Source organism: Mesosutterella porci, assembly GCF_022134585.1.
GTDB classification, from domain to species: domain Bacteria; phylum Pseudomonadota; class Gammaproteobacteria; order Burkholderiales; family Burkholderiaceae_F; genus Mesosutterella; species Mesosutterella porci.
Map to the genome: position 1 here is coordinate 112,312 of NZ_JAKNCT010000005.1, position 57,369 is coordinate 169,680.

Below are 57,369 nucleotides of genomic sequence, written 5' to 3' on the forward strand. Positions count from 1 at the left end.
AGAGCCCCCGAAGAAGACCCGCCGCAAGGACGATAAAAAGAAGGAGTCCCAGGAGCCCGCCGCCGGGGGGAAGGACAAGCCCTGACCCGGCTCTCCTCCGGGCGCAAGGCCTCTTTTGAGGCGGGGCCCTGAGCCCCGCCGCGCCTCAGGCTTTTTTGAGCAGCACGGCGGCCGAGGCCTCGATCGCCAGCCCCTCGCCCACCGCGTCCTGGCCTTCCTTGGTCTTCGCCTTCACGTTCACGAGCGCCTCGGGAACACCCAGCGCCGCGGCCACGCTCGCGCGGATCGCGCTCTTCCAGGGCGTGAGCCTCGGGCGCTCGGCGGTCACCGTGGCATCCAGATTCACGACCTCCCAGCCGGCCCCCCGCACGCGCTCCATCGCGCGGGCGAGCAGCTCGCGGCTGTCCGCGTCCTTCCAGCGCGCCTCCGCGGGCGAAAACATCTCCCCGATGTCGCCCAGTCCCGCGGCCCCGAGCACCGCGTCGGTCACCGCGTGCAGCAGCGCGTCGGCGTCCGAGTGCCCCGCGAGCCCTTTTTCAAAGGGGATCTCAACCCCGCCCAGGATCAGCCTGCGGCCCGCTTCAAGCCTGTGGATGTCCCAGCCCTGTCCCACTCGCAAATCCATCTTCTCCTCTCCTTCGCGGGCGATGAGCCTCGCGATCCGCGCGTCGCCGGGCAGCGTCACCTTGAAATTGCAGAGGCTGCCGGACACGACGCGCACCTCGCCGCCCGAGCGCTCGATCGCCGAAGACTCATCGGTCACGCCCGAAAGGTCTCCTGAGAGCGCGGCCGCGAGCTCCCCGGCCCGGAACACCTGCGGCGTGGCGGCCCGGAAGAGCTCACTGCGGTCGAGCGTCTCCAGCACCCGCCCCGAGCGGTCAACGCGCTTGACGGTGTCGGTCATGGGAAGGGCGAGAATCGCCCCGCTGCCGCCCCCCGAGCGCGCCGCAGCCAGCAGCCGCTCGAGGTCTTCGCGCGGCACGAAGGGCCGCGCCGCGTCGTGCACCATCACCCAGTCGTCAGGCCGCGCCGCGGGACGCGCCTCCCGCAGCAACCACTCGAGCCCCCCGCGGACCGTCTCCGCGCGGCTCGCGCCGCCCCTTCTCACCACCCGGGCGGAGGCGGGCAGCCTGAGGCCGCCGATCCAAGGATCGTCCGGGGAGACCACCACGGCGATGCACGAGAGCTCCTTCAGGGCCGACAGTGCCTCGAGCGTCGCCTCGAGCATCGTGCGCCCCGCGAGATCCATGTACTGCTTGGGCCGTCCGAGCCCCATGCGGGAGCCGACCCCGGCCGCAGGAACAAGGGCGAAAACTCTGGGGGACGCCCCCTCGGCTGGTTTGGTCTGCCTCATCGGCCCTCCGCTTTGAAAAAGTGGTCTTCCTCGGAAAGAAACGCTGGGCCGGACCCGCTGCGGGCCCGGCCGCGCTACTGAATATAATCGGAATGGCGGCGGCCTGGAAAGCGGGCCGCCCTCTTTCTTCCGGCAGGAGCCGCCTTCCCCGGCCAAGGGGCGCAGGGCGGCCGCCATACAGCGCACTGGCAATCATCCATGACCTTCGAAGGCCTGCTCTCTGAAAAGCTCTTTGAACCCCATGCGGGGACGAACCGGCGGCTCACCGCCGCCCCGGGCGTAAGCGACGCCCTGGCGGCCGCGCTCGCGGCGCGCGAGTGCGCGCAGCACGCGGCCCCCCTTATCGTGCTCTGCGCGGACGCCTCGGATCCGGACCGCCTCGCCGAGGAGATCTCCTGGTACGAGCCGCAGCTGTCCGTGCGCGTCTTCCCCGACTGGGAAACGCTGCCCTACGACATGATCTCGCCGCACGAGGACCTCGTCTCCGAACGGCTCGAGACGCTCTTTCGGCTCGCCTCCCGGGTGCCGGGGCGGCGGGCCGCCTCCCGCGGCGGCATCGACGTACTGCTCGTCTCGGCGACCACGGCGAGCCTGAGGCTGCCGCCCCCCGCCTTCGTCTCGGCGACCACTTTTTTCTTCAGCCGCGGCGACGTCATCTCCACCACGGACTTCAAGCGCCGGCTCGTCATGGCCGGATACTCGGCCGTGAGCCAGGTGATGGCTCCGGGCGAGTTCTGCGTGCGCGGGGAAATCATCGACATCTACCCGATGGGCGCCCCCTCGCCCTACCGCATCGGGCTCTTCGACGACGAGATCGAGACGCTGCGGACCTTCGACGAGACCACGCAGCGCACGACCGGCGACGTGCAGACCGTGCGCATCCTGCCCGGCCGCGAGTTCCCGATGGACGAAGCGGGCACGCAGCTCTTCCGCAAGAACTGGCAGAAGACCTTCCCGAAGGCCCCCGCCTCGAGCCCGGTCGTGCGCGACATCGCCTCGCACGTCGCCCCCGCGGGAATCGAGTACTACCTGCCGCTTTTCTTCGAGCAGACCGCCACGATCTTCGACTACGCGGGCGAAGACGCGAAGTTCCTTCTCGCCGGCCCTGTGAGCGACACCCTCGAGCGGTTCATGTCGGAGACCCGGCAGCGCTACGTTTTTCTCTCGCACGACGCCGAGCGGCCGGCGCTGCCGCCCGAGGCGCTCTATCTCACCTCCGAGGAGTTCTTCAAAACGCTCGGGCCCCTGCCGCACTGGAAGCTCGAGACCGGGTCCGAATCGCCCCTGCCGCCGCTTGCCGTCGACCGCCGAGCGAAGGATCCCCTCGCGGGCTTCAGGAAGTGGCTCGGCTCGGCGCGCGCGGAAAAGCTGCGGGTTCTGGTCGCCGCAGCCTCTCCCGGGCGCGAGGAGACGGTGCGGGAGCTCTTCCGCGAGCACGGGCTCGAGCCCGAACCGTGCGGCTCCTTCGAGGCCTTCGTCGAGGGCGGCCAGGGCTTCGCGATCACCCACGCCCCGCTGTCGCGCGGGCTGCTGCTGCGCGAAGAGCACCTCGCGCTCGTGACCGAGACAGAGCTGTACCGCGCGGGGCCCCGCCGCCGCAGCCGCCGCCGCGAGCACCGCACGAACATCGACGCGATGATCCGCGATCTCTCGGAGCTGCGCATCGGAGACCCCGTCGTCCACGTCGAGCACGGCATCGGCCGCTACGAGGGCCTTGTCACGCTCGAGACGCAGGAGGGACTATCCGAGTGCCTGCAGCTCGAGTACGCGCAGGGCGCGAAGCTCTACGTGCCGGTCTCCCAGCTGCACCTCATTTCGCGCTACAGCGGCGCGGACCGCGAGCACGCCCCCCTGCACAGGCTCGGCCGGGGCGACTGGGAGAAGGCGAAGAAAAAGGCCTCCGAGCAGGTCCGCGACACCGCCGCGGAGCTGCTCAACCTCTACGCCCGGCGCGCGAGCCGTCCCGGGCTCGTCTTTTCGTGCCCGCAGGAGGACATGGAGCACTTCGCCGAGGGCTTCCCCTTTGAGGAGACCGCCGACCAGCAGGCCGCGATCGACGCGGTGATCTCCGACATGACGAGCGGCCGCCCCATGGACCGGCTCGTGTGCGGCGACGTGGGCTTCGGCAAGACCGAGGTCGCGCTGCGCGCGGCGTTCCTCGCCGTGATGAGCGGCCGGCAGGTGGCGGTGCTCTGCCCGACCACGCTGCTGGCCGAGCAGCACGCCCAGACCTTCCGGGACCGGTTCGCAAGCTGGCCGGTGACGGTGGTCGAACTGTCGCGCTTCAGGAGCGCGAAGGAGACGGCCGCGGCGCTCAAGGCGCTGGCCGACGGAACCGCCGACATCGTGATCGGCACCCACAAGCTTCTCTCCGAGAGCGTGAAGTTCGCCTCCCTCGGCCTCGTCGTGGTTGACGAGGAGCACCGCTTCGGCGTGCGGCAGAAGGAAAAGCTCAAGGAGCTGCGGGCCGAGGTCGACGTGCTCACCCTCACCGCCACCCCGATCCCGAGGACGCTTTCGATGTCGCTCGAGGGCGTGAGGGACTTCTCGGTGATCGCGACCGCCCCCGAGAAGCGCCTCGCCGTGAAGACCTTCGTGAGGCCCGAGAGCAACGCGCTCATCCGAGAAGCGATCCTGCGCGAGCTCAAGCGCGGCGGCCAGGTCTACTTCCTGCACAACGAGGTGGAGACGATCCAAAGCCGCTTCGAGCGGCTCTCGGAGCTCGTGCCCGAGGCGCGCATCGCGGTCGCCCACGGGCAGATGCCGGAGCGCGAGCTCGAGCACGTGATGCGCGAGTTCTACCAGCAGAAGTACAACGTGCTGCTGTGCACGACCATCATCGAAACCGGCATCGACATCCCGACGGCCAACACGATCATCATCCACCGGGCCGACAAGCTGGGGCTCGCGCAGCTGCACCAGCTGCGCGGGCGCGTCGGGCGCAGCCACCACCAGGCCTACGCCTACCTGCTCGTGCCGCCCGAGGCCTCGATTACGAAAAACGCCGAGAAGCGGCTCGAGGCCCTGCAGAACCTCGAGGAGCTGGGCAGCGGCTTTTACCTCGCCATGCACGACCTGGAGATCCGCGGCGCGGGCGAGGTGCTGGGCGAGCGCCAGTCAGGCGAGATTGCGAACGTCGGATTCGACCTCTACAACCAGATGCTTCAGGACGCGGTGCGGTCGCTCCGCAGGGGCGAGACGCCCGACATCGAGCATCCGTTCGCCTCGGTGGCGGAGATCAACCTGCACGCCCCGGCGCTGCTGCCCTCGGACTACGTGCCCGACGTCGGCCAGAGGCTCTCCTTTTACAAGGCGCTCGCAGCGGCCTCCGACGCGGCAGCCCTCAACGACGTGGTCGAGGACCTCGCCGACCGCTACGGCGAGCCGCCCGACCCCGCCCGGATGCTGGTCGCGACGCACAGGCTGCGGCTCGTCTGCGAGGGGCTCGGCATCAAGAAGATCGACTCCTCGCACGAGGCGACCCTCATCACCGTCTCCGAGCACCCGAAGTTCGAGCCCCTGAAGCTGATCGACCTCATGCAGAGCCGCACCGACGTGCGCATGGCAGGTCCACAGCGCATTAAGATCACGCAGAGCCTGCCCGAAGCGAAGGACCGCGTCGCGATGCTGCGCGGCTTCCTCGCGAAGCTCGCCTGAAAGGGGCCTGGAAAGGAAAAACAAGGAGGACAGCTTATGGACAGAACCTTTGACCTGGTGATTCAGGGCCCGGGCCTTGCGGCCTCGGCCCTGCCGCAGGCCGCTCTGGAGCTTTCCGCAGAGCGGGTCCCCGCAGGCCCGGGCGCGGTGAGGCTGCGCGCGGTCGACCCCGCGCGGGCCCGTGCTCTCCTGCCCGGGCTCGACGCCCTGGGGCTGGACGCGGCGGTCGTGCCCGCGGGGCTGCTTCTCACGGACTTTCGCGTCGCCGCGAGCGACTTCGACAGCACGCTCTGCGCCGAGGAGACGCTCGATCAGGTGGCCCGCCGCGAGGGCTACGGCGAAGAGATCGCGCGCGTCACGGATCGGGCGATGAGGGGCGAGATCCGCAACTATTCGGAAAGCCTCCGCGAGCGCATCCGCCTCATCGCGGGCTGCCCCGAGCGGGCCTTCACGGACTACGCCTCGGGCCTGCGCTACAACCCCGGCGCCGAGACCCTGATGGCCGCCTTCCGGGCCTCGGGGCTGCGCCGCTACATCGTCTCGGCGGGCTTCGACCAGATCATGGAGGCCGGGGCGCGGCATTTCGCAGCCGAGGGCTGGCGCTGCAACCGGCTCGAGGTGAAGGACGGGGTGCTCACCGGGCGGGTCGCCGGGCCGCAGGAGAACGGGGGCGAGATCATCGACGGCGAGGGCAAGCGCCGGATGGTCGAGCAGCTCTGCCGCGACGCGGGCGCGGAGCCTAAGCAGCTGATCACCCTGGGCGACGGCTGGAATGACGTGCCGATGCTGCGCTTCGCGGGCCTGGGCGTCGCCTATCACGCAAAGCCCCGCGTGCGCGCTCTTGTCGCCCTGCAGGTGAACCACCTGGGGCTCGACTCCGTCCTCTCCTGGTTCGAGGACGGCGAGCACTGGCGGCAGGCGGCCCTTGCCGGGGGCTGAAAAAGACCCGCCTGCCTTCAAAGGAGAGGCGGGGGAGGCTTTTTTCAGCGCTCCCTGGCCTTTCCGAGGCCTTCCCAGCCTCCGCCCAGCGCCTCGATCAGCCGCACGCTGTTCACCAGCGCATCGGCCTTAAGCGAAATCAGGCTCTGCTGACTCGACAGCCTCGTCGTCTCGGAGGTGTACACGTCGGTGTAGTCGATCATGCCCTCCGCGTACTGGCTCGACTTCACGCGGGCGGTCTCGGCGGCCGCCTGCAGGCCCCGTTCGCTCTGCTCGATCTCGCGCTCGAGGAGCCTTGCGGCCGCGAGGTAGTCCTCCACGCCCTGGAAGGCCTCGAGCACCGTCTCCCTGTAGGAGGCCACGCTCTTTTCGTAGTCGGCCTTCGCCTGCCTCACGCGCGAAGAGGTCTTCCCCGCGTCAAAGAGCGGCGCGGCGGCCGAGGCGCCGAGAGACCAGAGGAAATGGGGGGCGTTCACAAAGTGCGAGAGCCTCGAGCCCGAGTACCCGGTCTCGCCCGTGAGCGTCAGATCCGGGTAATAGCCCGCGATCGCGATCCCGATCTCCTCGTTGGCGGCGGCCATGCTGCGCTCGGCCGAGGCGATGTCGGGCCGGCGCTCGAGCAGCCTCGAGGGCACCCCAGCGGGGACGGCGGGCACGGCCGGCAGCGCAGAGGCGGAGGCCGGCAGGCTGAACTCCGCCGGGGCCCGGCCGGTCAGTACCGCGATGGCGTGCTCGTACTGAGCGCGCTCGGCCTCGAGCGAGGCCTTCGATGAGCGGGCCGAATACAGGCTCTGCTCGGCCTGCGTGAGGTCGGACTTCACGACGGCGCCGGAGCGGTATTTGTTCTGCAGCACCCGCACGTTCGACTCATAGGCACGGATCGTCTCCTCGTAGAGCGCGATGCGCTCATCCAGCGAGCGGAGCGTGAAGTAGTTGCGCGCGAGGCTCGCCTGCGCAGAAAGCGCGGCGTTGGCCAGATCGGCCTCCGCGGCCTGCGCGAGCGCCTTCTCCTCGGTCACCTGCCGGCGCAGCTTGCCCCACAGGTCGAGCTCCCAGGACAGGGAGGCGGTGAGCGACACGCTGTTGCCCGTGCGGCCGCTCTGGCGGCTTCTCGACCCGGAGGCGCCGGCGTTCACCGCCGGATAAAGCGAGGCCTCGTACTCGGAGACCAGGGCCGCAGCCTTCTCGAAGCTCGCGACGTACTGGGCCACTGTCTGGTTTCCGGAGACCACCCGGGCCTCCAGATCATTGAGCACCGGGTCGCCGTACATCCTCCACCATTCGCCCTTCAGCTCGGAGTCGGCCGGGCTGGCGCTCTTCCAGCCCTCGGGGGCCGCCTCCTTGAAGGAAGCGGGCGCCGAGGAGGCGTCAGGGGCCCTGTAGTCCGGACCCACCGCGCAGCCCGCCAGAAGCGAGGCGAGAACTGCGGCGGCCGACCACACGCAGAGGACTTTCTTGTTGTGTTGCTTCATGTCAGTGACTTTCTCCATCACGAGCCCGCGGGCTCTCGCCATGCAAACAGCTTCGAGGCAATGCGATGGCGGACCGCCTTCACCTTCGAGCCGACCCGGTCGAGGTATACGTAAACGACCGGCGTCGTATAAAGCGTGAGCACCTGGCTCACCACCAGGCCGCCGCAGATCGCGATGCCCAGCGGCCGGTTGAAGGAACCGTTCGCGCCGGTCTGGATGATGAGCGGGACCGCGCCGAAAAAGGCGGCAAGCGAGGTCATCAGGATCGGCCGAAAGCGCTTGTCGCAGGCCGTGATGACGGCCTGCTCGGGCGTCATCCCGGAGCGCTGGGCGGCGATCGCGAAGTCCACCATCAGAATGCCGTTTTTCTTCACGATGCCGATCAGCAGCAGGATGCCCACGAACGCGATCACGGTAAGCGGCGTTCCCGTGGCCATCATGAGCAGCATCGCGCCGATGCCCGCCGAGGGCAGCGTCGAGATGATGGTGAGCGGGTGTATCCAGCTCTCGTAGAGGATGCCGAGCAGGATGTAGATCACCACGATCGCGCCCGCGATCAGCACCGGCATCTGCGCGACCAGCTTGTCGTAGGTCTTGGCGGTGCCCTGCATGCTGCCGTGGATATCATCGGGCAGCCCGATCGAGACCAGCGCGCGGTCAATCGCTTCCTTGGCCTGGCTCAGGGTCACCCCGTCGGCCAGGTTGAAGGCGATCGTCGTGGTCGCCATCTGCGACTGGTGAGCGACCGACAGGGGCGTGGCCGCATAGGTGATCTTCGCGAAAGCCGAGACGGGCACGAGCTCTCCCGAGGAGGTCGTGACCCGCAGCCGGCTGAGCACCTGCGGATCCTTCGTCCAGCTGCGATCGAGTCCGATGATGCTGTAGTACTGGTTGAGCACCTGGTACTGGGTGGCGATCTGGCGCTGCGCGAAGGCGTTGTTCAGGAACGTATCGATGTCCCTCACATCCAGCCCGTAGCGGGCCGCGGCCTCGCGGTCGATCTCGAGCTTCGCCTCGATGCCGCCCGACTCCTCGTCGGTGTCAACGCTCGTGAGCTCCTTGAGCCCGGCCATCACCGCGTAGACCTTCGGGCTCCAGGCCCGCAGCGTCTCCAGGTTGTCGCACTGCAGGCTGTACTGGTAGGTCGCGTTCGCGCTCCTGCCGCCGATGCGGAAGTCCTGCGCGGCCATCATGAACAGCTGCGCGCCGGGAACGCCCGAACCCTGCCGGGTGAGCCGATTGGCGATTTCCGCGGCCGAGGCGTGGCGCTGCGTCCCCCAGGTCTTCAGGCGCACGAAGAACATGCCGGTGTTGCGCGAGCCGAAGCCCCCGCCTCCCGTCGAGGAGATCACGTAGCGCACGTCGGGATCCTTTTCGATCCGCGCGGCCACCTGGCTGAGCACCGGCTCCATCGCGGTGAAGCTCGTCGCCTGGTCGGCGCGCACCGCGCCCATCAGCATGCCGGTGTCCTGGTTGGGGAAGAGCCCCTTGTCGATCACGATGAAGAGGAAGACGTTGCCCGCGACCGTGAGCAGCAGGATGAAGAGCGTGAGGGCCTTGTGCCGCATCACGCCCCCGAGGCTTTTCACGTAGCCCGCGTGCAGCTTCTTTAGAAAGCGGCTGAAGCTGTCGAACAGCCGCACGACGGGATTCCGCCTGCCGCTCGCAGGGGCCCGGGCCTGCGGCCGCCCCAGCAGCCGTCCGCTCAGCATCGGGGTGAGCGTGAGAGAAACGAACATCGAGACCACGAGCGCGGCGGCCAGCGTCACGGCAAATTCCCGGAAGTAGCGCCCGATCACGCCCGAGAGGAAAAAAAGCGGAATGAAGACTGCAATCAGCGACGAGGTCATCGAAAAGACCGTGAAGCTGATCTCGCGGCTGCCCACGAGCGCCCCCTGCATGGGGCTCGCCCCCTCCTCGATGTGCCGGCTGATGTTCTCGAGCACCACGATCGCGTCGTCCACCACGAAGCCCGTGCTCACGATGAGAGCCATCATGGACAGGGTGTCGAGCGTGTAGCCGCACAGGTACATGATCCCGAAGGTGCCGATGAGCGAAATGGGCAGGGCCGCCGCGGGAATGAGCACCGCACGACCGTTCCTGAGAAACAGGTAGACCACGCAGATCACGAGGATCACAGAGAAGATGAGCGTCTTTTCCGTCTCGTAGAGGGAGTCCCGGATGTTGGTCGAGCGGTCGATGGCGAGCGTGAGCTTCGTGCCCCCGGGCAGCATCGCGTTAAGCGACGGCATCAGGTCCTTGATCGCCTGGATCGTTTCGAGCATGTTCGCCCCGGCCTGCCTCGTGACCGAGATCGAAATCGAGGGCACGCCGTTCAGATAGCCCGCCGAATAGATGTCCTGCACCGAGTCGTAGACGTTCGCCACGTCCTGCAGCCTCACCGGTGCGCCGTTCTTGTAGGCGACGATGATGTCGCGGTAGTCCGAGGCCTGCGTGAGCTGGCCGTTTGCCTCGATCCACCAGGTGCTCGCGTCTCCCGCGAGGAGCCCGCGCGGCGAGTCCGTGGTCGCCGCCTCGATGGCCGAGCGGACGGTGTCGAGGGCGATCCCCTGGCTCTCCAGCATCTTCGGCTTGAGGTCGATGCGGATGGCGGGCAGTGCGCCGCCGCGCAGCGACACCTGGCCCACGCCCTTCACCTGCGCGATGCGCTGCTGCAGCTTCGAGCTTGCCAGATCGTAGAGCTGGCCGCGGTTGAGCTTGTCGGAGGTGAGCGCGAGCATCACGATCGGGGCGTCGGACGGATTGGCCTTGTGGTACGTCGGCAGCGTCTTCATGGCCGAGGGCAGCAGCGTGCGGGCCGCGTTGATGGCGGCCTGCACGTCGCGGGCCGCGCCGTCGACGTCGCGCGAAAGGTCGAATTGGATCACGAGACGGGTCGAGCCCTGGCTCGAGCTCGAGGTGAGCTCGGTGATGCCGGCGATCTGTCCCATGGCCCTCTCAAGCGGCATCGCCACCGTGGCGGCCATGGTCTCAGGGCTCGCGCCGGCCAGCGACGCGCTCACCATGATGGTGGGCGTGTCGACCTGGGGAATCGGTGCGACCGGCAGGAACCGGTAGGCCACGGCCCCGAGCACCGTGATCGTGAGCGAGATGAGCAGCGTCGCGATCGGCCTCAGGATGAAAAGCCGGGAGAAGTTCACGACGCCCCCTCCCCGGCCGCCGCCGGCTTTTTCAGCCACGCAAAGGACACCGCCCCGTCATAGCGGCCCGAGAGCCGCTCGAAGAAGAGGTAGATCACAGGCGTGGTAAAGAGGGTGAGCAGCTGGCTGAAGAGCAGCCCCGAGGCGATCACGATGCCCATCGGAACGCGGAACTCCGCCCCCGAGCCCGAGGCGAACGCGAGCGGCAGCGCCCCGAGCAGGGCCGCGCAGGTAGTCATCATGATCGGACGGAAGCGCAGCAGGCAGGCGTTGTAGATTGCCTCGAACGGAGGCTTGCCGGCGCGCTGCTCGGCCAGCGCAAAGTCGATCAGCATGATGGCGTTCTTCTTCACGATGCCGATGAGCAGGATGATGCCGATCAGCGCGATCAGCGTGAACTCCATCCCCGCGATCTTCAGCGCGAGCAGCGCTCCGATCGCGGCCGAGGGCAGCGTGGAGATGACCGTGACCGGGTGGATCCAGCTCTCGTAGAGGACGCCGAGCACCACGTAGACCACGGCGACCGCGGCGAGGATGAGCCAGAGCGTGTTCGCGTTCGAGCTCTCGTAGGAGGAGAGCGCCCCCTGCGGCTTCACGCGGATCGTGGAGGGGATCTTGATCGAGCTCAGAGTCTCGCTCACCGCCTCGCGCGCCTCCTCGATGGAAAAGCCTTCAGCGAGGTTGAACGAGACGGTGGCGGCCGGCGTCTGCGAAATGCGCGAGTAGCTCACCGGGCCGGTCTTCTCGGAGATGGTGACGAGGTTGGAGAGCGGCACCATGAGGTCGGACCCGGTCGCGCTCGAGTCGGCCGTGCCGCTCTTCAGGTAGACCTTCGAGAAAGCCGAAAGGTCCTTTTTGAGGTCGGGCGAAACTTCGAGCACGACCCGGTACTGGTTCGCCTGGGTGTAGATGGTGGAGATCAGCCTCTGGCCGAAGGCGTTGTAGAGCGCCGCGTCGATGTCGCTCGCGCTGATGCCGTAGCGCGCGGCCGCCTCGCGGTTGATGTCGACGTAGGCGACGCGCCCCGAGTTGTCAAGGCTGCTCACCACGCCGCGGAAGCCCTGCCTCTGCGACAGGGTCTTCACAAACTTCGGCACCCACTCGTCGAGCTCCTCGCGGTCGGTTGAGTCAAAGGTGAGCTGGTACTGCGAGGGCGTCACCATGTCGTCCACGTTGAGGTCCTGGCTCTTGATCGCGTAGAGCCTGATGCCGGGCACCTGCCCGGAGGCCTTCCTGAGGCGGTCGATCACGGTGTTCGCGCCGTCCCTGCTGCCGAAGTCCTTGAGGGTGATCTGCAGCCTGCCGTTGTTGAGCGAGGAGTTGTTGGTCGCGTCGACGCCGACGATGGAGGCGACCGAGGCCACCGCGGGATCCTTGAGGATGAGCTCGCTCAAGGCCTGCTGGCGGCGCGACATCTCCTTGAAGGAGACATCGCCCGGGGCCTCGGTGATGCCCTGGATCACGCCCGTGTCCTGCGAGGGGAAGAAGCCCGAGGGCACCCAGAGGTAAAGGACCGCCGTGAGGGCTAGAGTGCCCACCGCGACGGCGAGGGTGGCCTTCTGATGCCCGAGCACGAAGCGCAGGCAGCGCTTGTAGAGGTTGAGCAGCCAGTCAAAGCCCCGCCCGAAGGCCTGCGTGATCCGGCTGTGCTCGGACTCCGGCACATGCCTGAGCAGATAAGCCGACAGCATCGGGGTGAGCGTGAGCGACACGCACATGGAAACCGCGATCGACACCGCGAGCGTGATCGAGAACTCGCGGAAAAGCCTGCCCACGACATCGCCCATGAACAGCAGCGGGATCAGCACCGCGATCAGGGAGATGGTGAGCGACATGATGGTGAAGCCGATCTCCTTCGAGCCCTGCAGCGCCGCGTCAAGCGGCTTCATCCCGTCGTCGATGTGGCGCTGGATGTTCTCCACCACCACGATGGCGTCGTCAATCACGAATCCGGTCGCGATCGTGAGCGCCATGAGCGAGAGGTTGTTGAGCGAGAAGCCGGCCAGGTACATCACGCCGAAGGTGCCGATGATCGAAAGCGGCACCGCGAGGCTCGGAATGAAGGTCGCGGCGATCGTGCGCAGGAAGAGGAACGACACCATGACCACCAGCGAGATGGACAGCATCAGCTCGAACTGCACGTCCTCGATCGAGGCCCTGATGGTCTGGGTGCGGTCCGTGAGCGTGGCGATTTTCACCGATCCGGGCAGCGCGGCCTCAATCTCGGGCAGCTTCGCCTTGATCTTGTCGACGATCGACACGACGTTCGTGCCCGGCTGGCGCTGGATGTTGATGATGATCGCGGGCTTGCCGTTGGCCCAGGCCTCCTGGTATTCGTCCTGCGGTGCGTACTCCACCCGGGCCACGTCGCGCAGGTGCAGCGCCTGCCCGTCCTCGTACTTGAGCACGAGGTTCTCATACTCGGCAGGCGTGCGCAGCTGATCGTTCGCGTCGATCGTGATCGAGCGCTCGTTGCCGTCGAAGCCGCCCTTCGAACCGTTCACGTTCGCATTGCTGATCGCGGTGTTCACGTCCGATAACGCGAGCCCGTGGCTCGCGAGCGCCGTGGGGTTGACGCGGATGCGCACGGCCAGCTGCTGGCCGCCCGCGAGGCTCACGAGCCCCACCCCGGAGATCTGCGACAGCTTCAGAGCGGCCCGCGTGTTGATGAGGTCCTGCACCTGCGTGAGCGGCAGGGTGTCGGAGGTGGCCGCCAGCGTGAGGATCGGGGTGTCGGCCGGGTTCACCTTCTTGTAGGTGGGCTTGTTGGGAAGATCCGACGGCAGCAGCGAGTCCGCGGCGTTGATGGCCGCCTGCACCTCCTGCTCGGCCACGTCAAGTGAGAGCTCGAGGTTGAAGCGCAGCGTGATCACGGAGGTGCCGCCGGAGCTCACCGAGTACATCTGGTTCAGGCCCGACATCTGCCCGAGCTGGCGCTCCAGGGGTGCGGTGACGCTGGTGGCCATGACCTCGGGGCCAGCGCCCGGGAACAGGGTGGTCACCTGGATGACGGGATAGTCGACTTCGGGCAGCGCGGAGATCGACAGGCTGCGGTAGCCGAGGAGGCCTCCGAGGATCACCGCTATCGTCAGCAGCAGGGTCGCGATCGGCCGAAAAATAAATAAGCGTGAAAGATTCATGTTCGCTCGAGCGAGACTGCGGCTTCAATCAGCGGCGTCCCCTGCCGACTCCCTTGGATTTTTTCTCCACGGCGCTCGTGTCCACGGCCTTGGGCTCCACGACGGTCACCTTCGAGCCGTCGCTGGTCGAGTCGGCTCCAGCCGTGACGACCCTGGCCCCCTCGGCGACGCCTTCAAGAATGGCGGTCTTTCCGTCCTCGGTGGCCGGCCCGATCTTCACCGCGGCCTTGTGCGCCACCTGGTCGTCGCCCACCGTGAAGACGTACAGACCGTTCTGACTGGTCTGGATCGCGGAGGTCGGAACGACGACCGCGTTCTTCAGCGTTCCGGTGACGAGCTTCACGTTGACGAACTGGTTCGGGAAGAGCTTCGAGTCGCGGTTGTCAAAAAGGCTCTTCACCTTCACCGTGCCCGTGGCCTGGTCGATCGTGTTGCCCACGGCCGAGACCGTCCCCCGGGCGAGCAGCCCGAGGCCGCTCTGGTCGAAGACGTCGACCTGCAGCTTCTGTCCGCTCCTCACCGGCCCCACAACCTCGGAGAGGTTGCCCTGCGGAATGGAGAACTCGACGGCAATGGGCGTGGTCTGTGTGATCACGGCAATCGGCGTCGAGTCGCTCGGGCCCACGAGGTTGCCGAGATCGCGCTGGCGGATGCCGATGTAGCCGGAGATGGGGGCCGTGATGCGGCCGTAGCCCACCGAGACGCTCGCGTTGGCGATCTGGCCGCGGGCGCTGCGCACGGAGCCCTCGTACTGCTTCACCGCGGCGCGCTGCGCCTCGAGGTCCTGCTTGGAAATGGAGTCCTGGCGGTAGAGCCGCTCATAGCGCTCGAGCACGCTCTTCGCGTTGGCGAGCTGCGCCTGAGCTTCGGCCAGAGTGCCCTGGTACTGCTGGAGGTTCGCCTCGTAGCCCCGGGTGTCGACCTTGGCGAGCAGCGCCCCCTTCTTCACGAAATCGCCTTCCTTAAAGTAAAGGTTCGTGAGGTGTCCCTGAACCTGCGAGATCACGTCGGCGGTCTGGTTCGCGGTCACCGTGCCCAGGGCGGTCACGATGGTGGGAACGTCCTGCCGCACGGCCTGGGCCACCTGGACGGCAACCGTGCGCGGCATCATGCTCATTTTGCTCATCCGGGCCGACTGCCAGCCGCGGAAGCCCGCGTAGCCGGCCGCAGCGAGCGCAACAACGACGCCCGCGGCGATAAGAGCTTTCTTTAAATTCATGTTCTAAAGGGTCTGAGAGACGAAATAAAGATGTAGGAATAAAAAAGGCAGGACAAAACAACATCTTTCGGCAATCGCGCTGTGAGGCCTGTCTGTTCCGGCCCCTGTATGATAAGCACGGTTTGAGTTAAGTTTTGTTATCAGAGAATTAATAATAACAACCAGATACGGCCCGCAAGGGGGCCTCGCGCCCCGTTTCGGGTGCAAAATAGGTGCTTTCCGCCCCGGCCCCCTGCGGCCGGAAAGGCGGGCCCGCCCGCAGACAAAGGAGTCGCTGACACATGAAGACCACGGATGTGAAGGGAGCTTCCCGCGAAGCCGTGAACCATCCCGCGCACTACGCAGCCCACTACCGCCGCGAGGTGATCGAGCTCACCGGACTGTTTGACTTCACAACGGGCAACTCGATGAAGTACGTGCTGCGGTGCCGCTTCAAAGCGCACCCGGCCGAAGACCTGCAGAAGGCGCTCTGGTACCTCAATTACTTCGCGGACCACCCTGAGGTGGGCTTTGAAAACCCCAGAGGCGCCTCGGCCGTCCTCGAGGACTTCCTCGCCGACCTGGGGACCAGCGATCCTTTCGGCCGCGAAGCCGGGCGCTTCCTCAAAAGCCTCGTGCGGGCCGTGGAGACGCCCCCTGAAGAACGAGCCGCCCTGCTGCGCGAGGCCTCGCTCGCGCTGCAGGGGCTCCTGTCGCACGCCGCCCAGAGCCTCTGAGGACCTGTTTTTCCCGTCTCCAATGTTTCTTTCGAATAAAGAAAGGCTTTTTCCTTACGGATTATTCCTTAAAACCTATGCAAAGAAGCCTCATAGCTAAATTAAAGCTATAAAAAATAGCCTCCAGTTGACTTACATCAAGGCAAATACTTCCTCTCCTAGGACGAAGCCGACTGATTTTCATAATTTATTGTTTAAAAACAATAATTTGAACAGTAATTCAAAGCCCCGGCGCAGAAGCCGCCGTCTTTACATTTCAAGTTGGGAGATTTTTTAATCCAATACATTGATTTTTAAATAAATTAATCAGAATTCCCGGCTGAGAGGCATGCCAGCCTGCCGAAGGTCTCAAAGATATTACAAAGTGTAATATTCAAGTGAATGGCCTCCTTTGAGGAAGGTCCGCCCCCGGCCGGGAGCGGCAGCTCTTCAGTCCACCCATTCCCCCTGGTCCGCAGGGCTGTTTCAAAGGAGGCTGAAACTTGGGGAGGGCAGCTGCAGCCGTATGCAGCTGGCTCTAGACAAAGCAAAGGGAGGGTGTTTATGGCTGAGAAGAAAAGAAGCTGGCTGTTTAGCCTGCCGGCTCAAATGATTGTCGGCCTTGTCCTTGGCGTAATCGTCGGCGCGTTCGTTTCCGCTGACGTTGGCGCCACCTGGTTCAAGCCTCTGGGCGATCTCTTCATTCGCCTGATCCGAATGGTGGTCGTGCCCCTGGTGTTCGCCACGCTGGTGGCGGGCGCCGCAAGCATCACCGACATCTCCAAGCTCGGCCGCGTAGCCGTGAAGATCCTGATCACCTACATGGTGACCACCGCCATCGCCGTGGGCTTCGGCCTGGGCTTTGCCGAGCTCATCCAGCCGGGCATCGGCCTCGACCTGTCCACGAGCGGCCTGGCCGCCAAGGTGGTGAAGGCCCCGAGCATCGTGCAGACCTTCCTCAACTTCGTCCCGATCAACCCGATGGAAGCCATGGCGAAGGGCAGCATGCTGCAGATCATTTTCTTCGCCGTGTTCTTCGGTGTGTGCCTTGCCGGACTGGGCGAACGCAACAAGCCCCTGCTTGAGATCTTCCAGCTGATCGGCGACACCATGATCCGTGTGACCAACGCGGTCATGTACTACGCCCCGATCGGCGTGTTCGGCCTGCTCGCCTACACCGTCTCCAAGCACGGCCTGGCCGTGCTGCTGCCGCTGGGCAAGCTCATCCTCGCCTCCTTCATCGCCACCGCTCTCTTCTGCATCGTGGTCTACGGCGCGATCGTCGTCTTCTACCTGCACATGCCGGTCGGCCGCTTCCTGAAGGGCATCTTCGAGCCCTGGCTCGTCGCCTTCACGACCTGCTCGTCCGCCGCGGCCCTGGCCGTGAACCTGCAGGCCTGCCGCAGGCTGGGCGCCACGAAGTCGATCGCCTCGTTCTCCATCCCGCTCGGCAACACGATCAACATGAACGGCACGGCCATTTACATGGGCGTGTGCGCTGTGTTTGCGGCTGAGATCTTCGGCATGGACCTCACGATAACCGACCAGGTTACGATTGTTCTCATGGGCGTGATGGCCGCCATCGGCACCGCGGGCGTCCCGGGCGCCGGCCTCATCATGACGACCGTGGTCTTCACGCAGGTCGGCATTCCGCTCGAGGCGGTCGCCCTGATCGCGGGCATTGACCGTATTCTCGACATGATCCGCACTTCGATCAACGTCGTGGGCGACGTGGCCTCGGCCCTGGTGGTGACAAAGTCCGAAGGCGACCTCGACTCCGAGCCGTACACCGAAGGCTGACCGCCAGAGGAAAAGGGGAGGAGCGGAAGGCGCGCGCCTCCGCCCTTTCCCTTCCCCGCCGGTTTCTCCGCTCCCCGGATGCGCTTTAAAGGCGCGCCCGGGGATATTTTTTCCCCTTCAGCCCTGCTGCCCCCGCCTCTCCCCGTGTTTTTCCTCGGGACAATAAAAACGCCCGGGCCAGGCGCTGGCGCGGGCGTGCTGAGGCTTGAGAGGCTGCTGCAGAGGGCATTTCCCCCTGCCCCGTCAGTCGAGCTTTCTGCCCTTGTTCATCTGGATCACACGGCGGACGTCGGCCTCGCGGTCCTTCATGCCGAGCTTCGCATAGCTGTCGGCGAGCACCTTCAGCGCGTCGTCGGAATAGGGCGTCTGCTGATAGTCGGTCACCACGCGCTGGGCGCGCTGGATCGCCGCCACGTAGCCGTGACGCTCATAGTAGAATTTCGCCACCTTCAGCTCGTGGTTCGCGCGGGCGAGCACGAGCTCGTGCATCCGCCTGCGCGCCTCGGGGGCGTAGCGGGAATCCGGATACTTCTCGACCAGCAGCTTGAAGACGTCGAAGGCGTCGCGCGCGGCGTTCGCGTCGCGGTCGGAGATGTCCTGCTTGGTGAGCCGGGCGAAGAACCCCTCGTCCTCGTTGAGCGTCGCGAGCGCCTTCAGGTAGAGCACGTAGTCGCTGGCCGGATGGTTCGGGTAGGAGCGCAGGAACCGGTCGCAGGCCTGGATGGCGGCCTCCGGGTCCTCGTCCTTCCAGGCGGCGTAGGCCATCTCGATCTGGGCCTGCTGCGCATAGCGGCCGAACGGATAGCGGCTCTCCAGCTTCGTGTAGTACTCTTTGGCAAGAGACCAGTTGCTGTCGTCCAGCGCATCGCGGGCCTCGCTGTAGAGCCGGTCCGCTGACCACTCCGCGGTCGGATCATCGGTCTTCGACGACATCCATGAGCACGACGACGTGACGGCGGCAACGGCGGAAAGGCAGGCGGCTAGCGCAAAGCGGTGAAGGGCTTTCTTCATTTAGAGGACAAACGATCAATTGAAAGGTTCTGTCGATTATAACCGGGACAACCCGGGGGCTGACGCAACCGAGGACAGCCTCTCGGAGTTCGTGGTCGGGCCGGAAATGAACGGCGGGAGGCTCGACAAGGCCCTCGCCGCCCTGATGCCCTCGGTGTCCCGCTCGCGGCTGCAGTGCTGGATCAGGGAGGGCGCGGTGCTCGTGAACGGCCGGCCTGCGCGCCGCGTGAGGGACGCCGTGCTCTCAGGCGACGTGATCTCGGTGAGCGCCCAGCCCACGCCCGAGGAGCTCGCCTTCACCGCCCGCGACGTGCCTTTCGAGACGGTCTATGAGGACGAGGCCCTGCTCGTGGTCAACAAGCGCGCGGGCCTTGTGGTCCATCCCGGCGCCGGGCACTGGGACGACACGCTGCTCAACGGGCTGCTTTTCGCGCGGCCGGCCCTCGCGGCCCTTCCGAGGGCGGGCATCGTGCACCGGCTCGACCGGGACACGAGCGGACTCATGGTGGTCGCAAAGACCCTGAGCGCGCAGACTTCGCTCGTGCGCCAGCTGCAGAGCCGCAGCGTCAAGCGCGAATACTGGGCGCTGCTGCGCGGCCAGGCCCCCGCGAGCACCCTGATCGACCGCCCGATCGGCCGCGACCCGAGGAACCCGCTGAGGTTTGCCGTGGAGGTGCCGGGCTCGATGCGCGAGGCCCGCACCCGTCTCGCCACGGTCAACCGCGCGAGCTGCGGCGGCCGCGTCATTTCCTGGGTCGCCTGCCGGCTCGAAACCGGCCGCACGCACCAGATCCGCGTCCACTGCGAGAGCCTCGGGCTGCCGCTGCTGGGCGACCCCGTCTACCGCGGCGGGCTCGCGCCCTGGCCGCAGGACGGGACGCCCCTGGCCGGCATGAAGCGCCAGTGCCTGCACGCGAGCCGCCTCGGGCTCGTCCATCCGGAGACCGGGCAGCGCATGGAGTGGTTTGCTTCCCCGCCGCAGGACCTCGCCCGGGTCATGGACTTCCTGGGCTTCGGGCCGCTCGACCGTCCGGTTTCGGTGTTTGAGGAAGCGCTCGGCGGAAAGCCTCTTTAAAATGGACGCATCCGGGCGGAGAACTGCTTCGCCCGCCTCTTCATTCCTCACCCGGCAGACCTGATGACCAACCTGCAGAAACCCTCCCTCGGGCTCATACGAGCCAACTGGAACGCCCCGAAGCGCGTCCATGCCCTTTTTACGCTGCGCACCGGGGGCGTCTCCTCGGGGCCTTTTGGCGGCCTCGACGGCCTCAGCGGGATGAACGTGGGCCTGTACTGCGGGGACGTCCCCGCCTGCGTGCGCGCGAACCGCGCGATCCTCGCCGGCCTGGCCGGGGGCGAACCGCACTGGCTGCGCCAGGTGCACGGCACCGCGGTCGTTCAGGCCGACCACGCCGCGCCCGAGCAGGAGGCCGACGGCCTGTGGACCGCAACCCCCGGCGTGGTGCTCGCCATCCAGACCGCGGACTGCCTGCCCGTGGTCCTCGCCGACTCCGAAGGCTGCGCGGTGGCCGCTCTGCACGCGGGCTGGAAGGGGTTGGCAGGAGGCATCCTGCAAAAAGGCGTGAAGACGCTCCGCGGCGCGCTCGGCCCCGGCGCCAGGATTCTCGCCTGGCTCGCCCCGAGGATTGGCCCCGAGTCCTTCGAAGTGGGCGGCGACGTGCTCGAGGCTATGAAAAAAAAACTGCCGCAGGCGGGCCTTGCCTTCGCCCCCGGGCCGAAGTCCGGAAAATGGATGGCGGATCTCGCCTGCCTTGCCCGCGAGGCGCTCGCCCAGGAAGGCGTCGCCGCGGAGGACGTCTCGGACTGCGGGCTGTCCACCGCCGCCGATCCGCAGCGCTTTTTCAGCTACCGGCGCGACAAGGGCAGAACCGGCCGGCACGCCACCCTCGTGTGGATGGAGCCGTGACTGCTCCGGCCGCCCCGTTTCGCCTGGAAAACTCCAAAGACCCCGACAAAGGCAACAAATGACTGCACACATTCCCACCATTGGTTTTGTTTCGCTCGGCTGCGCGAAGGCCCTGGTCGACACCGAGCGGGTGATCACCGAGCTGCGCGCCGAAGGCTATCGGATCGCGGGCGACTACAAGGACTCGGATCTCGTCATCATCAACACCTGCGGGTTCATCAACGAGGCGATCGCCGAGAGCCTTGACGCGGTCGCCGAGGCGCTGCGCGAAAACGGCCGGGTGATCGTCATGGGCTGCCTCGGGGGAAAGAAGAACGCGGACGGCTCCAATTACGTGAAGGAGCTGCACCCCGCGGTGCTGGGCGTGGTGGGGCCCGAGAAAGAAAAGGAAGTCCTTGAGCTCGTGCACCGGCACCTGCCCGCCCCCCACCCCGCCTTCGGGGAGCTGCGCCCGGGCGCGGGCGTGCGCCTCACGCCGCATCACTACGCCTACCTCAAAATCTCCGAGGGCTGCAACAACCACTGCACGTTCTGCATCATCCCGCAGCTGCGCGGCAGGCTCGTCTCCCGCCCGATGAACTCCATCATGATGGAGGCCGAGGCGCTCAAGGAAGACGGCGTGAAGGAGATCATGGTGATCGCCGAGGACACGCCGGCCTACGGCTCGGACCTCGGCTACCGCCTCTCCTTCGCGGGCGGCAGGCCGGTCCATACGAGAATCGAGGACCTGTGCCGGGAGCTCGGCAGACTGGGCCTCTGGATCCGCCTGCACTACGTCTACCCCTACCCCGCGGTCGACAGGATCATCCCCCTCATGGCCGAGGGAAAAATCCTGCCTTATCTCGACATGCCCCTGCAGCACTCCGACCCGGAGGTCCTGCGCGCGATGGCCCGCCCCGCGCACGCCGACCGCACTCTCGAGCGCATCGAGGCCTGGAGGAAACTCTGCCCGGACCTTACCCTGCGCTCGACCTTCATCGTGGGATTCCCCGGGGAGACGGAGCGGCAGTTCGAGAACCTGCTCGAGTTCCTGCGCGAGGCGCAGCTCGACCGCGTGGGCTGCTTCGCCTACTCGCCTGTGGAGGGCGCGAAGGCGAACAGCCTGCCGGGGGCCGTGCCCGAAGAGGTGAAGGAGGAGCGCAGGAAGAGGCTCATGGAGCTGCAGGCGGAAATTTCCGCCGCGAAACTCGCGCGCCGCGTGGGCGGCGTGGAAAAGGTGCTGATCGACGAGCCGGAAAACGAGGACGGGGTGGCCGTCGGCCGCACGGTCCACGAAGCCCCGGAAGTGGACGGCGTGGTCTATGTGACGACAAAAAAGCCCGTGAATCCGGGCGACTTCGTCGAGGCGAAGATTGTCCGCACCGAAGAGCACGACCTCGTCGCACTGCGGGTGGACGGCGGAGCCTGAAAAAAAGCGCTTCAGCGGGCCCCGGGCGAAAGCCGTCCCCCCGAAGCCGGGGGCGGCCTCTGCGGCCTCCTTTTTCAGGAGGCCTTTTTCAGCACACCAGGGATTTCCTCAGCCGCTGCGCCGCGGCCGTCTCACGCCTCAGAACCGCGGGATCCGCCCGGCCTTCAGGCAGCCCAGCGCGAGGGCCTTTGCAGCCTCGGAAACACAGCGCTTTCAATTCGGGACCCGGGCCGGGGCTCTTTGAAGCAGGAGGCGCTTCAGTCGTCCGGCGGCGGGTAGCCCCGGCGCAGCCGCGAGCCGCGGAGCATGGCGGCCGAATAGGCCACCGTCCCCCAGAGCAGGCAAAGCAGCAGAAGCTGCATCACAATCGGCCGCGCGGAGGCGAGCGAAGCCCCGTTCTGGCTCACGGCGAGCATGCCGTTGATGCCAGGCACCGCAGGGATGATCTGCGCAAACGCGCGGGCCCACCAGGAGAAGTTCTCCGAGGGGTAGATGCAGCCCGCGAGAAAGACCGAAGGCGCCGAGGTGATGACGGCGAAGGCCGTGGTGTTGTGGTTGCTGCCGAAGGAAAAGGTGAGGGCCAGCGCGAAAAAGGCGAGCAGCGCCGCGTAGATGACGCCGAGAACCAGGGTTCCCGGCACATCGCCCATGGTCGGGAACTCCGCGATTCCAAAGTAGAAGCCCTCGGCATAAAGCACCCAGAAAAGGGCGACGGCGAACACGGCGGCCCACATTCCGAAAAAGCCCCAGAGCTTTTCCATCGCGGCCCGCACGAACGGCTCGCGACGGCGCCTCGAGATGAAGTCCCCGACGCTCACCGAGATGCCGATCAGCAGCACCGACTGGATGATCAGCACGCCCACCATCGGCACGAGGTAGTTCCGGTAGCCGCCGATCGTGTTGAACATGTCGCCCTGAACCAGCAGAGGCGGGGCGAGCCTCGAGCGGGCGAGCGAGTCGGCCGGCGCCCCGTGGGTGAGCAGGTAATGGGCGGAGGCCGCGGAGGCCCTCGCGTTCACGAGCGACAGCATCATGCCGTAGACGGTGTGGGCCTGGGCCGGGAAGGCGCCGTTGCCGAAAACGGTGACCGAAGTCTGGCGGCCCCCGCCGAGATCCGACTCAAAATCCCGCGGGATCAGAATCGCGGCGTTCACCTTGTCGGCGCGCAGCATTTCCACGGCATCGCGCTCGTCAGAGACCAGGGCGACGGGCTTGACCTTGGAGGTTCCCGAGATGTCACGGATGAGGTCGCGCGACGCGGCCGAGCCGTCCAGGTCCACGATCACGGTGGGCACCTCGGTGATCTGCTGGGCGCTGTAGGGCCAGCCGTAGAAAATGAGGTAAAAGGCGATGCCGGTGACCAGCACCGGAAAGGAATTGGCGTTAAAGATGATCCGCTTCAGCGTGATCCGGAAAACGTCCCAGGAGCTGCCGCAGGGCTCCTCGCGGGGCTGCGAGGGCTGCTTCGCGGGGCTTTCCGCCCGGCGCCTGATGCGCCGCAGCAGCAGCGGCAGGCACAGCGCCTGGGGCACGACGGCAAAGAGCAGGGCGATGCCCAGCGTCGGCAGCCAGGTGGAGGCCGGGGACCCGAGAACCCACTGCTGCTCCTGGCCGTGAATGTACCAGGTGAGCGGCAGCAGGTGCGAGAGCGCCCTCGCCCCGATATCCATGTTGAAGTCCGGGAAGGTGAAGCCCGTGAACGGGATGGTCGGCGCGGTCGTGATCACGCACATCACCATGGCGGAGAACCAGGTGGGGGCGGCCGAGCAGAAGAGGACCGCGAGCGAGACCATGCCCGCCACGAAGGCGAGGCCAAAGAGCAGCCACACCGCCATGCTGCCCGCGGGCAGCGCGCCCTGAACCGCAGAGAACCAGGCGATGTAGGTGAACATGTAGACCGTGTAGACCCCGAACCAGAAAAGCAGCTTGCCCAGAACCGCCGCAAGGGGCGAGCCGGCGGCCCGCAGCAGCACGGCCTCGCGGTTCCGGCGCCATTCACGCACAAGCGAGTTGCTCACCGCCAGCACGCAGGAGAGCCCGATCAGCATCGGGATGAGGCCGCTCAGCAAATAAGAGCGGAAGTTGAAGGCCTGGTTGCCGAGAAGCACTTCGTTCAGCTGGAAAAGCCCCGTGATCCTCGCCGTCCCCTCGGTGCCCCCCATCGGCATGATCTGCAGCCGCGTCTTTTCGACCGACCAGGTACTCAGGGCCTTCTTCACGTCGAGCTCAAGCATCGTGCTCACGGCAAAAAGCGTGCGCGACACATAAAGCTGCAGGGACTTCCCGCCCGGGCGCCGCCAGGTCTCGGACCAGCCCCGGGGAATGAGGAGCATGCCCTTGAGCTCCCCGGACCTCAGCTGCTCCACGGCCTGCTCCTGGGGCAGCTCGACCAGCTTCAGGGAAGGCAGGGCCCGCACCTGCCGGACCACTTCCGAGGAAAGCGGCGTCTGGTCCTCGTTCACAATGCCAAAGGGAATGCCGCGGTAAAGGCCCTGATTGAACAGCCCGGCCAGAAGCACGCACCAGACGACAGGCATCACCAGGCACGAAAGCACCTCCCTCGGGCTCGAGAACACAGTCGAGACCTCAAGAAAGAGAGCCTTGCGCAGGCTTCTGAACCAGCTTCCGGCAGACATGTTCCGGTCCGTCTGACGCTCAGCGCTCGATGAGCGCCGTCATCCCGGGCCGCAGCCCCTCGACTGCGTTCACGGGCCGCGCCCTCACCTCGAAGGTGCGCAGGTCGTAGCCCGAGTTCTGGCGCGTGGCGCGCCAGTTGGCGTAGTCGGCCTTGGGATTGATGAAGTAGATCTTGAAGTCATGCACCCCGCCGCCGATCGCCGGGATCTTCACCCGGATGATGGAGCCCATCCTCAGGTCCTTGAGCTCGTCCTCGCGCAGGTTGAAGGAGGCCCACTGGTCGTTGAGGTTCACCACGGTCACGACTGCAAAGCCCTGGGGAGCCACCTCGCCTTCGCGCAGCAGCACCCGCGAGACCTCGCCCGAGATGGGCGAGACAATCTTCGCCTCCTCGGCGTAGGACTTCGCCTCAGCCACGGTGCCCGCAGCCTGGGCGGCCAGCGCAGCCGCGGCCTGCTTTTCCTGGCGCCGCGCGCCGGTCTGCGCGATGCTCCACTGCTCGCGCGCCGCCTGCGACTGGTTGCGGGCGGCCTTGAGGCTCGCGGTCACCTCGTCCAGGCGCTGCGCGGGCACGAAGCCCTCGCGGTAGAGCCTCGAGATGCGTTCGTAGGTCTTCTGCGCGAGCTCCTCTGCGGCAACGGCCCGCTCATACTGCGCCTTCGCCGCCTGGATTTCCTGCGGCCGGGCGCCTTCCTGCGCGAGGCTTTCCTGAGCCTGGCGGGCCTTCTCGTAGGCCTCGGCCTGACGCACCTTCGCCTCGATCTCCGGCACGTAGAGGGTCGCGATCACCTGCCCCTTGCTCACCTGGTCGCCTTCCTTCACATTCACCGTCTCCAGCCTTCCGGGCACTTTGGCCGCGACGTCGATCGTGGTCGCGTCCATCTGTCCCTGCAGCGGGGGCGCCTTCGGATGGGAGGCGAGCCACACGCCCCAGATGATGAAGCCGATCAGGGCGAGGGCCGCCGCCGCGGCGACCGCGCCCAGGATACGGCTTCTCCTGCGGCGCGCCGTGCGCTCGTCCGGGCGCTCGGGGAGAGTCTGCGACGTTTCTTTTTCCGTAGGCGTAGGCATCCGTACAGTCCTTATTTCTCAATGGTTTTATCGGAGCGCACGAGCGACTCGCTGAAGCGCTCCATCGTGCCCGCGGCGGAGTTGAGCTCCGCCCAGGCGACGACGAATCGATAGGCCGCCACCTTCTGCTCGACCCGCGCTCCGGTGAGCTTGGTGCGGGCGTCCCAGACTTCGTTCGCAGTCGACAGGCCCGTCGCGAAGGCTGACTCGCGCATGCGCAGGTTCTCCGCCGCAAGATCCACGGTGCTGCGCGTGAGCTCGTACTGGCTCTGCATCTGCGTCGTGCGAAGCCACGCCACCTCGACTCCGGTGAGCAGCTGGTTTCTCGCCTCGGCGGTCCCCGCCTCGGCCTTCGCCCGGGTGGCGCGCGCCGAGGCGATCGAGGCGTTGCGGTCGCGGTTGTTCCACAGCGTGTAGGACACTCCCACCCCCGCGATCCAGTCCGGCTCGGTGAGCGTGAGGTAGTGCTTGATCACGTTTTTCGCTCCGAAGGCGTATAGAGTCGGCTTCCAGGCGCCGCGAGCGGCCCGCAGAAGCTGTTCGGCCTGTTCGGTCTTCGCTCCGTAGGCGGCGAGAACCGGGCTGGTGGCGAGGGCCTGGTCCTGCCAGTGCCTGAGCGGCTCAATTGGTCCGCAGAGAACGAAAAGCGGGGTGGACAGGCCCCCGAGGCTGCCCTCTCGCAGCAGACGCCCGAGCTTGGCCTCGGCCACCTTCTGGTCGGACTGAGCGGCAAGCAGCTCGCGCCTTGCCTTGTCGCGGTTCACTTCGACGGAGAGCCGCTCAAGCCGGCTCACCGTTCCGGCGCGCTCAAACCCCCGGGCCCGGCGCACCTCGCGCTCCTGGTCCTCGAGCGCCTCCTCGCGCAGCTTCGTAATCGAGCGGGCGAGCTGGACGGCGAAGTACTTTCGCGCCAGCTCGGTGTCGAGCCTGTCGTTCTCGTTCTGCAGGCTGTCCTTCGCCTCGCGCGCCGCGGCCTCGCTCGCCTTCTGGCGCGCCTCGATGCGGCCGCCGGTGTAAATCGGCCAGTAGCCCTCGAGCGTCACGCGCGGGCCGTCCAGGTCCGTCTTGGCGTGCAGCGGGATGCGAAGCCCCGAAAGCCCTTCACGCAGCCCCTGGGGAAGCCCCTGCAGGGCCTGTCCCAGAGCCGGGCTCGAAGAAAGCGCCCTGGAGGCCGCGCCTCCGACGTCAAGCGTCCCGTAATCAATGGTCTTCGTGCCCCAGTCATACTGGGTGTTCACGACAATCTTCGGCTGCGAGAGGCTGCGATCGGCCTCGGCCGCCTGCTGCCGGGCCTCCAACTCCGCCTCGCTCGCGCGCAGGCGGTCCGAGCGCCCCCGCAGCAGCGCGCGGGCTTCCTGGAAGGCAAGCCCCCGGACGGCGCTGCCGCGGGCGATCGCCGAAAGGGATTCTGCCGGCGCAGCGGCCTCAGAGGCCGAAGCGCAGCCGCAGGCCGATGCGCACAGGAGCGCGGCCAGCAGCGGCTGCAGAGCGAGGCTGTTTTTCATTTTTGTTTTCCGCATCCGCGGCTTGGGTGAAAATTTTCTTATAAAATGCTGCCCACCATCTTACGGCTTTCCGGCCGGCGGATGCGGATTTTAGCTTTTTATTTGCGTCTGTATTGATTAGTCCCTGCTAATATGGGCGTCAAAAGCCCGGCCGGGCCGGGCTAAAAAGCCTAGGTCTCTTCTTAAATAAGTGTTAAATTCTTTTTCAATCAGCCGCACTGCGTAAGGAAGCCCCCCTCTTTAGAGCGGGCGCGCCCCCCGCAGAGCGGCCCTGAAGCACCTTATCCGTTACATGAGTAAAGGACAGAACATGGAGAACATTTTCCAGGAACCCGATTTTGATCCGGACACTCGCAGGAACCTCGGCCCCCTCAAGCACCTTGCCGGAGTCTGGGAGGGCAAGCTCGGCGAAGACACCCATCCGGAGGAAAGCGGCCCGGTGACCGAGCCGTACGTCGAACGCTGGGAGTTTGAGGTGATTGACCCGCAGACCAACGGCCCGCAGCTCTTTTACGGTCTGCGCTACCACCAGCACGTGACCCGTCCGGGCGAGCTCGAGGCCTTCCACGACCAGGTGGGCTACCTGCTCTGGGAGCCGGCGACCAAGCGGCTCTACATGACGGCCTCCATTCCGCGCGGCCAGACGGTGCTCGCCGTCGGCACGACCGAGGAGAACGCCCTGGAGTGGAGCGTTCAGGCCGCCAAAGGCGACGAGGTGAGCGGCATCCTCTCCAACCCCTTCCTCGAGAAGAACTTCAACACCGTGGGCTTCAGCTTCAAGCTGACCTACAACGACGACGGCACCGTGAGTTACGAAGAGACGACGGTTCTCAAGGTGGCGGGCAGCGACCAGGCTTTCCTGCACACCGACCGCGACACGCTCCGGCTGGTCGAGGCCCCCGTCGCGCTCAACCCGTCGGCCATCCAGGCCGGCAAGTGGTCGAAGCGTTGATTCCTAGCCGCCTTTTGATGTCGGAATCCGGCCGCCTCAGGCGCGGCCGGAAACGACAAAGCCCGGCTCCCCCTCTGGCGGGGCGCCGGGCTTTTTCGCTCAAGGGGCCGGAAAACGGACGCCTCAGGCGCTCGCCTTCTCCCTTCTCGGTGCGGTCCCGAGCCTGCACTTCGACTCGACGAAGAACTTCCGCTCGAGGAACTCGCCCTGCTTGCCGATGTTAAAGGACTGAACCGGACGATGGTAGCCCATCACACGGGTCCAGACTTCGCACTTCTGCCGCTCGCTGTCCTTCAGCTCGATTTCACTCATCTTTTTTCCTCCGGGGAACGCACCCGCCCCACGGCGGGCCGCATCCCCTCTATATTCTTAAAGACCCAATTTATTGGGTCAGCTCCAAAAGAATACCACAATCTATTGCCGACCGAACCCTCCGAAAGGGGGATCCGGTGCCCCCGCCCCGCGGCTCAGCTCCCGGGCGACGGGATGAAGCTGAGCGCCACCTCCTCGTTCGAGGTCCGCCCGAAGCCGGGCAGGCTCATGATGACCCTGCGGCCGTAGGAATGCCACTTGTCGAAGGCCCTCGGGTCGCACAGGATCAGCACGCCCCGGTCGGTTTCGCTGCGGATCAGGCGCCCCGCGCCCTGACGCAGCGCCGTCACCATTTCCGGCACCTGGTAGTCGAGGAAGGGGCTGCCGCCGTTTTGCTCGATCCACTCGCGGCGCGCCGCGACCACCGGATCGTCGGGCGGCGCGAAGGGAAACTTGTCGATCACGACGATCGAAAGCGCGTCGCCCTTGATGTCGATGCCTTCCCAGAAGCTCATTGAGCCAACGAGGACCGCGTGCTTTTCCTCGCGGTACTGCTCGAGCAGCCCTTTTCGGGTGCCGCTGCCCTGGCGAAGCACCCGCAGCTGCACCCCGGCCTCGAGCGCGAGGGACTCGAGCCGGTCGGCCACCGCCTCCACCGCCTTCAGGCTCGTGCACAGGAAAAAGGCGCGCCCCCCGGCCTTGCGCACGAACGGCCAGGCGCACTCCGCCACGAACTGCGAGAAGCCTGGCGCGCGTGGATCGGCGGGCAGCCCCTTCGGAATGTAGAGCGCCGCATGCGTGGCAAAGTCAAAGGGGGACTCCCAGGCCGCGGTCTTCGCGTCCTCGAGCCCGAGCTCGGTGAGAAAGTGCGTGAAGTCGCCCGCGGTCGAGAGCGTGGCCGAGGTGAGCACCCAGGCCTCGCCCTTCTCCTCGCGGATCGCGCGGATTTTATCCCCCACGGAGAGCGGCGTGTCGCAGAGCCTCAGCCCCAGCTTGCCCATCTGCAGCCAGCGCACATGCGGGACGCTCCCGTCTTCGCTCCGGGGCTCCCCGTCCCGGATGAAGGCGTTCCACGAGTCGGCCTGCTCCATGTAGCCCGCGCAGCGCGGCAGCAGCAGGTCGAGGTCGGGGTCGCGGCCCGCATTCTCCGAGAGCGCGGCGGCCAGCTGCGAGAGCTTCGAAGAGAGCCTGGCAAGCGGCCCGGAGAGCCCCCCGAGCTCCTTTTCCCCGGCCCTCACCCGGGCGCCCTCCTCAAGCCCGAGGCTGTCGGCCGCCGCGGCCGGAATCTCCTTGGCCGCGAGGCTCACCGCCTGCGTGAGCTCGTCCCAGCGGGCCCCGCCCGGCGCCTTCGTCTTGGCCAGCAGCAGCGCCTCGCGCGCGAAGTCCACCACCGAATAGGTCGAGAAGACCTTGCCGAAGAAGTCCGTTGCGATCGCGGGCAGCTGGTGCGCTTCGTCGATCACGGTGACGGGCATGGCGGGCAGCAGCTCCTCGGCCCCCTCCTCCCCGATCGCAAGCGAGGAAAGAAAGAGGTGGTGGTTCACGACGAGGATGTCAGAGGCCCGGGCGTGCTTTCTCGCCTTGTTGAGAAAGCAGTCCTTGAAGAAAGGGCACTTCTGCCCGGTGCAGTTGTCCCTCGTCGAGGTAACGAGCGGCCAGATCGGGTCGTTTTCAGGAATGTGGACGAGTTCCGAGCGATCCCCCGCGGCATTCGTTTCGGCGAAAATCCGGATGTCGCGCAGGTAGGCCACGTCCTCGCGCGTCGGAAGCCGCTGCACCTCCCGCAGCCGCTTGAGGCAGATGTAGTTCGAGCGACCCTTGAGGATCGCGCAGTCGGCCTGCAGCCGCAGCGCCCGAAGAATCTGCGGCAGGTCCTTGCCGAAAAGCTGGTCCTGCAGGGGCTTGCCCGCGGTGGAGACCAGGATTCGGACTCCGGCCAGAAGAGCCGGCACCAGGTAGGCGAAGGTCTTGCCGGTGCCGGTGCCGGCCTCCGCGACGAGAGTGCCGCGGCTGATGATCGTGCGGGCCACCTCGAGGGCGAAGTCGCGCTGGCTGTCGCGGGGGACGAACCCCGGAAGCGCGCGCTGCAGGGCTCCCCCGGGGCTGAAGGCCTCCTGCACTTCGCGCAGGAGCTCCTCCCCGGCCTTGATTTCGTTCCCAAGCGGCATGATGGCGTGCGAACTCCCTTTCCCGAAGATTACTGGAAGGGATTCAGGGACTTCTGACGCTTTTTCTTTTCCTCGTCGTAGCGCTGCTGGGCCTCGGCGCGCTTTTCGCGCTCGGCCTGGGCGTCGGCGCGGCGGCGCTCGCGCTGCTGCTGCAGGCGGGCTCCCTGCTCGGCGGCCTTTTTCTCGCGCTCGGCGGCCTGCTGCTCGCGGCGCTGCGCGGCCTGCTCATAGCTCGGGTCCTCGGCGCGGCGCTGCGCGGCCTTCTGCCGGTTGGCCGCCACGCGCTCCCTGGTCTTTTCAGCGCTCGCGGCACGCTCGGCCGCCTTCTGGCGGTTTTCCTCGGCCTTCGCGCGGCGCTCCGCGAGAGAAGCCTCGCGTTTGGCGGCGTCGGCCTGCGCCTGCAGCTCCTTGCTCTGCTTCTCCAGCGCATCGGCCCGGGCCTTGGCCACGCGCTCTTCGGCCGCGACCTGGCGGCGCAGCCGCTCGTCGGCGTCGGCCTGGCGCCGGGTGGCCCGCTCGATGCTGCCCGCGGCGAGGGCGCGCTCCTCGGGCGTGAGCTCGACGCCTTCCTCAATCTTCGCGGCGATCTTCTTGTTCTGCTCCTTCTCCGTGTTTTCCGCGCGGATGAAGTTCTTCGCCTCGAGCTCCACGCGGCGGAACTCCTTCTCGCGGTTAAAGCGCGCGGTGCGAACCCGCTCCCAGCAGTTCGAGACGAGGAAATGCCCGATGCAGACATCGTGCGCCTCGTCTGCCGCACGCTCCATGGCGCTTCTCGAGCGGTCCACGTCCTTCAGCGCCGCCTCGGCCTTGTCGTGGCTCGTGATGGAGCCCTCGGGCCAGCGCTTGAGAATCGAGCGGTTATCGATGCCCGCGGGCAGCTTCGCAAAAAGCGCGTCCCATTTGTCCTTCAGCACCGAAGTCTTCGCCGGCGCGGCCGGATCCTTCGCCGGAGTCGTGGACGCGATCACCGTCCGGGCCTCGGCAGCGGCCCGGTCGAGCTCCTTCATGCGGGCGTTCGCGGCCGAGCGCACGCGGCCCCGGCAGTAGTCCATGAAGATCGTCCCGTCCTTGCAGGCGAGGTGCTTCTTCAGGGCCGCGTCATGGACGCGGCCGCGCAGCTCCTCGATGTCCTTCAGCGCCTGGCGGGCCTGCTCGGGCGTCTGAATCGCCCCCTCGGGCCAGCGCTGCGGAATCTGCCTTTCATCGTAGATGTCGAAGTCCGGCACCGCCTCGTCCCCGTCCGAGGCGGCGTTCTGCGGCCTCTGCCGCGAAACAACGGGAGCCGGGCTCCCTTTTCCCGTGACGATCTGCGAGTCTTCAAGCACGGCCCCCAGGGGCTCGGCCAGAGCGGCCGCGCAGCCAAGCATCGACAGGCAGAAGACGGTGAACTTCATGCGTTGTTTCATGAAAAGCAAACCCAAAAAGAAAACCTTCTGGCAACAGGGGAATTTTAAAGGCATTGGCCAAAGAAAAGAGGGCGCCCTTCGAATCCCTCCCGCGCCGGCCCTGAAAAAGAGCCCTGCGGAAGCCTTTCAGGGGACCGCCCCTTTCGTTAAAATGAACCTATTTACCTTGGCCTCCGGCGCACAGACTCCGCCGGGAGCGGCGAAAGGAGAAACAAAGCTTATGACCTGTCCAGCCAATCACCCCAAACTCAATCCTACGGTGCGCGTCACCATCACCGGCGCGGCCGGCAACATCGGCTATGCGCTGCTTTTCAGGATCGCAAGCGGCGCGGTCTTCGGCCCGAACACGCCGGTGCAGCTGCAGCTGCTCGAGCGCGACAACGAGCAGTCCAAGGCCTCGCTGAACGGCGTGTGCATGGAGCTCTTTGACAGCGCCTTCCCGCTGCTCACCCGCGTGATCACGACGACCGATCCGCTCGAAGCCTTCGAAAAGACCCAGGCGGCCTTCCTCGTGGGCTCCATGCCCCGCGGCCCCGGCATGGCCCGCTCGGACCTGCTGCTCGCCAACGGCCCGATCTTCCAGAGCCAGGGCGAGGCCCTCGACCAGACGGCGGACCGCAACGTGAAGGTGCTGGTGGTGGGCAACCCCTGCAACACGAACGCCTACATTGCGATGCACAACGCCCCGTCGCTCTCGCCCAAGTGCTTCAGCGCCATGATGCGCCTGGACCACAACCGCGCAGTCGCGCAGCTCGCGCAGAAGACCGGAAAGCCCGTGTGCTCCATCTCCGGGCTCAAGGTCTGGGGCAACCACTCGAACTCCATGTACCCCGACATCTCCCAGTGCACGATCGCCGGCGTCAAGGCGACGGAGCTCGTTGACGAGGCCTGGTACAACGACTACTTCCTGCCCACCGTCTCGAAGCGCGGCAGCGCCATCATCAAGGCGCGCGGCAAGTCCTCCGCGGCCTCCGCCGCCTCGGCCGCCATCGACCACATGCGCGACTGGTGGAACGGCTCGAACGGCCGCATCGTCACGATGGCCGTTCCCTCCGACGGCTCCTACGGCGTGCCCGAAGGCCTGGTCTGCGGCTTCCCCTGCATCTGCACCGGAGGCGGCGAGTACGAGATCGTGAAGGACCTGCCGATCACCGCCTCGGGACGCGCAAGGCTCGACGCGACGATCGCCGAGCTCGTAAAAGAGCACGACACGGTCGCCCAGCTCTGCGAATAAAGAAGCACGATCCCTTGCGGCGCCCCGTCCGACGGGGCGCCCGTCCTTCGCCTGCCGGGCGATTCTCCGGCAGGCGATGTTTTTTCCCAAGACTCATGCCCAAAAGCTCAGAAATAAAGGCATTCCTCGGCCTCCTGCGCTCAGGCGGCGAGAGCGCGCCATTCCCGAAAGGCCTCCCCGCGGCGGTGATCGACACCAATGTGCTCATGGACTTCTGGCATTTCAGGGATCCGCAGGCCCTGCCCCTGCTCGCACTGCTCGAGGCTGGGGCCTTCACGGCGGTCCGCGACGAGGACACAGAAAACGAATTCGCGGAGGTTCTCGGCCGGCCGCAGTTCGGCGAGCCCCTCGAGCGTCAGAAGGAGATCCTCGGGCGCTGGCACCGGCTCGCGCGGCCCGCGCCGGGGCGCGCCCGCTCGCCCTTCGGCTGCCGCGACCCCCTCGACCAGAAGCTCTTCGACCTCGCGGAGGCCGCGGGCGCGAGCCTGATCATCACCAAGGACCGCCTGGTGCTGAAGGCCGGGCGGAAAACCGCACGGGCAGGGCTGCGGATCCTCACGCCGGCTCAGGCCGTCGAAGCGCTCGGGGAAACCCAGGGGTAAGGGGCCGGACTTTTTTCAGGCCTCTCCGGACTCCCCGGAGGGTTTCTGAGGAGCTTCGGCCGCCGCCTGCCCGCCGTTCTCGAGCGCCCCGGGGCGCTCCGGGGCCTCGATGCCCTCGAGGCTGCGGCTCATCCGGCGCGTGCGGCTCTGCACGCGGTTCACGGCCTCCTCGGCCTGGGAGAGCTTTTTCTGCACTGAGTCCATGGCGCCCGCGAAGACCGCGAACTCCGACTTCACGGCCGCGAGAAGCTTCCAGACCTCGGCGGAGCGCTCCTGCACCGCAAGCGTCCGGAACCCGACCTGAAGGGAGTTGAGAAGAGCGGCGGTCACCGTGGGGCCGGCGGGCATCACGTGCAGCTCGCGCTGCAGCTTCTCAGCGAGCCCGGGCATGCGGAGCAGCTCGGCATAGAGGTTCTCCGTAGGCAGGAACATCACGGCGAAGGCCGTGGTCTCGGGCGCGCGCAGGTACTTCGAGGAAATGTCCTTCGCCTCGGACTCGAAACGGGTCCGAAGCGCCTTCTGTGCAGCCTGCTCCATTTCCCGGTCGCCCGAGGAGCGCGCGTCCTCAAGCCGCTCCCAGTCCTCGCGCGGGAACTTGGAGTCGATCGGCAGCCAGACCGTCTCGCCCGGGGCGGCGCCGGGCATCTTCAGCGCGAACTCCACCCGCCTGCCGGATCCGGGCACCGTCTCGACGTTCTCGGCGTACTGTCCGGGAGCGAGGAACTGGGAAAGGATCGCGCCGAGCTGCACCTCGCCCAGGGTGCCGCGGACCTTGACGTTGGTCATCACGCGCGTGAGCGTGTCGACGCTGCCCGCGAGGGAACGCATTTCGCCGAGCCCCTTTTCCACCTCGCCCAGCTGAGCGGCCAGCAGCCGGAAATGTTCGTTGAGGCGCGACTGCAGAACCGTCTCCATCTTCTCCTCGACCGTCGCGCGCATCGCCTCGAGCTTTTCCTCGTTGGAGGCCCGCAGCGTCGAGAGCTGCGCGTTGACGGCCTGGCTCACGGAGGCGAAGTTCTCGGCAAACGCCCGGGTCATTCCGGCCAGCTGCCGGTTCTGCACGTCGGAGAGCCCCTGGGCCTGCCGCAGCATCGACTCGCGCATCTGGTCGATCGAGCCGCGCAGCAGGCTGTCGGCCTGGGCGAGCCTCATCTGAAGCCGGTTGTCGCGGGCCTCAGCCGCCTCGGCCTCGCGCCCGAGCCCCTCCTGGAGCGCCTCGAGGAGCCCGCGCCGCAGCTCCTCGCGGTCCCGCCGCAGCCGCAGCGCGAAAACGAAGGCAGGCGCCGCCGCGAGCGCCAGAAGGATCAGAACGACATAGAGGGGGATGCTGGGCATGAGGAAGGCCTGATGAAAAAGGATTCAAACGGGAACGCCGCGCTCCAGATCTTAGCCTGCAGCGCAGGCGGGAGCGATGTTTTTTTGAGGATCCGGGGCCTTTTTCACCCCTTTGAAGGAGCGCCCACGGGAAAAGCAGGCAAAACGAAACCCCGGCCTGAAAACACAGACCGGGGTTCTGAATTAATCTTCAGCTACACCGCCTGGGTGCAGTCTTCCAGATTAGTTCTTGGCAGCGGCAGAAGAAGCCGGAGCAGAGGCAGCAGCGGAAGAGGCCGGAGCGGAGGCAGCGGCGGAAGAAGCAGCCATCGAATCAGCGGCGGAAGAAGCCGGAGCGGAAGCGGCCATGGAAGAAGCCGGGGCGGAAGCAGCGGCGGAAGAGGCCGGAGCGGAAGCGGGCTTCGAGCAGGCAACAGCCATCATGGCAACGGCAGCGGCAGCGACGATCTTAAGAGCGGTATTCATCGGTATACACCTCAAAAACGTCCATCTAGGATGGAATTGAAATTTATCATTTGTTCCTCCCAGAAGTGACGGTAGATAAATTACCCGCTTCATTTCTGGTGAACGACGTCATTCTTCCACGTCCGAGGGATGCTTGCAAGTGAAATTAGAACAAACACCAATCGGATAAAACCCTGAAAAAACGGAGCGTTCCGAGGAAACTTCGTTTCCCATCGCCGGACGGTTTTCCGCCGGTTAAAACCCTTTTGGAACAGTTCCAAAAGGGTTGGGATTCGTGGTGCGCCCGGTAGGATTCGAACCCGCGACCCCCTGGTTCGTAGCCAGGTGCTCTATCCAACTGAGCTACGGGCGCGCACGGATGGGGCATATTACTGGTAAAAAGAAAGCTTGTCAATAAAATGGCACAAACGGAGTACCGCCTTTGGGGGATTCTCTTTCCCCAACGCCTGAAAAACCGCGCGGCCGGAGCCTGGCGCCGGCTCTCTGCCCGCCCGGGCGCTGCCGCGCAGGGGGAAAGGAAGCCGTCCGGCCCGGGCCGGAGAGCCGGGTCCAGAGCCCCGCCCTCGACCGACCGGTTTAAGACGATGGCATGAAATACATAAACCGCATGATTATTTATTAAAAATAACAATTAGCTATTTATCGCCCGACTTCTTAAACTCAGGCAAAGGCGCGGATGTCCCGCGCGCTCTGATCAGGGAGACATTCCATCATGACGAGTTTTTCCAGACGCTCTGTCCTCATGGCCGCCGCAGCCGCGGGACTGACCGGCGAGGCCTCGGCCTCCGCCCCGCAGGGGGCCGGCCCGGATCCTGAGCTTGACGCGATCCGGCGGCGGCTCCTTACTTTAAAGAGCCGCGGCCCCAGCCTTTCCACGGATCAGAAATACTGTGTGCTGCTTGCCGTGGTGACCGCCGGAGGCACCCCAGGGGAAGCGGAGCTGCTCACCCGGCTCGCGCTCCGCGACGGGGTCTCCCCCGAGGTCATCCATGAAAGCATCTTCCAGACTTCGCCCTACAGCGGACTCGCCCGGGCCGACGCCGCGCTGCGCGCTGCGGCTCTCGCCCTGCGGGCCTCGGGCAGGAGCTTCCCCCAGGGGCTCTCCACGACCGACGACTCGAACCGCTTCAGCAAGGGGCTTGAAGTCCAGAAGAAGATCTTCGGGGCGGCCATCGACAAGATGCACCAGTCAGCGGCCGACGCCGAGCGGGCGCTCATCGTGGACGACCTGACCGGGTGGTGCTTCGGCGACTACTACACCCGAAAGGGGCTTGCGATCCGCGAGCGGGAACTCGTCACCTTTGCCGCTATCGCGGCGCTGGGCGGCTGCGAGCCGCAGCTTACGGCCCACGCGGGAGCCTGTCTGAGAAGCGGCCTCACCCGGCAGAACCTGATCGACGCCCTCCAGGTCGGGGCCCCCTATCTGGGGTTCCCGAGGACGCTCAACGCCCTGGCCATCGTGAAAAAAGCCTGAAGCGGCTCAGTCTCCGCCGCAAAGCGCTGAGAGCTCGTTCCAGAAAAGCTCGGGCGTACGCGCGAGGCGCCCCTGGCGGCGCCGGATCAGCCGGTGACCGGTTCGGATCTCCGGCTCGATCGGCACAAAGCGGCACTCGGGCGAGGGGCGGATGGCGACGGCGCCCTCGATGCAGACCGCGGCCCCGATGCCCGCCTCAATCAGGGGAAGCGCGTTCGTGACAAGGCTCACCCTGCCCGCCGTGCGCAGCGTCCCGGGCACATTTTCAAACCAGCCGGACACGGCGTCGTCGACAATGCTGCGGTAAGGCAGGATGAGCGGCTGAGCCTTGAGCTCGGCCAGGCTCACGCTGTCGCGCTCCCAAAGCGCGCTGCCCTTCCCGACCAGCGCTCCCCAGCGCTCGGTGACGGGGAACACCTCCGATTCGTACTTCGCCACCTCCACCGGCTCTATCACCACCCCCATGTCCAGAGTGCCGCGGTCGAGCCACGAAGAGATGCTGTCGCTCGTGGCCGACAGGATTTCGAATTCGACCCGCGGGTGCTCCGAGCGCCACCGGGCGATCTCGCGCGCGAGGATTTTCATGGCATTCGATTCGACCACACCGATGCGCACGCGCCCGGCAAGCTCCCCGGAGCGAAGCGCCTGCCGGACCTCTGCCGCGGCGTCTTCGGCCAGCGCCAGAATGGCCGCCGCGCGCTTCTGGAAGAGAAGGCCGCCCTCGGTGAGCGTCACCTGCCGCCTGCTGCGCAGGAACAGCGGCGCTCCGAGCTCCTCCTCGAGCTCCTGGATCTGCCTGGACAGAGCCGGCTGCGACAGGTGAAGGAGTTCAGAGGCGCGCGTGATGTTGCCCGTGCGGCAGACCATTAAAAAAGACTTCAGTACACGCAGGTTCATGAGTGCCTCTCCGCTCTGGCAGGCCGCGGACTTCCGGACCTGCGGGCGCTGTCTTCCGTACCGACCAGGCCGCGGATCCAGGGAATGATCTTGAGCTCCTCGGGAACCACATCCCGCACATAGACGGCCTTGAGCACCCCGGCCACCCTTTCGGCGCAGCGCGGATCCGCCCCCGCCTTCGTGACCACGCTCGCCCGGCGCATCATCTGCGCGCCCGGAACCGGGAAAACCCGCACCTCGCGGGCGAGCTCCGAGTGCTGGGCGAGCGTCGCCGGCTTGGTGACGCCCCAGCCGAGGCCCCTTGCCACAAACTGCAGCAGCAGGGCGTTTTCATTCACCACCAGGCGGCTGGGGAAGACGAAGCCCTGCTCGCTCATGTTCTTCTGCTCCTCGGCGGTCGTGGCGTTCATTTTGGCGCACCTCACATAGGGCAGCCCGCAGGTCTGCAGATCGTGCCAGCCCGGAGCCTCGCCGGAGGCAAGCGGCGCCCCTTTCGGGAAGACAAGCACCATAGGCTCCTCGAACACGAAGTGGAAGGCGAGGTCATTGCGGTTGACGAAGGGGTTCGAGCAGAAAAGCATGTCGAGGTCCCCCGCGTCCATCTGCGCGAGCAGGCTGTAGCTCGCCCCGACCAGAATGGTCATGGAGGAAAAGCCGCTCTTCGCCTCCTGCGCGAGCGCCGAGGAGAAGCTCCAGCTCAGGCTCTCGCAGATGCCGATTCGCAACGGCTGCCGGACGGCGTTCTCGCTCCTGAGGCCCGTGAGCAGATGCGACAGCCTCGCGTGCTCGCCCTTCAGGAATTCCCTCAGGGCCCTGCCCTCCGGGGTGAGCCGCACCGGGCGCACGCTGCGGTCAAGCAGCTCCACGGAGAGATCCGCCTCGAGCGCGGCGACCGAGCGCGAGACCGCGGGCTGGCTTTTTCCCAGCCGGGCCGCGGCTTCCTGGAAGCTCATGGTCTCGCCCAGAACCAGGAAGGCGCGCACGCCCTCCTGCAGGACTCCGGCGGTCACGTCCGGCTGCTTTTCACGGTCCAGCGCTTTCTTTCCCATGTTCAGAACTTATCCGATTTAACGGTACAACATAAAGAATATTCGAAAAATGCATATTTATTTTGTCAGATTATGCGGATTTATATGATTAAAAAAGTCCGCGGCGATTCCAACCACAACTCAACCAGCGCCGCGGCCCGCTAACAAGGAGACTTAAAAATGACAGGCATTGACTTGACCCGCCGCAGCGTCTTCCGCGCCGGCGCCGTTCTGGCCGCCGCCACGACGATCAGCGGCATTCCGATTGTGGCCCAGGCCGCGGAGGAACAGAAAAAGATCCGCCCGCTCACGGGCAAGAACCTGAAGATGAAGGACGTTCTCGACCGGGCCCGTGAAATGATGATGCCGCGCTGCTACGTCTGCGCCGAGTGCAACGGGCGCGGACCGTGCATCGGCCAGGTGCCGGGCTTCGGCGGCATGGGCGCGAGCCGCTCCTTCCAGGCGAACTACGACGCCCTCGCCGCGGTGCGCCTCAATGCCCGCATGGTTCACGACGTCCACAAGCCCGACACCTCGATCGACTTCTTCGGCACGAAGCTCTCCATGCCGGTGATGGCGGCCCCGACCGGCGGCACGACCTACAACATGGGCGGGCGGCTCACGGAAGAGGAGTTCGTGACCGCGATCTGCGGCGGCTGCACGGCCGCCGGCACCCTGGGCGCCGTGGCCGACGGCATCGGAGACCCGCTCGAAGTCTTTGAAAAGAGGCTGCAGACTTTGAAGTCCAAGGGCTTCAAGGCGATCGTGGGCCTCAAGCCCCGCCGCCAGGCCGACATCATTGAGCGCATGAAGATCGCCGCGAACGCCGGCGTGGTCGCCTTCACCATCGACCTGGACTCCGCCGGCCGCGCGGCCCGCGCGACCAAAGGCCAGACCGTTGAGCCGAAGACCCCCGCGCAGCTGCGCGAGCTGGTGAAGGCTTCGCCCCTGCCGCTGCTCTTCAAGGGCATCATGACCGTGGACGAAGCGAAGGCCTGCCTGAACGCCGGAGCCGCCGGCATCGTCGTGTCGAACCACGGCGGCCGCACCCTTGCCGACACCCCGGGGACGGCAGAAGTTCTGCCTGAAATCGCGGATGCCGTGAAGGGACGCTGCATGATCCTGGTTGACGGCTGCGTCAAGCGCGGCACCGATGTTGAAAAGTACATCGCGCTCGGCGCGAACGGCTGCCTCGCCGGGCGGCACTTCGTGCGCGCGGCCCACGGCGCGCTGGCCGACGGCGTGGAGCTGTTCGCCCGCACGATCCGCAACGAGCTCGTCGTCGCAATGACCCTGACCGGCGCGGCCTCCGTGAAGGACATCAGCCGCCGGATGATCCGCATGACCCCTCCGCCGCCGCTCGCCTTCGGCGTTCCGGCCTGACGGGGCACCAGGCGCCTGAGCGGTCTGGCGCGGCGCGTCCTGCTGCCCGCGCCAGGCCTCTTTGAAACGAAGACCGGGAAGGGACTCTCTCCCCCTTCCCGGTTTTTTATTCCTTTTTTGAGCCATTACCTGCCCGGGACCCGCGCCGGCGCCGCAGCCTTGCACCCGGTGAGGCAGAATGGTGCCACAGGATGCCGCCCGGGCAGGGCCTGGTCAGCCCCCTGCGGACCGCCCCCGCCGCCCGGCCGTCCCTTCCTTTCAGAAATTCAGGAGCCCAGAGCCATGTCACAGAGAACCCGCCCGCCATTCAGAGCCGACATCGTCGGCAGCTTCCTGCGCCCGCCCGAGGTAAAGGCCGCCCGCGCCGACTTCGCCGCCGGACGAATCAGCCGCGAAGAGCTTGACGCCGTCACCCGCCGGGCGATCGCGGAGCTGGTCCGGCATGAAAAAGAGTGCGGACTGCAGGCCGTCACCGACGGGGAGTTCCCCCGCGCGCTCTGGCACCTGGACTTCCTCGAGGCCCTCGAGGGGGTGAAGAAGGTGAGCGCCGAGGAATGGTCCGTCCATTTCAAGGGAGCCTCGCCCAAAGGCGCCCAGCTGGTCTTTACGGAGAAAATCGGCTTCGGGAACCATCCGTTCCTTCAGGCCTTCAGGAACATCCGGGACATCGCCGGCCCGCAGCAGCTCGTGAAGTTCACCATCCCGTCGCCGTCCATGCTGCATCTGATCCCGTGCGTGCGGGGGCTGCAGAACTACAGGCCCATCGAACGCTACCGCAGCGAGGACGTGCTGTTTGACGACATCGTCCAGACCTACCGCGACGCACTTCTCGCCTTTTACCGGGAAGGCTGCCGCTACCTGCAGTTCGACGACACCTCCTGGGGCGAGTTCTGCGACCGGGAGAAGCGCGCCGCCTACAGCGCCCAGGGCATCGACCTCGACCGGCTCGAGCGCCGCTACGTTGACACCATCAACCGGATCCTCGAAGTGAAGCCCGAGGACATGACGGTCACGATGCATATCTGCCGCGGCAATTTCCGCTCCACCTGGTTCTCCTCCGGCGGCTACGACCCGGTCGCCCCCATCCTCTTTGCCAACGCCCGCGTCGACGGCTTCTTCCTCGAATACGATTCAGACCGCGCCGGCGGCTTCGAGCCGCTGCGCTTCATCAGGGACCAGATCGTGGTGCTGGGGCTCGTCACCTCGAAGTTCCCGCAGCTCGAGGATCCTGAGGCCGTCAAGGCGAGGATCAGGGAAGCCTCGAAATTCGTGCCGCTCGAGCGGCTGTGCCTGTCCCCGCAGTGCGGCTTCTCGTCCACCGAGGAGGGCAACGTGCTCACCGAGGAGGATCAGTGGAAAAAGCTCCGGCTGATCCGCCGAATCGCCGACGAGGTCTGGGGAAGATAAAGCCTGCTAAACGGCTGCTCCGCCGCGGGGGAAGAGCCCCTGAGGCGGGGCCGTCTCCTCCCTTTCGTCGGGCCACAGCGCCGGGTTAAAATAGCCCCAGATACGCCCTCTTCCGGCGGGGCTTACCCTTTGGGCCTCCCTTCGATGAAACAAAACGTTCCCTCTCTTGGCACCTATGTCTACAACGAACTGCTCAAGAAGATCAGTTCCCCCGCGGCCTTCCCTGCCGGCGCAAGATTGCCTTCCGAGGAGCGGCTCGCCCAGGAGTTCAAGGTCTCACGCCCCATCGTCCGCGAGGCCCTGTCGCAGCTCAGGGAAGACGGCATCATTCAGTCAAGGAGAGGAGCCGGCTCCTTTATCGTGCGCAAGCCCCAGCCGCTGCTGCCCGACAGCGAGACCGTAGACAACTGGAACGACCTGCTCCAGGGCTACGAGTACCGGTCTGTGCTCGAGAGCAATATCGCTTACCTTGCCGCGCTCCGGGCAACGACCGAGGACAAGGAAAGCATCCGGCGCGCCTATCTGCGCGTCATCAACGAGTACCACAGCAACACCGACGGGACGGCCCCGGGAACGGACTCCGACATGGATCGGGACACGGCCTTCCACATGGCGGTGGCCCGGGCCACCCACAACCACTACTACATCGAGGCCCTTCAGGCGCTGCTCGATCAGATGAAGGCCACCATGCTGATGATCGTCAAGATCTTCAGCGGCAACCCCGCGCGCCACATCCAGATCCTCACCGATGAGCACAGCTGGATCGTGAACGCCATCCTCTACGGAAACCCGGAGCAGGCGAAGGCCGCCATGATGCTTCACATCCAGAACGCCCGCGATTCCATTCTGCCCACCGAGCTGACGAACAAAATGCAGGGGCTTCCCCTGGAGTCCCGCCTCACGCGGCGGTAGTCTTCATACTGGAAAATACAACTTCTCTCGAAAATTCTGCTCGAAAAGGAACTGAACTCCCAACTATTTGGGCATTTTCAGCCTATACAAGTAAAAATTAGTAATAATTAGTTGTTTGTCATGCGTCAAAAAAGTAAAAATAATTTACTTCTTTTGGTAAAATTTGTAAAAATAAGTGCTATTCTGGATGCTGAAGTCTCCAGAAAGCTGCTTTTTTCGTGATTTTATTTACAACTTGTTTTCCATTGTCGTGCACAGCCCGAGGGGGAGCCGCCCCGACGGCTGCGGCGCGGCTGTTGGGGAGAAGAAGCCATGACAACTCAAATGATCATCGCTCAGGTGCTGATGGTGATCACGCTGATCATCATGATCACCGGTAAAACGCCTATCTACCTCACCGCCATCGTCGGGGCCGCCGTGGCGGGCATTGCGGCCGGCTTTCCGATATCCGGCAAAGCCCCGATGACCATCGCCAAAATGATCAATGCGGGCCTCAACCCCGTGATCGCGGACATGACCGGCATCCTGCTGTTCATCGGCATCATGCAGGCCACCGGCTTCCTCGACGTCATCGTGCGCGACATCGTCCTGGTGGGCAACAAAATAGGCGGGGGCCCGGGCGTGTGCACCGCGGGCGGCATCGCCGCCGGCCTGATCGGCGCCCTCACCGGATTCACCCAGCCGGTAATCACTGCTGTGATTACCGGCCCGGCGGCTGTCCGTCTGGGCGTTGACCCCAACAAGGTGGCCGGCATCCAGGCCCACGCAGGGCACATCGGCAACCTGGCGGGCTTCACCCATCCGACCCAGGTCGCCATTCTCGCCACGGCCGGCATCGGCTACGGACTGTTCAACGTGCTCGGCCTCATCGCCGCGCTGTCCATCTTCGCCTTGTCCTACTTCCGGGTTATCGCCGACATGCGCCGCAGGGGCGTCAACATTTCGGCTGCAGACCGCGAGAAGGTCATCGAGCAGATCAAGGCGAAGAAGTACACCACGACCTCGCTGCGCGCCTTCACCCCGTTCCTGATCCTGTTCATCGGGTTCGTGATCGGACTGCCGATTTTCCTCGTGGGCGTAGCCGCGGCCATCGTGACCGCCCTGCTTGCTGCGAAGAACTTCAAGGAAGCTGAAAAGGACATGCTCAAGGGCGTGGGCCTGATCGCCACTCCGCTGGTGGCCACGATCGGCTTTCTGTTCATGTCGACCGTGATCAAGCAGATCGGCCTGGTCAGCACCATTTCGCAGTTCGCCGCCCCGGTGCTGTCGCTCTCCCCGATCCTCGTGATGTTTGCCGTCGCTTTCGTCACCGGCTTCATGACGCAGTCCTATGCGGCCTCAGTGGCCGTGCTGGTGCCTTTCCTGCAGGTGGTTCTGGGCACCGGGGCCGACCCGTTCGCCGCTGCCTTCGCGGCCGCCTCGGGCGCGTCCCTCATCCAGTATTTCCTCACCGGCGGCCCCGTGGCTGCCCTGGCGACCGTGATCCCGGTGATCCCGGGCTCCGACCTGAAGACCGCGAACGCCTTCCAGCGTCCCTCCATCCTCTTCGGCTGCCTGGTAGCCTTCATCATCACGGTTATCCTCACGCTGGTCTGACGCGCTGAGGAACCGGCAGGCCGGCGGAGCACTCCGCCGGCCGCCTTCCTTCAGTCCAGCAAATGAATGATTCTGGCTCCCTAAAAAACAAAAGAGACAAAAAAATGAAAAAAGTCATCGTGTTTACAACCGGCGGGACCATCGCCATGAAATACGACGAGGCCCGCGGAGGACTCGTCCCGGCCGTCAGCGGCGAGGATCTTGCCGCCGCCGTCCCCGGCCTGGGCAGCCTCGCCCGGGTGGAGGTCCGGGAGTTTTCCAACGTCGCCTCCTGCAACATGAGCCCGCAGAAGATGTTCGAACTCTCGCAGCAGATCGAATCCGCTCTGGCCGACAGCGAAGTAGCCGGCGCGGTGATCACGCACGGCACGGACACCCTGGAGGAAACCGCCTATTTCCTCGACCTCCTGCACGGTTCGGACAAGCCGGTCTGCGTCGTGGGCGCCATGAGGGGAGCCTCCGACACTTCGCCCGACGGCCCCGCGAACATCTACTGCGCCGTCCAGACCGCCGCTTCCGAAAATGCCCGCGGCAAAGGGGTTCTGGTCGTCCTCAACAACGTCATACACGCGGCCGGCCAGGTTCGGAAAACCCACTCCGCCAACTGCGCCACCTTTGAGTCGCCCTGGTGGGGTCCTCTGGGCTACTGCGACCAGGATCGGGTCATCTTCAGGCGCGCCCCGGTCGGCCGCCAGGTCTTTCACCCCAGGGCCCTCACGGCGCGGGTCGACCTCATTCCCGCCCAGACCGGGCTGGGGCCCGAGTACATTGACTTCGCGCTGTCGCGGGGCTGCCAGGGCATTGTGATCGAGGGCTACGGGCGCGGGAACATTCCGCCGGCACTCGAGGACGGCATCGCAAGGGCCGCCGCTCAGGGCGTCGCTGTCGTCATAGCCACCCGCGCCTTCGCCGGACGCCCCTATGAGACCTACGCTTATCCCGGTTCGGTCGGAGACTCGAAGAAGCACGGCGCGGTCCGCGGCGGGGAGGCCTCGGGCGCCAAAACCAGGCTCAAGCTCATGATCGTGCTCTCCGAGCGCCCCGAGCTCGCTCGAGATCCCGCGGCGCTCGAAAAGGTCATGGACAGCTGACGGACAGGCCTCCTGCCCTCAGGCTGCGGTCGGCCCGGCATCATGCACGCCTGCACGATGCCCACACGGCCGAGGGCATTGTCCTTGCGCGCAGGGCGGCCGCGCACCTTTCGGAGCTGTGCGGGAAGCTGAAGCTCATCTTCCAGCCTGCGGAGGAAGGCACGCGCGGGGCCGCGGCCATAGTGTCCGCAGGAGCGGTCGACGACGCCGACTGGTTCATAGGCTCCCATGTCGAGGCCCCCGCCCGCCTCGGGGAGATTCGCGTCTGCGCCGAAAGGTTCATAGCGACCACAAAATTCGATGTGAACTTCACCGAAATCGCCTCGCATGCGGGCTCCCGCCCGGAGGCGGGCCGAAGCCCCCTTATCGCGGCCGCGACCGCTTCGCTGCTGCTCACCGCCATTCCCCACGCCTCCCAGGGCGACACCCGGGTTTCGGTCGGGCTGCTTAACGCGGGAGAGGGCCGCAGCATCACCCCCGCCCACGCCCACCTCGAGTTCGAAGTGCGCGGCAGCACCCACGAGGCCAACGCCTTCATGGCCTCGCGCGCGATCGAGGCCGTGCGCGGAAGCGCGGCCGCCCAGGGCGTCCGCTCCGACATCCGCAGGGCGGGCTAGGCCGATGCGATCACCTCGACGCAGGCCTCCTGCGTCCTGCTTATGGAGTGCGCCTCCGCGATTCCCGGCGCAAGACCCATGCTCGTGCATGAAGCGGCCGGCAGCGACGACTGCACGCTCTACATGCACCGGGTCGTGGAGCGCGGCGAAAACGCCGGATTTTTCCTCTACGGCTGCAACACCCGGGGGCATCACCGGCCAGACTTCGACATCGGGGACATGGAAAGCATGGGGCCGGGCTTTCTCATGCTGAGCGGCGCCGTGAGCCGGATTCTCGGCCTCAAGGCGGCGGGCGGCTGCCCGCGCCTGAAGTGAAGGCGCAGTCCGTTTTTTTCGCCCTAAAAAAAGCCGCCGGCGGCGCTAGCCCGCCCCCCAGACGGGCAGCGGAAAAAGGAGGCTCCTTCCTAGACTGACCCAAAAAGTGAAGACACTCCGTAATATTCAAAAAGAGTGCCTTCCATGGTCAAACGTATCACCTTCCAAGAACGCATCAATGTCGTCAAATACGCCGCCATGCACGGCAGCTCGGGTGCCGCCCGCCAATTTTGGCATTACCGCAACGCAAGTGGATTCCTGAACGGCATTTGAGAAGGCCGGCCGCCGTGAGCTCTACGAGCCCGATTACAAGCCGCCAAAAATCACTGAGGAGCTGCTTCAGAGCATCTTTTTCGACCTGGACAACGGATTATCGCTTTTGCAAGCCTGCATCAAATACGGCTTCAGGAACACAGGCAACCTCAGCATCGCCTTGGAGAAATCAAGGAGTGAAAAGTCCCTGCCGGCGCAGCCGTCGGCCAAATGATCCCGGGGCCCGGGCTCCTGACCCGCTTAACGAAAAGTTGCCGGAGATAAAGCCGAGGGCCATCAGGCAGGAGCTCGGGGCACTGTGCAGGAAACAGGCAGGCCTGCTCAAGGCATTTAAGGAGGAGCGCGAATGCAGGGCTGACCTGCTAAAAAATTCGAAGCCTTAGTCCGCGACTCACTCAAAAACAGCGGCGGGTGCTGATTGTGAAAGCGGTCGATGAACTAAGGCGAAACTATCCGCTGGCCCTGCTGTGCAGGCTTGCCGGCTTCAGCGTCAAGACGTTTTGCTACCAGAAGAAGCTTGCCGCCGGTCTGGACAAGTACGCCGCCGCCAGACAGGGCATTCTGGAGATCTGGAAGCGCCACAGGAGCTGCTGCAGGTATGACCGCCTTACCCATGCCCTCAAGGCCGAGGCTGGCCTCTCCCTGGACCGCAAGACCGTGTACAGGCTGATGAAGGAGATGGGCATCGCCGGCAGGGCTGCCCGGCGCAAGTACAGCTCCTGCAAGGGCGATGCGCACTAATGCATTCCCAATGAACTCAAGCGGGATTTCAACCCGCCGGCTCCGTTCAGGAGCTTCGTCACCGACATATCGATGTTCAGCGTCAATGGCCAGTGAGTGTACCTTTCGCCGATCATGGACTTGTACAGCCGCGAGATTGTCGGGCTTGCCTGCGGCACCAGCCAGAGCATGCTCTTGATCAAGGCCATGCTCGATGACTTCAAGCAAAACATGGATGCGCGCGGCGTCAGCCTGGCAGGATCGCTGCTGCACAGCGACATGGGATGGCAGTACCAGCACGGCACCTATCGCAGCGCCCTGGCCCGGATGGGGATGCGGCAAAGCATAAGCCGCAAGGGTAACTGCCTTGACAGGGCAATCATCGAGATTTTCTTCGGGAGGCTCAAAATGAAGCTGTTCTACGGGCAGGAGAGGAAATTCAAAACCGCCCAGGAACTGATCGATGCCTTGCCGGCCATGATTCGCTGGTACAACAGGAGCGCATCAGCAAACGCACAGGCTGGAAACCCTTCGCTGAATACTCTGCAGAATATGAAAGCGCCCGCCGGATGGCGGGCGCTTTGGGATAAAAACAGAGTGCCTAAACTTTAAGGGTTAGTCTATTCCGAATCCCCCTCTTTTATCCAGAAGCCATCAGCCGGAGTCTTTCCTGCCGGCCGTTACATGCAGGCCTTGAACTCGCCTTCGAGCTTTTCGAGGGCACTGTCGATCTGAGCGCGCAGTTTCTGCGCCTCGGCCTTCCCGGCCTCAAGCTTCGCGCCGAACTCCTTGATCATCGCGTCCACCTCAGCCGGGGCGCAGCTCCCCTCGGTCTTCCTGCCCTCCACGATCTTCTTCGGATCCAGGGCGTCCAGGAACTCCGCCTCGCTCAGCGGCAGCTCCGGGGAGGCCTCGGGAAACTCCTGCTCGATCTCCTCGCGGTAGATCTTCTTCATCTGCTCGTAAGGGAAGGCCTTCGGCAGCACGTTGTTCGCGCGGGCCCAGGAAACCATGCGGCTGGCCATGTGGTGCCCGATACGGAAGGGCAGTCCGTGGTCGCGCATCAGCCGGTCGGCGATTTCCTGCGAGGCCGTCCAGTCGCTGTTGAGCTCCTCGAGAGCGCGCTCCGGGTTGATCCGCAGCGCGCCCAGCACCTTGAGGAAGCGCTGCAGCATCGCCACCGCGCGGGAGGCCATGCGGCTGTTCTTGGCCGAGCTCTTGCCGTCGACCATGCCGGGCACGAGGTTGTGGGCGCGGATGTAGACCGCGTTCATTTCGGCGAGCACGTCGGAGGCGTCGGCGCGGCAGTTGTTCATGAGCCCGGGGTTCCTCTTCTGGGGCATCGCGGAGGACACGTAGGTGTTCTCGCCGCCTTCCTGCAGGATGATCCAGGGGCGCGGCTGCGCATACTGGACCATGACGTCGCTCACAAAAGAACCCACGTGGATCGCAATCGAGCCGGCGATTGAGGCGACCTCGAGCGGGAAGTCCACGGGCGTCTCGCAAGTGCAGTCGAAGGCGTTGCGGCGCGGACGGTCGAACCCGAGCGCCTCGGCCATGGCCCTGCGGTCCAGCGGCCAGCCGGTGCCGTTGAGAACCGTAGCGCCCATGGAGCACTCGTTGCTGCGCACGAGGCACTGCGCGAGCCGCTCGCGGTCGCGCTGGAACGCGGCGATGAAGCCGAGCAGGTAGTGCGCGTAGCTGTTGGGCTGCGCGGCCACGCCGTTCGTGTAGTTGGGGACGATCGTGCCGCGGTTCGCGCGGGCGAGCTCCAGCATCTTTTCAATCACGGCATCGAGCGCCCCGCAGATGGAAAGCGCGTCGTCGCGGTCGATCGCGACTCTCATCGTCGAGAGGATGTCCTGGCTCGAGCGGCCTGCATGAATCGCGGTCACTTCGGGGCCGGTGGCGGCAATGAGCATCGGCTCATAGGTGATGTACTTGTTCACGCGCTTTGCGGGATCTTCTTCCGCGGCCTTTTCGACCGCGGCGATTCCCCGCGCCGCCTCGGAGGCGAGCTGCCTAGTGAGAAGGCCGTGCTTCAGGTTGACGACGACGGTCGCCTTGTTGATTTCAGAGATCCAGAAAAATTCGTCACGCTTCACTTCGGCCTCCTTTTTGAGCCTAAGCTTGATTTGTTAAGCAAAGTGTCTTAATTTGAAAGAAGCTTCACAACGCTCTCACTGCAAAACTATTTTGCGGCAGGGGCAAACCGCGAAGCCCGGCCGTCCCAGGGCGGCGGAGCTTCCAAAAGTGCATAATCCTATGCATAAGCAGCATCTTATACCCATTAGCCCATGTCAAAAGCCGATGATCTGACCTGCTGGCGCTACTTCGCCGCCTTCGCGAAAGCCGGAACACTCACGGCCGCCGCGAACGCCCTGCAGGTGGAAGTCTCCAGCATCTCGCGCGCCATCTCGGGACTCGAGAAGGCGCTGGGCTGCGCGCTGATCCGCCACAGCTCCCGCCCCCAGACCCTCACCGAGGCGGGACAGACTGCGCTCAAGCGCATCACGCCGATCCTGAGGGCCCACGAGTCTCTCAAGCAGACCCTGATGGACGACAAGAAAACGCTCTCGGGGAACATCCGCCTGTCCTCCGCACCGGGGTTCGCCTCGCGGCAGCTCATCCCGCTGCTGCAGGAGTTCAAGAAACTCTATCCCGCCATCACAGTGGAAATCCTCACCGGATTCAAGGAAAGCGACGTGCAGAAGGGCCTGTGCGACGTGGCGACGCTCACCGGCGTGCCGCAGCTGCCGGGGCTGTGCTTCATGAGCCGCGGGCGCAACGTCTACCTGCCGGTGGCGAGTCCGCTCTACATCGAGCAGCACGGCATGCCGCTCGAGCCGCGGCAGCTCAAGAACCACGCGGGCCTCGTCTACAACGGGCCGGTGAGGCCGGAGACCCGGGCGCTGCAGCGCGGGGAGCGCACCGAGCCGGTCATTTTTTCCACCTGCACCCGCTCGACCGACATTCTCGCGATCCGGACCGCGCTCCTCGACGGCCTGGGGGTAGCCGTGGACATGCCGCTCGTGCAGATCTACCAGGACCTCAACAAGGGCACGCTCGTTCCCATCCTTCCGGGCTGGTTCAGGCCGCCCCTCGAGTGCTTCATCGTGACCAGCCGCTCCACCTGGCACCTGAAGCGCATCCGCATTTTCCTCGAGTGGTACGCGATGATCATGCAGAAGCATTTCGCCTTCTACGAGTCGCAGGTGGAAGGCATCGTCGCGCTGCCGAAGGACTCCGGCCGCTGGGACAAGAAGGAGCTCTACAGAACCTGACCGGCAGGAACCCTCCGTCCCCTCTTTTCCCTTTGCGCAAACTGCAAAACTATTTTGGGCAAAGGGTCTTGGGAAGGGGGCGGCGCCATCCTATGCTCTTCGTATGGCCCATGAAGCCGAGTTTCGCCGCAGCGGCCCCGCGGGCCGCTTGGGCCGGCCGAAACGAAGGCCCCGCGGCCCGTAAAAAGGAGAAGGCAATGAATACGATGTGGAAGAAGTGCATCTGCGCAGCGGCCGTCATGACCCTGATGGGGTCGGCCGCAGCCCTGGAAAACACGGTGAAGCCCCAGGTCACCGAACCGATCGCCAAAGCCCCGAAGGTGGCCCTGCTGATCGGAAACTCATACTCCTTCTACAACTGCGGCGTGCACGGCTACCTGCGCGGCTTCATGAAGGAGTCGAATCCGAAGCTCAGCATGAAGACGCGCATGATCACCATCAGCTCGGGGCCGCTTTCCTTCCACGACATGAAGTTCTACCTGAGCCCGCATGAGCAGGATCCGTACGCCCATGTGGAAAACGGCAGGCTCACGAAGCCGATGTTCGACGTCGTGATCATGCAGGGGCACTCTGAGGCGGCCACCTCGGACAAGCGCCTGCCCTACTTCCGCAAGTACGCGGTGCAGGACGCGAAGCTCGTGCGCGAGGCGGGCAGCACCCCGCTGCTGGTCATGACCTGGCCGCGCCAGAACAAGCCCGCCGACATCAAAAAGATCGCCGACCGCACGATCGAGATCGGCAATGAAGCCGGCGTGCGTGTCGTGCCCGTGGGGCTCGCCTTCGCCGAAGCGCTCAAGGAGAAGCCCGATCTCGTGATGTACCAGCCCGACAAGAGCCACCCGAGCGCCGCGGGCTCATACCTTTACGGCGCGGTGCTCTACTCGGTCCTTTTCCATAAGTCGCCCGAGGCGATCAACTACCTCGGCGAGTGCGAAAAGCCCCTGCCGCCCGAGACCGCCCAGTTCCTGCGCAGAATCGCCTGGAAGACCGTGACGGAATTCTACGGCTGGAAGCAGCCTTAAAAAATTGCTTCCCCGGCCGCTGCGTCCGCCGCCATACCCTCCCAGGCCCGGATGCGGCGGCTTTTTTGCGTCCTGCGGAAAGCGCGGCCGTCCCCGGCCGGACAGCCCCCGGGCATCCTGATCGCCAGAAATTCCTACTCTTATTACAACTGCGGCGTGGACGAAGTCCTGCGCGGGCTCATGCGGGAGACCAGGCCCCGGCTGCGCTCCGAGGTCACGCTTGAGGCGGTGAGCGGCGGCGCCGTCGCCGCGCATCCGCTGCCGCAGCTGCTCCGGTCGCGCGGCGGCCTCCCGGGGCCCGGCATCGTGATCCTGCAGGGCAATTCGGCCGCTGCGGCTGCGGGGCACTCCGGCTTTTACCGCCGCGGAGTCCTCGCCCAGGCCGAGGCCGCGAGGCGCTTCGGGCCGGACGCGAAGCCCGCCTGAAGGTGATCCCGGTCGGGCTCGCCTTTGAACTAGCTGAAAAAACGGGGCGGGCGAAGCTTCGGATGCCCGACGGGCGGCATCCGTCGGCCGCCGGCACCTACCTCTACGGCGCCGTGCTCTACTCATCGCTTTTCGGCCGCTCGCCCGAGGGCCTCGCCTACCGCGGAGGCTGCGAAAAGCCGCTCGAGCCCGCTCTGGCCCGCTTCCTGCAGGGCTGCGCCTGGAAGGCGGTCACGGCTTCAGCGCCGGGCAGGACGGGCAGAAGGAGCGCTGAAGGCTGGGGAAGTGAGGCCGGCACAGCAGCCTCTTTTCCCCTTCCGGCCTCAAAGCGCCCGGGCGCGCACCGCCGCGGGTTCGCGCCTCCTTCAGGACCGTCCCGCAGGGATCCCTTTTACGCGGGAGGCCGCTCCCGCAAAGGCGCATCCCGCACAAGCGTTATGCAGGATCCGAAGCGTCCCGCATAAGAAGAAATTCTTATTTATTAATAACGAGTTACCTAATACATAAAACAAATTTTCGAGCAATCCCATAAATGCGGTATAGGCTTTGTATCTACCGTGTTTTTATCGTTATTCAAGCAAAGAATAGCCGGAACGTGCTCCAGATATAGAAAAAATGCGCTAAGTATAAACACTTACTACTACAAGTTTACGTAAGCCGCATTCAAAAAAGGGAAAGCGTCCGGCTTTTGAAGGCGGCACCCCTCCATGCGGTGAATTCCTCCCGCGGGCAGGCCTGTGGAAGATGGGATCTGAAACAAGAAGCAGGCTTGTTTTGAATCCACTCGGCCGCCTCGCGCTGAACCTGTTCCCCGGGAGACCAGACGGGGAAAAAGAGGCGGCAGGAGCCACTAAAAAAACACTCCACCGTAGGAGATTGACAATGGAAGTTTCCCGCAGAAGTTTCTTTAAGCGCGGTTTTCTTTTGGGAGGACTCGGGACCGGACTGTCCGGCGCCGCAGCTGCCGCCTCCGGCCATAAAAAGGCGCCCTACAAGCTCACCGGAGTCCAGGAATTCACCAACATCTGCTGCTACTGCTCCGGCGGCTGCGGCACGATCTGCTCGACGCGCAACGGCGAGCTCGTGAACCTCGAGGGCGACCCCGACAATCCGGTGAACCTCGGCGGCCTGTGCCCGAAGGGAGCGGCCATGTGGGGGCTGCGCAGCATCGTCACCGCGGACCGCCGCGTCCAGGCGCACCCCGACCGCGTCATCTATCCGATGGTGCGCCGCCCGGGCTCGAAGAAATGGGAAAGGATCAGCTGGGAGCAGGCCGCCAGCGAAATCGCGCGCCACGTGAAAAAGACCCGCGACGCGACCTTCGTTGAGAAGGAGTCCGGAGTCACCGTGAACCGCTGCGACGGCATCGCCACCTTCGGCGCGGCCCAGCTCAACAACGAGGAGGCCTGGCTCGTACAGAAGTTCACGCGCAGCCTCGGCTCGGTCACGATCGACAACCAGACGCGCGTGTGCCACTCCTCGACCGTCTCGGGCCTCGCCCCGAGCTTCGGCCGCGGCTCGATGACAAACCACTGGTGCGATCTCGCCAACTCCGACGTCCTCATGACGATCGGCTCGAACAACGTCGAAAACCACCCGCTGTCCTCGCGCTGGGTCGAGCGCGCCCAGGACAAAGGCGCAACCTGGATCGTGGTCGACCCCCGCTTCTCGCGCTCGGCGGCCCGCGCCGACATCTACGCGCGCATCCGCCCCGGCACCGACATCGCCTTTTTCGGCGGCCTCATCAACTACATCCTGCAAAACGAGCTCTACCAGAAAGAGTACGTCCTGCACTACACGAACGCGGCTTGCCTGATCAGCCCGGACTTCAGCTTCGATCCCGAGACCGGCCTGTTCTCGGGCTGGGATCCGAAGACGAAGCGCTATTCGAACAAGACCTGGGGCTACAACTACGACAAGACCGCGGCCTGGAAGACCGACGCGGGCTCGCAGTTCGCCTGGGTGAAGAAGCCCGGAACCCCGAAGTTCAAGACGCCGGATCTGGAGATCCTCAAGCGCGACATGACGCTCAAGGACCCGAACTGCGTGCTCAACATCATGAAGCGCCACTACGCGCGCTACACCCCCGAGGCTGTCTCGCGCGTGACCGGAATGGACATCGACGTGATGAAGAAGGTCTGGCAGGTCTACGCCTCGACCGGCAAGCCCGAGCGCTCCGGCACCTTCATCTACGCCCTCGGCCTCACGCAGCACACCTACGGCTCGCAGAACTGCCGCGCGATGTGCGTGATCCAGCTGCTGCTCGGCAACGTGGGCGTGGCCGGCGGCGGCATCAACGCGCTGCGCGGCGAGCCCAACGTCCAGGGCTCGACCGACGTCGGCGCAACCTCCCACCAGGCCCCGGGCTACCTCAACTGGCCTGACGCGAACAAGCACCCGACGCTCGCCGACTACCTCTCGCGCGAAACCTACGCAGCCGGCTACTACTCGAACAAACCGAAGTTCTGGGTCTCGGCCCTGAAGGAATGGTTCGGCAAAAACGCGACTTACGACAACGACTACTGCTACGACCTGCTGCCCAAGATCGGCGTGGGCCGCGACGGCGGAGACTACTCCACGATCATGTCGTTCAACGAGATGCGCGACAACAAGATCAAGGGCTACTTCGTCTGGGGCATGAACCCGGCACACTCAGCCGCGAACGCGAAGCACGTGCGCCATGCGATGGCCAACCTCGACTGGATGGTCGTCGCCGACTGGTTCCAGACGGAAACCTCGACCTTCTGGGAAGCCCCGGACATGAAGCCCGAGGACGTGAAGACCGAGGTCTACTTCCTGCCGGCCGCGCTCATCTACGAGAAGGCGGGCTCGATCAACAACTCCGGCCGCTGGATGCAGTGGCGCCAGAAGGCCGTGGAGCCCGCCGGCGAGGCGAAGTCCGACTTCGAGATCATGATGGACCTCTGGGCCCACATCCGCGCGCTTTACGACAAGGAAGGCGGCGCCTGCAAGGACCAGATCCTCAAGGCGAACTTCGACTACACGATCGACGGCAAGCCCGACCTGCGCGCGCTGTGCTGGGCGATCAACGGCTACGAGTGCGACAGCGGCCGGCTTCTCAAGGGCTACAGCGAGCTCGGCGCCGACGGCTCGACCGCCTGCGGCATCTGGATCTTCTCGGGCTACTACAACAACGAGGCCGACAAGATGGACCCGATGAAGCAGCCCACCGCGCGCCGCGGCAAGGAAGACCCCACCGGGCTCGGGCTCTTCCCGCAGTGGTCGTTCGCCTGGCCCGCGAACCGCAGGATCATCTACAACCGCGCTTCGGCCGACCCGCAGGGACGGCCCTGGAACCCGAAAAAGGCGCTCGTCGCCTGGGACGGCCAGAAGTGGATCCAGAACGACGTGGGCGACTTCGTCACCGCGAAGGGCCCCGACGACAACGCGTTCTTCATGACCTGGGAGCAGCGCGCCAGGCTCTTCGCCTATCCGATGGCCGACGGACCGCTGCCCGAGCACTTCGAGCCGCTCGAGGCCCCGGTCAAGAACGGCCTGAACGGGCAGGGCTCGAACCCCTGCATGCGCTTTGCCGACGATCCCTCCGTGCAGCGCGGCACCCCCGAGGAGTTCCCCTACGCGGTCACGACCTACTCGGTGGTCGAGCACTGGCAGTCCGGCACCCAGACCCGCAACATCCCCTGGCTCGACGAGATCATGCCCAGCAACTTCATCGAGATTTCCACCGAGCTTGCCAAGGAAAAGGGCATCAAGAACGGCGACATGGTCCGCGTCTGGAACAAGCGCGGCTCGGTCAAGGTGCCCGCCATGGTCACGATCCGCATGAAGCCGATGCAGGTGGAGGGCAAGACCGTGCACGTCGTCGGCATGCCGCACCACTTCTCCTGGGCCACGAAGTTCGCCACCGGCGACAACGTGAACGACCTGACCCCCAATGTCGGAGATCCGAATTCCTGGATCCCGGAGTACAAGGCGTTCCTCGTCAACCTTGAGAAAGCGGCTTGATGCGCGCAGAGAATTTAGGAGATACAGATGGCTAACAACAAGGAAGTCGCCATACTTTTCGACGCTTCGCACTGCACGGGCTGCAAGGGCTGCCAGGTCGCCTGCAAGCAGTGGAACGTCCTTCCGTCCCCGCTGGGGCTCAACGCCACGCCCTTCACGGGGTCCTACCAGTGCCCGCCGGATTTAAACGGCGACACCCGGCTCATCATGACCTTCAAGGAGACCGAGTCGGGCGACAAGTACCATCCGATCAACCTGGCGATCGGCCGCCGCTCGTGCTTCCACTGCACGGACGCGGGCTGCGTGAAGGCCTGCTCTTCGGGCGCCCTCTACAAGAAGGAAAACGGCATCGTCGCCATTGACCCGGAAAAGTGCAACGGCTGCACCTTCTGCCAGAGCGGCTGCCCCTTCGACGTGCCCCGCTACCGCCCCGGCGACGGGATCGTCGACAAGTGCACGCTGTGCATGGACCGCATCGAGGAGGGCGGCGTCCCCGCCTGCGTGAAGACCTGCCAGCCCGAAGCGCTCAAGTTCGGGCCGCGCGAGAAGATGATCGCCGCCGGGCGCGCCAGGGTCGAATTCCTGAAGAAAAAGGGATTCGAAAAGGCCGAGCTCTACGGCGAGAAGGAATGCGGCGGCCTGCACATCCTCACGGTCTGCCAGTACGGCCACGAGGCCTACGGGCTGCCCACTGACCCGCATCCGAAGGCCGTGCTCGGCGCCATCCGCGGCATGAAGGCCGTCACGGGCGTGGGGACCGCCGCCGTCGTGGCCGGGCTCGCGGTTTCGTTTGCCGCCGCAGCCGGCTACCGCAGGAAGAAGGTCTCGCTCGAGGAGGCCAAGAAGAGCTGGACGCCTGAGCAGCGCGCGAAGGCGGACCGCGAAGTCAAGGAACTTCTTGAAAAAGAAGCGTCTGGAAAATAAGGAGAGCCGATCATGACACGTTACATCCAGCGCCATTCGCTGCTCACCCGGGTCACGCACGGCGTGGTGGCCATCGCCTGCATCGGGCTCGCCGTCACGGGCGTCTTCGTCTTCGTCCCGAGCCTGGGCGGAGACCTGATGGGCGGGCGCTTCACCCACGTGATGAGGGTCCTGCACCGCATCATCGCCATACCCTTCATCCTTTTCCCGATCTACTCGCTGCTCAGGTCCCCTAAGGGAGCCGCCAAGCTCTTCAAGGAGGACATCTTCGGCAAGTGGGACAAGGACGACGTCGCCTGGGCGATGAAGTTCCCGCTTTACCTGTTTGCGCCCGCGAAGGTGCACATGCCCCCGCAGCACCACGTGAAGTCCGCCCAGAGGCTGGCTGACGGCGGACTCGTGTTCTGCTGCCTGTTCATGGCGCTCTCGGGCCTCGTGCTCTGGCTCAACACCGGGCTGCTGCCCGGCGGGGGCGCCAAAGTGGCCTTCGGCGCCGAGACGCTGCTCGCGGCCCGGCTGGTCCACGACGTCTTCTTCTGCCTC

The 57,369-nt window shown here is 65.4% G+C and carries 46 protein-coding genes and 1 tRNA gene (2 of these 47 cut by a window edge); 30 read left to right on the plus strand and 17 right to left on the minus strand.

Annotated elements, in window-relative coordinates:
- On the plus strand, positions 1–85 hold the 3' end of the coding sequence (locus MAF45_RS05235) for an ATP-binding protein (protein WP_237978500.1). It extends 1,334 nt beyond the left edge of the window; 85 of the gene's 1,419 nt are visible here — the last part of the coding sequence; its start codon lies beyond the left edge, outside the window; its stop codon occupies positions 83–85.
- 60 nt (positions 86–145) lie between these two features.
- On the opposite strand, the gene ispD is transcribed toward MAF45_RS05235, so the two are convergent.
- Positions 146–1,354 carry a 2-C-methyl-D-erythritol 4-phosphate cytidylyltransferase gene (ispD, locus tag MAF45_RS05240; RefSeq protein WP_237978501.1) on the minus strand — a complete coding sequence of 403 codons (1,209 nt, stop codon included), beginning with the start codon at positions 1,352–1,354 and terminating at the stop codon, positions 146–148.
- 198 nt (positions 1,355–1,552) lie between these two features.
- Between ispD and mfd the strand changes: the two genes are divergently transcribed.
- Together mfd and MAF45_RS05250 are read left to right on the plus strand one after the other, a co-directional pair.
- Positions 1,553–5,011, plus strand: coding sequence for a transcription-repair coupling factor (gene mfd, locus MAF45_RS05245; RefSeq protein WP_237978502.1), 3,459 nt, complete (start codon positions 1,553–1,555; stop codon positions 5,009–5,011).
- 36 nt (positions 5,012–5,047) lie between these two features.
- Positions 5,048–5,950 (plus strand): HAD-IB family phosphatase, encoded by a 903-nt coding sequence (locus MAF45_RS05250; RefSeq protein ID WP_237978503.1) that lies wholly within the window; start codon positions 5,048–5,050, stop codon positions 5,948–5,950.
- Positions 5,951–5,994: 44 nt separating this feature from the next.
- Here MAF45_RS05250 and MAF45_RS05255 read toward each other — a convergent pair whose 3' ends face one another.
- From MAF45_RS05255 to MAF45_RS05270, 4 genes are read right to left on the minus strand one after another with little or no spacing between them, the layout of a single operon-like run.
- Positions 5,995–7,464, minus strand: a complete 1,470-nt coding sequence (locus MAF45_RS05255) for an efflux transporter outer membrane subunit (protein ID WP_237978504.1) — start codon at positions 7,462–7,464, stop codon at positions 5,995–5,997.
- A complete protein-coding gene (locus tag MAF45_RS05260; RefSeq protein ID WP_326520674.1) occupies positions 7,440–10,622 on the minus strand; it encodes an efflux RND transporter permease subunit in 3,183 nt (1,060 codons plus the stop codon). The genes MAF45_RS05255 and MAF45_RS05260 overlap by 25 nt, the downstream gene beginning before the upstream one ends.
- Positions 10,580–13,723 carry an efflux RND transporter permease subunit gene (locus tag MAF45_RS05265; RefSeq protein WP_237978505.1) on the minus strand — a complete coding sequence of 1,048 codons (3,144 nt, stop codon included), beginning with the start codon at positions 13,721–13,723 and terminating at the stop codon, positions 10,580–10,582. The genes MAF45_RS05260 and MAF45_RS05265 overlap by 43 nt, the downstream gene beginning before the upstream one ends.
- A gap of 28 nt (positions 13,724–13,751) precedes the next feature.
- The gene (locus MAF45_RS05270) at positions 13,752–14,942 is read right to left on the minus strand and encodes an efflux RND transporter periplasmic adaptor subunit (protein ID WP_237978506.1); all 1,191 of its coding nucleotides are present in this window, start codon (positions 14,940–14,942) and stop codon (positions 13,752–13,754) included.
- A 281-nt stretch (positions 14,943–15,223) separates the two neighbouring features.
- Between MAF45_RS05270 and MAF45_RS05275 the strand changes: the two genes are divergently transcribed.
- Together MAF45_RS05275 and MAF45_RS05280 are read left to right on the plus strand one after the other, a co-directional pair.
- On the plus strand, positions 15,224–15,658 hold the full coding sequence (locus MAF45_RS05275) for a DUF3310 domain-containing protein (protein WP_237978507.1): 435 nt from the start codon (positions 15,224–15,226) through the stop codon (positions 15,656–15,658).
- A 543-nt stretch (positions 15,659–16,201) separates the two neighbouring features.
- Complete coding sequence (locus tag MAF45_RS05280) at positions 16,202–17,437, plus strand: dicarboxylate/amino acid:cation symporter (RefSeq protein ID WP_237978508.1); 1,236 nt, start codon at positions 16,202–16,204, stop codon at positions 17,435–17,437.
- A gap of 243 nt (positions 17,438–17,680) precedes the next feature.
- Here the strand turns inward: MAF45_RS05280 and MAF45_RS05285 are convergent, their stop codons facing one another.
- Entirely contained in the window at positions 17,681–18,448 is a 768-nt protein-coding gene (locus MAF45_RS05285) for an outer membrane protein assembly factor BamD (RefSeq protein WP_237978509.1), read from the minus strand.
- 19 nt (positions 18,449–18,467) lie between these two features.
- Here MAF45_RS05285 and MAF45_RS05290 point away from each other — a divergent pair, with 19 nt between their 5' ends.
- From MAF45_RS05290 to rimO, 3 genes are all read left to right on the plus strand, one after another.
- Positions 18,468–19,523: an RluA family pseudouridine synthase gene (locus tag MAF45_RS05290; protein ID WP_237978510.1), complete on the plus strand. Its 1,056-nt coding sequence runs from the start codon at positions 18,468–18,470 to the stop codon at positions 19,521–19,523.
- Between the two features lie 63 nt (positions 19,524–19,586).
- Positions 19,587–20,375, plus strand: coding sequence for a peptidoglycan editing factor PgeF (gene pgeF / locus MAF45_RS05295; protein WP_237978511.1), 789 nt, complete (start codon positions 19,587–19,589; stop codon positions 20,373–20,375).
- 58 nt (positions 20,376–20,433) lie between these two features.
- Complete coding sequence (gene rimO / locus MAF45_RS05300; RefSeq protein ID WP_237978512.1) at positions 20,434–21,783, plus strand: 30S ribosomal protein S12 methylthiotransferase RimO; 1,350 nt, start codon at positions 20,434–20,436, stop codon at positions 21,781–21,783.
- A gap of 257 nt (positions 21,784–22,040) precedes the next feature.
- On the opposite strand, the gene MAF45_RS05305 is transcribed toward rimO, so the two are convergent.
- The 3 genes from MAF45_RS05305 to MAF45_RS05315 are packed head-to-tail and all read right to left on the minus strand — an operon-like array spanning position 22,041 to position 26,996.
- On the minus strand, positions 22,041–24,419 hold the full coding sequence (locus tag MAF45_RS05305; RefSeq protein ID WP_237978513.1) for an ABC transporter permease: 2,379 nt from the start codon (positions 24,417–24,419) through the stop codon (positions 22,041–22,043).
- A gap of 19 nt (positions 24,420–24,438) precedes the next feature.
- Positions 24,439–25,491: an HlyD family secretion protein gene (locus MAF45_RS05310; RefSeq protein WP_237978514.1), complete on the minus strand. Its 1,053-nt coding sequence runs from the start codon at positions 25,489–25,491 to the stop codon at positions 24,439–24,441.
- 11 nt (positions 25,492–25,502) lie between these two features.
- Entirely contained in the window at positions 25,503–26,996 is a 1,494-nt protein-coding gene (locus tag MAF45_RS05315) for a TolC family protein (protein ID WP_237978515.1), read from the minus strand.
- 310 nt (positions 26,997–27,306) lie between these two features.
- Between MAF45_RS05315 and MAF45_RS05320 the strand changes: the two genes are divergently transcribed.
- A complete protein-coding gene (locus tag MAF45_RS05320; protein WP_237978516.1) occupies positions 27,307–27,948 on the plus strand; it encodes a heme-binding beta-barrel domain-containing protein in 642 nt (213 codons plus the stop codon).
- 123 nt (positions 27,949–28,071) lie between these two features.
- On the opposite strand, the gene nrdD is transcribed toward MAF45_RS05320, so the two are convergent.
- From nrdD to MAF45_RS05335, 3 genes are all read right to left on the minus strand, one after another.
- Positions 28,072–28,260: an anaerobic ribonucleoside-triphosphate reductase gene (gene nrdD / locus MAF45_RS05325; protein ID WP_237978517.1), complete on the minus strand. Its 189-nt coding sequence runs from the start codon at positions 28,258–28,260 to the stop codon at positions 28,072–28,074.
- Between the two features lie 155 nt (positions 28,261–28,415).
- On the minus strand, positions 28,416–30,428 hold the full coding sequence (gene yoaA, locus MAF45_RS05330; protein WP_237978518.1) for a DNA repair helicase YoaA: 2,013 nt from the start codon (positions 30,426–30,428) through the stop codon (positions 28,416–28,418).
- A gap of 29 nt (positions 30,429–30,457) precedes the next feature.
- A complete protein-coding gene (locus MAF45_RS05335) occupies positions 30,458–31,834 on the minus strand; it encodes a hypothetical protein (protein ID WP_237978519.1) in 1,377 nt (458 codons plus the stop codon).
- 220 nt (positions 31,835–32,054) lie between these two features.
- Between MAF45_RS05335 and MAF45_RS05340 the strand changes: the two genes are divergently transcribed.
- Both MAF45_RS05340 and MAF45_RS05345 read left to right on the plus strand, forming a co-directional pair.
- Positions 32,055–33,068 carry a malate dehydrogenase gene (locus MAF45_RS05340; protein WP_237978520.1) on the plus strand — a complete coding sequence of 338 codons (1,014 nt, stop codon included), beginning with the start codon at positions 32,055–32,057 and terminating at the stop codon, positions 33,066–33,068.
- A gap of 95 nt (positions 33,069–33,163) precedes the next feature.
- Complete coding sequence (locus tag MAF45_RS05345) at positions 33,164–33,670, plus strand: PIN domain-containing protein (protein WP_237978521.1); 507 nt, start codon at positions 33,164–33,166, stop codon at positions 33,668–33,670.
- Between the two features lie 15 nt (positions 33,671–33,685).
- Here MAF45_RS05345 and MAF45_RS05350 read toward each other — a convergent pair whose 3' ends face one another.
- On the minus strand, positions 33,686–35,005 hold the full coding sequence (locus MAF45_RS05350) for a DNA recombination protein RmuC (protein ID WP_237978522.1): 1,320 nt from the start codon (positions 35,003–35,005) through the stop codon (positions 33,686–33,688).
- Positions 35,006–35,234: 229 nt separating this feature from the next.
- Here MAF45_RS05350 and MAF45_RS05355 point away from each other — a divergent pair, with 229 nt between their 5' ends.
- Positions 35,235–35,510: a hypothetical protein gene (locus MAF45_RS05355; protein WP_237978523.1), complete on the plus strand. Its 276-nt coding sequence runs from the start codon at positions 35,235–35,237 to the stop codon at positions 35,508–35,510.
- A gap of 235 nt (positions 35,511–35,745) precedes the next feature.
- Here the strand turns inward: MAF45_RS05355 and MAF45_RS05360 are convergent.
- Positions 35,746–35,822: transfer RNA gene (locus MAF45_RS05360), tRNA-Arg, on the minus strand.
- 360 nt (positions 35,823–36,182) lie between these two features.
- On the opposite strand from MAF45_RS05360, the gene MAF45_RS05365 reads away from it, so the two are divergent.
- Positions 36,183–36,944 carry a carboxymuconolactone decarboxylase family protein gene (locus MAF45_RS05365; RefSeq protein ID WP_237978524.1) on the plus strand — a complete coding sequence of 254 codons (762 nt, stop codon included), beginning with the start codon at positions 36,183–36,185 and terminating at the stop codon, positions 36,942–36,944.
- A 6-nt stretch (positions 36,945–36,950) separates the two neighbouring features.
- Here the strand turns inward: MAF45_RS05365 and MAF45_RS05370 are convergent, their stop codons facing one another.
- Entirely contained in the window at positions 36,951–37,841 is an 891-nt protein-coding gene (locus tag MAF45_RS05370; RefSeq protein WP_237978525.1) for a LysR family transcriptional regulator, read from the minus strand.
- On the minus strand, positions 37,838–38,890 hold the full coding sequence (locus tag MAF45_RS05375) for a LysR family transcriptional regulator (RefSeq protein WP_237978526.1): 1,053 nt from the start codon (positions 38,888–38,890) through the stop codon (positions 37,838–37,840). The genes MAF45_RS05370 and MAF45_RS05375 overlap by 4 nt, the downstream gene beginning before the upstream one ends.
- Positions 38,891–39,049: 159 nt before the next feature.
- Here MAF45_RS05375 and MAF45_RS05380 point away from each other — a divergent pair, with 159 nt between their 5' ends.
- The 10 genes from MAF45_RS05380 (at position 39,050) to MAF45_RS11395 (ending at position 47,795) form a co-directional block, all read left to right on the plus strand.
- Positions 39,050–40,252, plus strand: a complete 1,203-nt coding sequence (locus MAF45_RS05380) for an alpha-hydroxy-acid oxidizing protein (protein ID WP_237978527.1) — start codon at positions 39,050–39,052, stop codon at positions 40,250–40,252.
- Positions 40,253–40,534: 282 nt separating this feature from the next.
- A complete protein-coding gene (locus MAF45_RS05385; RefSeq protein WP_237978528.1) occupies positions 40,535–41,659 on the plus strand; it encodes a 5-methyltetrahydropteroyltriglutamate--homocysteine S-methyltransferase in 1,125 nt (374 codons plus the stop codon).
- Between the two features lie 144 nt (positions 41,660–41,803).
- Complete coding sequence (locus tag MAF45_RS05390) at positions 41,804–42,571, plus strand: FadR/GntR family transcriptional regulator (protein WP_237978529.1); 768 nt, start codon at positions 41,804–41,806, stop codon at positions 42,569–42,571.
- A 312-nt stretch (positions 42,572–42,883) separates the two neighbouring features.
- Positions 42,884–44,167: a transporter permease gene (locus MAF45_RS05395; protein WP_237978530.1), complete on the plus strand. Its 1,284-nt coding sequence runs from the start codon at positions 42,884–42,886 to the stop codon at positions 44,165–44,167.
- Between the two features lie 104 nt (positions 44,168–44,271).
- Positions 44,272–45,258 (plus strand): asparaginase, encoded by a 987-nt coding sequence (locus MAF45_RS05400; protein WP_237978531.1) that lies wholly within the window; start codon positions 44,272–44,274, stop codon positions 45,256–45,258.
- 23 nt (positions 45,259–45,281) lie between these two features.
- Positions 45,282–45,875 carry a M20/M25/M40 family metallo-hydrolase gene (locus MAF45_RS05405; RefSeq protein ID WP_283207013.1) on the plus strand — a complete coding sequence of 198 codons (594 nt, stop codon included), beginning with the start codon at positions 45,282–45,284 and terminating at the stop codon, positions 45,873–45,875.
- A gap of 78 nt (positions 45,876–45,953) precedes the next feature.
- A complete protein-coding gene (locus MAF45_RS05410) occupies positions 45,954–46,190 on the plus strand; it encodes a hypothetical protein (protein WP_237978532.1) in 237 nt (78 codons plus the stop codon).
- A gap of 144 nt (positions 46,191–46,334) precedes the next feature.
- On the plus strand, positions 46,335–46,463 hold the full coding sequence (locus tag MAF45_RS11270) for a hypothetical protein (RefSeq protein WP_283207008.1): 129 nt from the start codon (positions 46,335–46,337) through the stop codon (positions 46,461–46,463).
- A gap of 411 nt (positions 46,464–46,874) precedes the next feature.
- On the plus strand, positions 46,875–47,204 hold the full coding sequence (locus MAF45_RS05415) for an IS3 family transposase (RefSeq protein ID WP_237978533.1): 330 nt from the start codon (positions 46,875–46,877) through the stop codon (positions 47,202–47,204).
- A gap of 96 nt (positions 47,205–47,300) precedes the next feature.
- A complete protein-coding gene (locus tag MAF45_RS11395) occupies positions 47,301–47,795 on the plus strand; it encodes a DDE-type integrase/transposase/recombinase (RefSeq protein ID WP_326520675.1) in 495 nt (164 codons plus the stop codon).
- A gap of 68 nt (positions 47,796–47,863) precedes the next feature.
- Here MAF45_RS11395 and MAF45_RS05425 read toward each other — a convergent pair whose 3' ends face one another.
- A complete protein-coding gene (locus MAF45_RS05425) occupies positions 47,864–49,288 on the minus strand; it encodes an argininosuccinate lyase (RefSeq protein WP_237978535.1) in 1,425 nt (474 codons plus the stop codon).
- Between the two features lie 192 nt (positions 49,289–49,480).
- Here MAF45_RS05425 and MAF45_RS05430 point away from each other — a divergent pair, with 192 nt between their 5' ends.
- The 7 genes from MAF45_RS05430 to MAF45_RS05460 all read left to right on the plus strand — a co-directional run.
- Positions 49,481–50,467, plus strand: coding sequence for a LysR family transcriptional regulator (locus MAF45_RS05430; RefSeq protein ID WP_237978536.1), 987 nt, complete (start codon positions 49,481–49,483; stop codon positions 50,465–50,467).
- 197 nt (positions 50,468–50,664) lie between these two features.
- Positions 50,665–51,489, plus strand: coding sequence for an SGNH/GDSL hydrolase family protein (locus MAF45_RS05435; RefSeq protein WP_237978537.1), 825 nt, complete (start codon positions 50,665–50,667; stop codon positions 51,487–51,489).
- Between the two features lie 51 nt (positions 51,490–51,540).
- Complete coding sequence (locus MAF45_RS05440; RefSeq protein ID WP_237978538.1) at positions 51,541–51,915, plus strand: hypothetical protein; 375 nt, start codon at positions 51,541–51,543, stop codon at positions 51,913–51,915.
- A gap of 2 nt (positions 51,916–51,917) precedes the next feature.
- Positions 51,918–52,379, plus strand: coding sequence for a hypothetical protein (locus MAF45_RS05445; RefSeq protein WP_237978539.1), 462 nt, complete (start codon positions 51,918–51,920; stop codon positions 52,377–52,379).
- A 418-nt stretch (positions 52,380–52,797) separates the two neighbouring features.
- The gene (locus tag MAF45_RS05450; RefSeq protein WP_237978540.1) at positions 52,798–55,902 is read left to right on the plus strand and encodes a molybdopterin-dependent oxidoreductase; all 3,105 of its coding nucleotides are present in this window, start codon (positions 52,798–52,800) and stop codon (positions 55,900–55,902) included.
- Between the two features lie 27 nt (positions 55,903–55,929).
- On the plus strand, positions 55,930–56,826 hold the full coding sequence (locus MAF45_RS05455; protein ID WP_237978541.1) for a 4Fe-4S dicluster domain-containing protein: 897 nt from the start codon (positions 55,930–55,932) through the stop codon (positions 56,824–56,826).
- A 12-nt stretch (positions 56,827–56,838) separates the two neighbouring features.
- Positions 56,839–57,369 carry the 5' portion of a cytochrome b/b6 domain-containing protein gene (locus MAF45_RS05460; protein WP_237978542.1) on the plus strand. It continues 201 nt past the right edge of the window, so 531 of the gene's 732 nt are visible here — the first part of the coding sequence; its start codon is at positions 56,839–56,841; its stop codon lies off the right edge, out of view.

What these genes read in the sequence shown, in the direction of transcription:
- ispD (WP_237978501.1), bottom strand. Translation starts at nt 1,354, where the DNA reads ATGAGGCAGACCAAACCAGCCGAGGGGGCGTCCCCCAGAGTTTTCGCC.
- mfd (WP_237978502.1), top strand. Translation starts at nt 1,553, where the DNA reads ATGACCTTCGAAGGCCTGCTCTCTGAAAAGCTCTTTGAACCCCATGCG.
- MAF45_RS05250 (WP_237978503.1), top strand. Translation starts at nt 5,048, where the DNA reads ATGGACAGAACCTTTGACCTGGTGATTCAGGGCCCGGGCCTTGCGGCC.
- MAF45_RS05255 (WP_237978504.1), bottom strand. Translation starts at nt 7,464, where the DNA reads ATGGCGAGAGCCCGCGGGCTCGTGATGGAGAAAGTCACTGACATGAAG.
- MAF45_RS05265 (WP_237978505.1), bottom strand. Translation starts at nt 13,723, where the DNA reads ATGAATCTTTCACGCTTATTTATTTTTCGGCCGATCGCGACCCTGCTG.
- MAF45_RS05270 (WP_237978506.1), bottom strand. Translation starts at nt 14,942, where the DNA reads ATGAATTTAAAGAAAGCTCTTATCGCCGCGGGCGTCGTTGTTGCGCTC.
- MAF45_RS05275 (WP_237978507.1), top strand. Translation starts at nt 15,224, where the DNA reads ATGAAGACCACGGATGTGAAGGGAGCTTCCCGCGAAGCCGTGAACCAT.
- MAF45_RS05280 (WP_237978508.1), top strand. Translation starts at nt 16,202, where the DNA reads ATGGCTGAGAAGAAAAGAAGCTGGCTGTTTAGCCTGCCGGCTCAAATG.
- MAF45_RS05285 (WP_237978509.1), bottom strand. Translation starts at nt 18,448, where the DNA reads ATGAAGAAAGCCCTTCACCGCTTTGCGCTAGCCGCCTGCCTTTCCGCC.
- pgeF (WP_237978511.1), top strand. Translation starts at nt 19,587, where the DNA reads ATGACCAACCTGCAGAAACCCTCCCTCGGGCTCATACGAGCCAACTGG.
- rimO (WP_237978512.1), top strand. Translation starts at nt 20,434, where the DNA reads ATGACTGCACACATTCCCACCATTGGTTTTGTTTCGCTCGGCTGCGCG.
- MAF45_RS05305 (WP_237978513.1), bottom strand. Translation starts at nt 24,419, where the DNA reads ATGTCTGCCGGAAGCTGGTTCAGAAGCCTGCGCAAGGCTCTCTTTCTT.
- MAF45_RS05310 (WP_237978514.1), bottom strand. Translation starts at nt 25,491, where the DNA reads ATGCCTACGCCTACGGAAAAAGAAACGTCGCAGACTCTCCCCGAGCGC.
- MAF45_RS05315 (WP_237978515.1), bottom strand. Translation starts at nt 26,996, where the DNA reads ATGAAAAACAGCCTCGCTCTGCAGCCGCTGCTGGCCGCGCTCCTGTGC.
- MAF45_RS05320 (WP_237978516.1), top strand. Translation starts at nt 27,307, where the DNA reads ATGGAGAACATTTTCCAGGAACCCGATTTTGATCCGGACACTCGCAGG.
- nrdD (WP_237978517.1), bottom strand. Translation starts at nt 28,260, where the DNA reads ATGAGTGAAATCGAGCTGAAGGACAGCGAGCGGCAGAAGTGCGAAGTC.
- yoaA (WP_237978518.1), bottom strand. Translation starts at nt 30,428, where the DNA reads ATGCCGCTTGGGAACGAAATCAAGGCCGGGGAGGAGCTCCTGCGCGAA.
- MAF45_RS05335 (WP_237978519.1), bottom strand. Translation starts at nt 31,834, where the DNA reads ATGAAACAACGCATGAAGTTCACCGTCTTCTGCCTGTCGATGCTTGGC.
- MAF45_RS05340 (WP_237978520.1), top strand. Translation starts at nt 32,055, where the DNA reads ATGACCTGTCCAGCCAATCACCCCAAACTCAATCCTACGGTGCGCGTC.
- MAF45_RS05345 (WP_237978521.1), top strand. Translation starts at nt 33,164, where the DNA reads ATGCCCAAAAGCTCAGAAATAAAGGCATTCCTCGGCCTCCTGCGCTCA.
- MAF45_RS05350 (WP_237978522.1), bottom strand. Translation starts at nt 35,005, where the DNA reads ATGCCCAGCATCCCCCTCTATGTCGTTCTGATCCTTCTGGCGCTCGCG.
- MAF45_RS05365 (WP_237978524.1), top strand. Translation starts at nt 36,183, where the DNA reads ATGACGAGTTTTTCCAGACGCTCTGTCCTCATGGCCGCCGCAGCCGCG.
- MAF45_RS05370 (WP_237978525.1), bottom strand. Translation starts at nt 37,841, where the DNA reads ATGAACCTGCGTGTACTGAAGTCTTTTTTAATGGTCTGCCGCACGGGC.
- MAF45_RS05375 (WP_237978526.1), bottom strand. Translation starts at nt 38,890, where the DNA reads ATGGGAAAGAAAGCGCTGGACCGTGAAAAGCAGCCGGACGTGACCGCC.
- MAF45_RS05380 (WP_237978527.1), top strand. Translation starts at nt 39,050, where the DNA reads ATGACAGGCATTGACTTGACCCGCCGCAGCGTCTTCCGCGCCGGCGCC.
- MAF45_RS05385 (WP_237978528.1), top strand. Translation starts at nt 40,535, where the DNA reads ATGTCACAGAGAACCCGCCCGCCATTCAGAGCCGACATCGTCGGCAGC.
- MAF45_RS05390 (WP_237978529.1), top strand. Translation starts at nt 41,804, where the DNA reads ATGAAACAAAACGTTCCCTCTCTTGGCACCTATGTCTACAACGAACTG.
- MAF45_RS05395 (WP_237978530.1), top strand. Translation starts at nt 42,884, where the DNA reads ATGACAACTCAAATGATCATCGCTCAGGTGCTGATGGTGATCACGCTG.
- MAF45_RS05400 (WP_237978531.1), top strand. Translation starts at nt 44,272, where the DNA reads ATGAAAAAAGTCATCGTGTTTACAACCGGCGGGACCATCGCCATGAAA.
- MAF45_RS05410 (WP_237978532.1), top strand. Translation starts at nt 45,954, where the DNA reads ATGCTCGTGCATGAAGCGGCCGGCAGCGACGACTGCACGCTCTACATG.
- MAF45_RS11270 (WP_283207008.1), top strand. Translation starts at nt 46,335, where the DNA reads ATGGTCAAACGTATCACCTTCCAAGAACGCATCAATGTCGTCAAATAC.
- MAF45_RS05430 (WP_237978536.1), top strand. Translation starts at nt 49,481, where the DNA reads ATGTCAAAAGCCGATGATCTGACCTGCTGGCGCTACTTCGCCGCCTTC.
- MAF45_RS05435 (WP_237978537.1), top strand. Translation starts at nt 50,665, where the DNA reads ATGAATACGATGTGGAAGAAGTGCATCTGCGCAGCGGCCGTCATGACC.
- MAF45_RS05440 (WP_237978538.1), top strand. Translation starts at nt 51,541, where the DNA reads ATGCGGCGGCTTTTTTGCGTCCTGCGGAAAGCGCGGCCGTCCCCGGCC.
- MAF45_RS05450 (WP_237978540.1), top strand. Translation starts at nt 52,798, where the DNA reads ATGGAAGTTTCCCGCAGAAGTTTCTTTAAGCGCGGTTTTCTTTTGGGA.
- MAF45_RS05455 (WP_237978541.1), top strand. Translation starts at nt 55,930, where the DNA reads ATGGCTAACAACAAGGAAGTCGCCATACTTTTCGACGCTTCGCACTGC.